General features: G+C 73.0%; 51 protein-coding genes (1 of these 51 running past the window's edge). 24 read left to right on the forward strand and 27 right to left on the reverse strand.

Features of this window, described 5'->3' with window-relative positions; all coding sequences use genetic code 11:
- Positions 1–1,877: 1,877 nt before the first annotated feature.
- From Q5530_RS28455 to Q5530_RS28470, 4 genes are all read right to left on the reverse strand, one after another.
- Positions 1,878–3,029, reverse strand: a complete 1,152-nt coding sequence (locus tag Q5530_RS28455; protein ID WP_415365880.1) for a THUMP-like domain-containing protein — start codon at positions 3,027–3,029, stop codon at positions 1,878–1,880.
- Positions 3,029–4,000, reverse strand: coding sequence for a class I SAM-dependent methyltransferase (locus Q5530_RS28460; RefSeq protein ID WP_415365881.1), 972 nt, complete (start codon positions 3,998–4,000; stop codon positions 3,029–3,031). The genes Q5530_RS28455 and Q5530_RS28460 overlap by 1 nt, the downstream gene beginning before the upstream one ends.
- The gene (locus tag Q5530_RS28465) at positions 3,990–4,769 is read right to left on the reverse strand and encodes an enoyl-CoA hydratase/isomerase family protein (protein WP_380642108.1); all 780 of its coding nucleotides are present in this window, start codon (positions 4,767–4,769) and stop codon (positions 3,990–3,992) included. The genes Q5530_RS28460 and Q5530_RS28465 overlap by 11 nt, the downstream gene beginning before the upstream one ends.
- 72 nt (positions 4,770–4,841) lie before the next feature.
- Positions 4,842–5,612 carry an ABC transporter ATP-binding protein gene (locus Q5530_RS28470; protein WP_415365980.1) on the reverse strand — a complete coding sequence of 257 codons (771 nt, stop codon included), beginning with the start codon at positions 5,610–5,612 and terminating at the stop codon, positions 4,842–4,844.
- Positions 5,613–5,787: 175 nt separating this feature from the next.
- Here Q5530_RS28470 and glgX point away from each other — a divergent pair, with 175 nt between their 5' ends.
- The 4 genes from glgX to Q5530_RS28490 all read left to right on the forward strand — a co-directional run bounded on the left by glgX (position 5,788) and on the right by Q5530_RS28490 (position 10,497).
- On the forward strand, positions 5,788–7,896 hold the full coding sequence (gene glgX / locus Q5530_RS28475) for a glycogen debranching protein GlgX (protein ID WP_415365882.1): 2,109 nt from the start codon (positions 5,788–5,790) through the stop codon (positions 7,894–7,896).
- A gap of 300 nt (positions 7,897–8,196) precedes the next feature.
- A complete protein-coding gene (locus Q5530_RS28480) occupies positions 8,197–8,775 on the forward strand; it encodes a cysteine dioxygenase (protein WP_415365883.1) in 579 nt (192 codons plus the stop codon).
- On the forward strand, positions 8,772–9,158 hold the full coding sequence (locus tag Q5530_RS28485) for a rhodanese-like domain-containing protein (RefSeq protein ID WP_415365884.1): 387 nt from the start codon (positions 8,772–8,774) through the stop codon (positions 9,156–9,158). Before Q5530_RS28480 ends, Q5530_RS28485 begins: the two co-directional genes overlap by 4 nt.
- Positions 9,159–9,375: 217 nt before the next feature.
- The gene (locus Q5530_RS28490) at positions 9,376–10,497 is read left to right on the forward strand and encodes a hypothetical protein (protein WP_380642100.1); all 1,122 of its coding nucleotides are present in this window, start codon (positions 9,376–9,378) and stop codon (positions 10,495–10,497) included.
- 47 nt (positions 10,498–10,544) lie between these two features.
- Here Q5530_RS28490 and glgP read toward each other — a convergent pair whose 3' ends face one another.
- The gene (gene glgP / locus Q5530_RS28495) at positions 10,545–13,115 is read right to left on the reverse strand and encodes an alpha-glucan family phosphorylase (protein ID WP_415365885.1); all 2,571 of its coding nucleotides are present in this window, start codon (positions 13,113–13,115) and stop codon (positions 10,545–10,547) included.
- Between the two features lie 367 nt (positions 13,116–13,482).
- On the opposite strand from glgP, the gene Q5530_RS28500 reads away from it, so the two are divergent.
- The 7 genes from Q5530_RS28500 (at position 13,483) to Q5530_RS28530 (ending at position 24,772) form a co-directional block, all read left to right on the forward strand.
- Positions 13,483–15,465, forward strand: a complete 1,983-nt coding sequence (locus tag Q5530_RS28500; protein ID WP_380642095.1) for an alpha-1,4-glucan--maltose-1-phosphate maltosyltransferase — start codon at positions 13,483–13,485, stop codon at positions 15,463–15,465.
- A 167-nt stretch (positions 15,466–15,632) separates the two neighbouring features.
- A complete protein-coding gene (gene treS, locus Q5530_RS28505; RefSeq protein ID WP_415365886.1) occupies positions 15,633–17,441 on the forward strand; it encodes a maltose alpha-D-glucosyltransferase in 1,809 nt (602 codons plus the stop codon).
- Positions 17,442–17,446: 5 nt separating this feature from the next.
- Positions 17,447–18,790, forward strand: coding sequence for a maltokinase N-terminal cap-like domain-containing protein (locus Q5530_RS28510; protein WP_415365887.1), 1,344 nt, complete (start codon positions 17,447–17,449; stop codon positions 18,788–18,790).
- On the forward strand, positions 18,787–20,976 hold the full coding sequence (gene glgB, locus Q5530_RS28515) for a 1,4-alpha-glucan branching protein GlgB (RefSeq protein ID WP_415365888.1): 2,190 nt from the start codon (positions 18,787–18,789) through the stop codon (positions 20,974–20,976). Before Q5530_RS28510 ends, glgB begins: the two co-directional genes overlap by 4 nt.
- A 294-nt stretch (positions 20,977–21,270) precedes the next feature.
- Positions 21,271–21,837, forward strand: coding sequence for a snapalysin family zinc-dependent metalloprotease (locus Q5530_RS28520; protein WP_415365889.1), 567 nt, complete (start codon positions 21,271–21,273; stop codon positions 21,835–21,837).
- 94 nt (positions 21,838–21,931) lie between these two features.
- Positions 21,932–23,308: a neutral zinc metallopeptidase gene (locus Q5530_RS28525; RefSeq protein ID WP_415365890.1), complete on the forward strand. Its 1,377-nt coding sequence runs from the start codon at positions 21,932–21,934 to the stop codon at positions 23,306–23,308.
- Between the two features lie 30 nt (positions 23,309–23,338).
- Complete coding sequence (locus tag Q5530_RS28530) at positions 23,339–24,772, forward strand: neutral zinc metallopeptidase (RefSeq protein ID WP_415365891.1); 1,434 nt, start codon at positions 23,339–23,341, stop codon at positions 24,770–24,772.
- A gap of 64 nt (positions 24,773–24,836) precedes the next feature.
- On the opposite strand, the gene Q5530_RS28535 is transcribed toward Q5530_RS28530, so the two are convergent.
- The 3 genes from Q5530_RS28535 to Q5530_RS28545 are packed head-to-tail and all read right to left on the reverse strand — an operon-like array spanning position 24,837 to position 27,162.
- Entirely contained in the window at positions 24,837–25,805 is a 969-nt protein-coding gene (locus tag Q5530_RS28535) for a co-chaperone YbbN (protein WP_415365892.1), read from the reverse strand.
- A gap of 41 nt (positions 25,806–25,846) precedes the next feature.
- Positions 25,847–26,833 (reverse strand): SCO6745 family protein, encoded by a 987-nt coding sequence (locus Q5530_RS28540; protein ID WP_415365893.1) that lies wholly within the window; start codon positions 26,831–26,833, stop codon positions 25,847–25,849.
- Between the two features lie 23 nt (positions 26,834–26,856).
- On the reverse strand, positions 26,857–27,162 hold the full coding sequence (locus Q5530_RS28545) for an MTH1187 family thiamine-binding protein (RefSeq protein WP_380643165.1): 306 nt from the start codon (positions 27,160–27,162) through the stop codon (positions 26,857–26,859).
- A gap of 44 nt (positions 27,163–27,206) precedes the next feature.
- Between Q5530_RS28545 and Q5530_RS28550 the strand changes: the two genes are divergently transcribed.
- A complete protein-coding gene (locus Q5530_RS28550; protein ID WP_380643163.1) occupies positions 27,207–27,710 on the forward strand; it encodes a MarR family winged helix-turn-helix transcriptional regulator in 504 nt (167 codons plus the stop codon).
- Positions 27,711–27,937: 227 nt separating this feature from the next.
- Entirely contained in the window at positions 27,938–28,969 is a 1,032-nt protein-coding gene (locus tag Q5530_RS28555; protein ID WP_415365894.1) for a phosphotransferase family protein, read from the forward strand.
- Here Q5530_RS28555 and Q5530_RS28560 read toward each other — a convergent pair.
- From Q5530_RS28560 to Q5530_RS28580, 5 genes are all read right to left on the reverse strand, one after another.
- Entirely contained in the window at positions 28,951–29,265 is a 315-nt protein-coding gene (locus Q5530_RS28560) for a DUF3817 domain-containing protein (protein WP_415365895.1), read from the reverse strand. The two genes, Q5530_RS28555 and Q5530_RS28560, sit on opposite strands and share 19 nt — an antisense overlap.
- A 61-nt stretch (positions 29,266–29,326) precedes the next feature.
- On the reverse strand, positions 29,327–30,370 hold the full coding sequence (locus tag Q5530_RS28565) for an ABC transporter permease (RefSeq protein WP_415365896.1): 1,044 nt from the start codon (positions 30,368–30,370) through the stop codon (positions 29,327–29,329).
- Positions 30,367–31,281, reverse strand: coding sequence for an ATP-binding cassette domain-containing protein (locus tag Q5530_RS28570; RefSeq protein WP_415365897.1), 915 nt, complete (start codon positions 31,279–31,281; stop codon positions 30,367–30,369). Before Q5530_RS28570 ends, Q5530_RS28565 begins: the two co-directional genes overlap by 4 nt.
- 342 nt (positions 31,282–31,623) lie before the next feature.
- Positions 31,624–31,827 carry a DUF397 domain-containing protein gene (locus Q5530_RS28575; protein WP_415365898.1) on the reverse strand — a complete coding sequence of 68 codons (204 nt, stop codon included), beginning with the start codon at positions 31,825–31,827 and terminating at the stop codon, positions 31,624–31,626.
- A gap of 11 nt (positions 31,828–31,838) precedes the next feature.
- Positions 31,839–32,690, reverse strand: coding sequence for a DUF5753 domain-containing protein (locus Q5530_RS28580; RefSeq protein ID WP_415365899.1), 852 nt, complete (start codon positions 32,688–32,690; stop codon positions 31,839–31,841).
- A gap of 288 nt (positions 32,691–32,978) precedes the next feature.
- On the opposite strand from Q5530_RS28580, the gene Q5530_RS28585 reads away from it, so the two are divergent.
- Positions 32,979–33,512, forward strand: coding sequence for a hypothetical protein (locus Q5530_RS28585; RefSeq protein WP_415365901.1), 534 nt, complete (start codon positions 32,979–32,981; stop codon positions 33,510–33,512).
- Between the two features lie 6 nt (positions 33,513–33,518).
- Here Q5530_RS28585 and Q5530_RS28590 read toward each other — a convergent pair whose 3' ends face one another.
- Positions 33,519–35,741 (reverse strand): GH92 family glycosyl hydrolase, encoded by a 2,223-nt coding sequence (locus Q5530_RS28590; protein WP_415365902.1) that lies wholly within the window; start codon positions 35,739–35,741, stop codon positions 33,519–33,521.
- A gap of 1 nt (position 35,742) precedes the next feature.
- Positions 35,743–36,003, reverse strand: coding sequence for a hypothetical protein (locus Q5530_RS28595; protein ID WP_415365903.1), 261 nt, complete (start codon positions 36,001–36,003; stop codon positions 35,743–35,745).
- 186 nt (positions 36,004–36,189) lie between these two features.
- Between Q5530_RS28595 and Q5530_RS28600 the strand changes: the two genes are divergently transcribed.
- Together Q5530_RS28600 and Q5530_RS28605 are read left to right on the forward strand one after the other, a co-directional pair.
- Positions 36,190–37,176 (forward strand): LacI family DNA-binding transcriptional regulator, encoded by a 987-nt coding sequence (locus tag Q5530_RS28600; RefSeq protein WP_380643142.1) that lies wholly within the window; start codon positions 36,190–36,192, stop codon positions 37,174–37,176.
- Positions 37,173–38,183 (forward strand): class I mannose-6-phosphate isomerase, encoded by a 1,011-nt coding sequence (locus Q5530_RS28605; protein WP_415365904.1) that lies wholly within the window; start codon positions 37,173–37,175, stop codon positions 38,181–38,183. Before Q5530_RS28600 ends, Q5530_RS28605 begins: the two co-directional genes overlap by 4 nt.
- Before the next feature lie 126 nt (positions 38,184–38,309).
- On the opposite strand, the gene Q5530_RS28610 is transcribed toward Q5530_RS28605, so the two are convergent.
- Positions 38,310–39,323 (reverse strand): hypothetical protein, encoded by a 1,014-nt coding sequence (locus Q5530_RS28610; RefSeq protein ID WP_415365906.1) that lies wholly within the window; start codon positions 39,321–39,323, stop codon positions 38,310–38,312.
- A 128-nt stretch (positions 39,324–39,451) separates the two neighbouring features.
- Here Q5530_RS28610 and Q5530_RS28615 point away from each other — a divergent pair, with 128 nt between their 5' ends.
- Complete coding sequence (locus Q5530_RS28615) at positions 39,452–40,987, forward strand: alpha/beta hydrolase (protein WP_415365907.1); 1,536 nt, start codon at positions 39,452–39,454, stop codon at positions 40,985–40,987.
- Positions 40,988–41,061: 74 nt separating this feature from the next.
- On the opposite strand, the gene Q5530_RS28620 is transcribed toward Q5530_RS28615, so the two are convergent.
- The 3 genes from Q5530_RS28620 to Q5530_RS28630 are packed head-to-tail and all read right to left on the reverse strand — an operon-like array spanning position 41,062 to position 43,767.
- Positions 41,062–41,715, reverse strand: a complete 654-nt coding sequence (locus tag Q5530_RS28620; RefSeq protein ID WP_380643135.1) for a response regulator — start codon at positions 41,713–41,715, stop codon at positions 41,062–41,064.
- 10 nt (positions 41,716–41,725) lie between these two features.
- Positions 41,726–43,306 (reverse strand): GAF domain-containing sensor histidine kinase, encoded by a 1,581-nt coding sequence (locus Q5530_RS28625; protein ID WP_415365908.1) that lies wholly within the window; start codon positions 43,304–43,306, stop codon positions 41,726–41,728.
- A gap of 44 nt (positions 43,307–43,350) precedes the next feature.
- Positions 43,351–43,767 (reverse strand): pyridoxamine 5'-phosphate oxidase family protein, encoded by a 417-nt coding sequence (locus Q5530_RS28630; RefSeq protein ID WP_380643131.1) that lies wholly within the window; start codon positions 43,765–43,767, stop codon positions 43,351–43,353.
- Between the two features lie 108 nt (positions 43,768–43,875).
- Here Q5530_RS28630 and Q5530_RS28635 point away from each other — a divergent pair, with 108 nt between their 5' ends.
- Positions 43,876–44,736 carry an arylamine N-acetyltransferase family protein gene (locus Q5530_RS28635; protein WP_415365909.1) on the forward strand — a complete coding sequence of 287 codons (861 nt, stop codon included), beginning with the start codon at positions 43,876–43,878 and terminating at the stop codon, positions 44,734–44,736.
- Positions 44,737–44,746: 10 nt separating this feature from the next.
- Here the strand turns inward: Q5530_RS28635 and meaB are convergent, their stop codons facing one another.
- Both meaB and Q5530_RS28645 read right to left on the reverse strand, forming a co-directional pair.
- Positions 44,747–45,712 carry a methylmalonyl Co-A mutase-associated GTPase MeaB gene (gene meaB / locus Q5530_RS28640; RefSeq protein WP_415365910.1) on the reverse strand — a complete coding sequence of 322 codons (966 nt, stop codon included), beginning with the start codon at positions 45,710–45,712 and terminating at the stop codon, positions 44,747–44,749.
- Positions 45,713–45,733: 21 nt separating this feature from the next.
- The gene (locus Q5530_RS28645; RefSeq protein ID WP_415365912.1) at positions 45,734–46,921 is read right to left on the reverse strand and encodes an acetyl-CoA C-acetyltransferase; all 1,188 of its coding nucleotides are present in this window, start codon (positions 46,919–46,921) and stop codon (positions 45,734–45,736) included.
- 124 nt (positions 46,922–47,045) lie between these two features.
- Here Q5530_RS28645 and mce point away from each other — a divergent pair, with 124 nt between their 5' ends.
- The 3 genes from mce (at position 47,046) to Q5530_RS28660 (ending at position 50,350) form a co-directional block, all read left to right on the forward strand.
- Positions 47,046–47,489 carry a methylmalonyl-CoA epimerase gene (mce, locus tag Q5530_RS28650; protein ID WP_415365913.1) on the forward strand — a complete coding sequence of 148 codons (444 nt, stop codon included), beginning with the start codon at positions 47,046–47,048 and terminating at the stop codon, positions 47,487–47,489.
- Between the two features lie 260 nt (positions 47,490–47,749).
- Positions 47,750–49,063, forward strand: a complete 1,314-nt coding sequence (gene ccrA, locus Q5530_RS28655; protein ID WP_415365914.1) for a crotonyl-CoA carboxylase/reductase — start codon at positions 47,750–47,752, stop codon at positions 49,061–49,063.
- 78 nt (positions 49,064–49,141) lie between these two features.
- Positions 49,142–50,350: a chromosome segregation protein gene (locus Q5530_RS28660; protein ID WP_415365915.1), complete on the forward strand. Its 1,209-nt coding sequence runs from the start codon at positions 49,142–49,144 to the stop codon at positions 50,348–50,350.
- A 175-nt stretch (positions 50,351–50,525) separates the two neighbouring features.
- On the opposite strand, the gene Q5530_RS28665 is transcribed toward Q5530_RS28660, so the two are convergent.
- Positions 50,526–51,236: an alpha/beta fold hydrolase gene (locus Q5530_RS28665; RefSeq protein WP_415365916.1), complete on the reverse strand. Its 711-nt coding sequence runs from the start codon at positions 51,234–51,236 to the stop codon at positions 50,526–50,528.
- Positions 51,237–51,273: 37 nt separating this feature from the next.
- On the opposite strand from Q5530_RS28665, the gene Q5530_RS28670 reads away from it, so the two are divergent.
- Positions 51,274–51,804, forward strand: coding sequence for a GNAT family N-acetyltransferase (locus Q5530_RS28670; protein WP_415365917.1), 531 nt, complete (start codon positions 51,274–51,276; stop codon positions 51,802–51,804).
- A gap of 20 nt (positions 51,805–51,824) precedes the next feature.
- Here the strand turns inward: Q5530_RS28670 and Q5530_RS28675 are convergent, their stop codons facing one another.
- The gene (locus Q5530_RS28675; RefSeq protein WP_415365919.1) at positions 51,825–52,538 is read right to left on the reverse strand and encodes an alpha/beta hydrolase; all 714 of its coding nucleotides are present in this window, start codon (positions 52,536–52,538) and stop codon (positions 51,825–51,827) included.
- Positions 52,539–52,851: 313 nt separating this feature from the next.
- On the reverse strand, positions 52,852–53,145 hold the full coding sequence (locus Q5530_RS28680) for a hypothetical protein (RefSeq protein ID WP_415365920.1): 294 nt from the start codon (positions 53,143–53,145) through the stop codon (positions 52,852–52,854).
- A gap of 76 nt (positions 53,146–53,221) precedes the next feature.
- On the opposite strand from Q5530_RS28680, the gene Q5530_RS28685 reads away from it, so the two are divergent.
- Together Q5530_RS28685 and Q5530_RS28690 are read left to right on the forward strand one after the other, a co-directional pair.
- On the forward strand, positions 53,222–53,614 hold the full coding sequence (locus tag Q5530_RS28685; RefSeq protein WP_415365921.1) for a hypothetical protein: 393 nt from the start codon (positions 53,222–53,224) through the stop codon (positions 53,612–53,614).
- 4 nt (positions 53,615–53,618) lie between these two features.
- Entirely contained in the window at positions 53,619–53,834 is a 216-nt protein-coding gene (locus Q5530_RS28690) for an FmdB family zinc ribbon protein (protein ID WP_415365922.1), read from the forward strand.
- A 355-nt stretch (positions 53,835–54,189) separates the two neighbouring features.
- Here the strand turns inward: Q5530_RS28690 and Q5530_RS28695 are convergent, their stop codons facing one another.
- The 3 genes from Q5530_RS28695 to dhaM form a co-directional block, all read right to left on the reverse strand.
- On the reverse strand, positions 54,190–54,777 hold the full coding sequence (locus Q5530_RS28695) for a DUF3558 family protein (protein ID WP_415365923.1): 588 nt from the start codon (positions 54,775–54,777) through the stop codon (positions 54,190–54,192).
- A gap of 38 nt (positions 54,778–54,815) precedes the next feature.
- Positions 54,816–56,594 carry a 3-hydroxyacyl-CoA dehydrogenase family protein gene (locus Q5530_RS28700; protein ID WP_415365924.1) on the reverse strand — a complete coding sequence of 593 codons (1,779 nt, stop codon included), beginning with the start codon at positions 56,592–56,594 and terminating at the stop codon, positions 54,816–54,818.
- A 135-nt stretch (positions 56,595–56,729) separates the two neighbouring features.
- Positions 56,730–57,325, reverse strand: partial view of a dihydroxyacetone kinase phosphoryl donor subunit DhaM gene (gene dhaM, locus Q5530_RS28705; RefSeq protein ID WP_415365926.1) — the 3' portion only. The gene runs 265 nt beyond the window's last position; 596 of the gene's 861 nt are visible here — the last part of the coding sequence; its start codon lies beyond the right edge, outside the window — the gene reads right to left on this strand; it ends in the stop codon at positions 56,730–56,732.

Consider the following 57,325-nt stretch of genomic DNA (forward strand, 5'->3'; position numbering starts at 1 on the left):
GACCTGACCGACCGGGAAGCGGTGGAGCAGCACCTGTTCGACGGGTTCGTGCCGGCCGCCTACCGGCGGCACCCGACCAGGCCCACGCGGTGGCGCGCGGACCAGGCGCGGAAGTGGCTCGGGCACCTCGCGCGGCACCTCGAGAACGACCGCGCGGGCGATCCGGACCTGGCGTGGTGGCGGTTGCGCGCCACGCCCACCTCGTCCCCCCGCGCCGCCGATCTCGTGCTGGGCGCCGCGCTCGGGTCGGCGGCCGCGCTCACGGCGGCGTTCGTGTACCTGGTCACGCACGACTCCTGGTTCGCGGCGCCGTTCGGCGTGATGGTGTGCGTCGAGACGGGCCTGGTCTTCGGCCTGGTGCGGTGGCTGACCGGTCAACCCGGCGCGGCGGCCTGGGCGGGCGCCGCGACCGGGGTCTCCAGCGGGCTGTTCATCGAGTTCTTCGACGACCTCACCGACTTCGGGCAGTCGCCGGGCGCGCTGGCGGTCATCGGCCTGGCGGCCGGGTTCGCCCACCCGCTCCGCGCCGACGGGCCCTCCGCCGCGCGGGCCGGGGTCTGCGCGGGCCTGCTCACCTGGGTCGCCAACACCGGGGTGTACCTGACGGACCTCCGGTTCGCGGAGTCGATGAACCTGGCGAGCCCGGACGCCGTCCTGGTGGGGCTCGTCGTGCTGGTCGCGGTGGTCCTGTCCGCGCCCGGCGCCGGCCGGGCGCCCGGCCGGCGCGCGCTCCTCGGCGCCGCCGCGGCGGCGGGCGCGCTGCGGCTGGCCACCACGTGGGCGGCCGGGGAGGACCTGCGCGCGGAGGCGACGCCGACCGCCGCCGTGCCGATCGTGCTGGTGGAGTGCGCCCTGATCGCCGCGACCGCCCTGGTGGCCGGCCACGTGTCCCGGGGCAGCCGCTCGAAGCTGCTGCCGGCCGGCCTCCTGCTCCTGGTGCCGGTGGGACTGGCCGAGGAGATCAGCGCCGGCGGTCCGGGCCAGGTGCTCGCGGTGGTGTGCACCGCCGTGGCCTGCCTGGTCGTCCGGCGGGCCACCGGGCGCCACCGCAGCGCGCGCCGGGTGTCCCTGGTCGCGGGCACGGCCGTCGTGCTCCTGGTCGCGCTCGACCTTCTGCCCTCCGTCGGGCTGGAGCTGCCGAGGTCGTACGTCCTGCTCGTGGTCCTGGTCATGGCGCTCCTCCTGGCCGGCTCCGCTCCCGGGGTGCGGGACCCGCTGCGCAAGCCCTTGCTCGCGGGGCTCGGCTACGGCGCCCTGTGCACGCTGTACGCCACGCCGCAGCACGGGCTCGTCGTCGGGGTGGCCATCGGGCTGGTGGTCGAGCTGGCCGTCCGCCGGCAGGCCGGCGGGATGCCGGCCAGGGGGCTGCGGCTCTCGCGCCGCGGACTGGCGATCAGCGCTCTCGTCGCGCTGGTGGCGGGCCTGCTCGACCGGGCCGTACGACGTGGCGGTCGCCGGTCTGTTCGGCCTGGTGGTCGGGGTGGTGGTGAGCCTCGTCCACGGCGTCGAGGCGCCCCGCGACCTCACCTCGATCCGCGGCCCCGCCGAGGTGCTGGCGCGCGACCGCGCCGCCTCGCTGGTGAGCGTGCTCGCGGTGGCGCCGGCGGTGGGGATCGCCACCGGCGTCATCTCCGACGACGGCGGCCTCGGGCTCCTCGGCGGCCTGACCTACGGCGTGGCCACCGGGGTCCTGGTGGCCACCGTCCGCACGCGGTGGCCGCACCACCTCGTGACCCGGTGCGCGCTGGCCCTGACCGGACGCGCGCCCTGGCGGCTGATCGCCTTCCTCCGGGACGCCCACACCGTGCACGGCGTCCTGCGCCAGAACGGCGCCACCTACCAGTTCCGGCACCTCGACGTGCAGCGCCGCCTCGCGGCTACGTCCGCTCCGCCCGGCACAGCAGGTGCACCGGCCGCGACCCCACCCGGGTCAGCACGACCGTCGCCTCACCCGACCCGCTGAGCCTCAACCGCCGACGCAGGGTGTTCGGGTCCACGTCCAGGCCCCGCACCAGGATCTCCAGCCGCCCCACGTCGTGCGCGCGCAGCACCGACCGCAGCGCCTTCTCGGTGTGGTGGCCGTGCTCGACGACCCGGAACGCGCGGACGCCCGGCGGCGGCACCGGGCCGGTCAGGTAGGCGATCCGCTCGTCCAGCTGCGCCAACCCGTGCCGGGCCGCGTAGTGCCGGACCAGGCCGGCCCGCACCACCGCGCCGTCCGGGTCCACCAGCCACTCCCCCGGCGGCGTGACCGGGCAGTCGTCCGGCTCGGCGGAGGTGAGGGTCCACGCCGGGGCGCCCGTCCGGAGCACGGTGGCGCGCCGCGCGACGCCCGGCGTGGCCAGGCCCCTCGTCCACAGGCACGCCTCGCGCACCTGGCCGTCCAGGGAGACCAGCTCGACCTCGTCCGCCCACGGCGCCACCGCGAAGTCCACGCCCGGCGCGCACTTCACCGCCAGGTCGCGGGAGGCGTGCGCGGCGGCCAGCTCGTCCAGCGGCGGGGCGAAGTCCGCCGGCCGCCACGTCCGCCGGCCGGCCGAGTCCCGCCGCGCCGGGTCGGCCAGCACCGCCACGCCGCGGGACACCGGCCGCAGCGCGTCGGCGCGCACCAGGGGCACGTCGTCGCCCAGGTTGTGCCGCGCCATGGCCAGCCGCACCGGGTCCAGGTCGGAGCCGAGGGAACCGGGCGGCAGCGCGGCGAGGTCGGCCCCGATCGAGCAGGTCACGTCGTGCACGGGCCCGGTGAACCGGGTCGCCCGGTGCGCCGCCACCGGGTGCGCGGTGGCCTGCTGGAGGGCGTCGGAGGTGAACAGGCCGTCCGCGAACGGCACCTTCCCGGCGGCCCGGCGGCGCAGCAGCAGGGTCTCCAGCACGGCCGCGAAGTGGTCCGGCGAGACCTCCTTGGCCACCGTCACGTCCCGCAGCCGCGAGGCGTCGGTCAGCGGCAGCCCGGCCAACGCCGACAACGCGGCGCGCCCGGCGGCCGACCGCAGGTGCGCCACGTCGTCGAGGCTGAACGCGTACCCCACTAGACCGGCTTGCGCCCCGTCACCGAGACGTTGTAGAAGACCTCTCGCGGCAGGACCCTGGCCAGCACGTTCTGGTCCACCCAGGACAGCCGCTGCCAGGCGCGGTAGGCGAACATCGCCCACCCGAACCCGAGCTTCTCCCGCGGCACGGCCGCCTCGAACGTGCGCACCGGCCAGCCGAACAGGGCCGCCGACAGCTCGTCGGTCACCGCCCGCACGTCCACCGCGCCCGCGCCGCGCGCCACCCGCTCCAGCTCGCCCGGGTCGAAGGTGTGCAGGTCGACCACGGCCTCCAGCGCCGCCGCGCGCGAGGACTCGTCCAGCTCCTCCTGCGGCCGCCGCCAGTCGGTGAGCGGGCCCAGCCTGGTCACGTTCGTGGTCAGCCACCAGGTGAGCTGCCCGAGCTTGCGCGCGTAGGCGTTGCCGATGTTCGTCGGGTCGCCCGCGAAGACGAACTTCCCGCCCGGCTTGAGCACCCGCAGCACCTCGCGCATCGCGGCGGGCACGTCCGGGATGTGGTGCAGCACCGCGTGCCCGACGACCAGGTCGAACGTGTCGTCGTCGTACGGGATGCGCTCGGCGTCGGCGACCCGGCCGTCCACCGGCAGCCCCAGGTGCTCCGCGTTGCGCAGCGCCACCTCGACCATGCCGGGCGACAGGTCGGTCACCGAGCCCTTCTCGACGACGTCGCCCTGCATGAGGTTGAGCAGGAAGAAGCCGGTGCCGCTGCCCAGCTCCAGGGCGTGCCCGTACGGACCGACGTCGCCCGCGGCCGCGCGGAACCGCTCGGTGGCGTAGGTGATGCAGCGGTCGTCGTAGGAGATCGACCACTTCTCGTCGTAGGTGCCCGCCTCCCAGTCGTGGTAGAGCACGTTGGCGAGCTTCGGGTCGCCGTAGGCCGCCTGGACCTCCTCGGCGGTGGCGTGCGGGTGCGGTCGGGGGTCGACCCGGTCGACTGGATCAACGGCCACTGAACTCCGCCTTCCCCGGCCCGTTCTCGATGAACGACGCCATGCCCGTCTTCTGGTCCTCGGTGGCGAACATCGCCGCGAACAGGTGGCTCTCCAGCTTCAGGCCGCTGCCGAGGTCGGTGTCCAGGCCGCCGTCGATCGCGGCTTTGGCGGCGGCGTAGGCCCGCGCCGGGCCGGTGACGAACTGCCCCGCCCACCGCTTGGCCGCCTCGTACACGTCGTCCGGCGCGACGACCTCGTCCACCATGCCGATGCGCAGGGCCTCCTCCGCGCCCACGAACCGGCCGGTGTAGATGAGGTCCTTGGCGCGCGACGGGCCGATCAGGCGGGGCAGGCGCTGCGTGCCGCCCATGCCGGGGATGACGCCGAGCAGGATCTCCGGCTGGCCGACCTTGGCGTTGTCGCCCGCGATGCGCCGGTCCGCGCACAGCGCCAGCTCGAAGCCGCCGCCCAGGGCGTAGCCGGTGACGGCGGCCACGGTCGGCTTGGGGATCTCCTCCACCGCGCGCAGCGCCGAGCTCAGCGCGCCCGCGCGCACCGCCATCTCGGCGTAGGTCAGCTCGGCCATCTCCTTGATGTCCGCGCCCGCGGCGAACACCTTCGGACCGCCGTAGACGATCACCGAGCGCACGTCGGCGCGCTCGCCGGCCTCCAGCGCGGCGGCCCGGATCTCCTCCTGGACCTGCCTGTTGAGCGCGTTCATCGGCGGGCGGTCCAGCCGGATGGTGCCGATCCCGCCCTCGACTTCGAGCCCCACGAACTCAGCCACGCAGTCCTCCTCGACCCGTGTCGGTAGGCCCCGCAGGTTACTCCTGGGTAGCCAGAGCGCCCGTCGAACCCGCTACGCCTGCTTGCGGCGGGCGAAGTACCGGTCGCCCGCCCGCTGGAGCTCCAGCGGCTGGTCGAACGTCTTCGACAGGTTCTCCTCGGTCAGCACGTCGTCCAGCAGGCCCTGCGCCACGACACCGCCCCCACGCAGCAGCAGCGCGTGCGTGAACCCCGGCGGGATCTCCTCGACGTGGTGCGTGACCAGCACCATCGCCGGCGCGTCCGGGTCCAGGGCCAGCTCCGACAACCGGGCCACCAGGTCCTCCCGGCCGCCCAGGTCCAGACCCGCGGCCGGCTCGTCGAGCAGCAGCAGCTCCGGGTCGGTCATCAGCGCCCTGGCGATGAGCGTGCGCTTGCGCTCGCCCTCGGACAGCGTGCCGAACGTGCGCTCGGCCAGGTGCTCGATGCCCAGCGCGCCCAGCAGCTCCTCGGCGCGACCGGTGTCGAGCTTGTCGTAGTCCTCGCGCCACCGGCCCAGCACCGCGTACCCGGCGCTGACCACCAGGTCGACGACCTTCTCCTCGTTCGGCACGCGGTTGGCCAGCGCCGCCGAGCACAGGCCGATGCGCGGCCGCAGCTCGAAGACGTCCGTGCGCCCGATGCGCTCGCCGAGCAGGCTCAGCCGACCCTTGGTCGGGTGCAGCTCGGCGCCCGCCAGGCGCAGCAGCGTGGTCTTGCCCGCGCCGTTGGGCCCGAGCACCACCCACCGCTCGTCCAGCTCCACGCCCCAGTCGACGTCCCCGACCAGCGTGGTCCTGCCCCGTCGAACCGAAACACCCTGCATGTGGATGACCAGATCTTCGTTTTCCACGCTCGTCCTCGCCCCGGTCGACACCTTCCCCGGGCCATTGTTCTGCAAGCCCCGTGACGGCGGGTGCGGCGGGGGCGGTTGGTGTGACGTTGTCGTGGCGCGGCGTGCTCGTTCCCGAACCGTCGGTGCGTACTGGGAGGATCAGGACATGCCCGCCGACTCCATCCTGCTCGCCGGCCGTCCGTTCCCCCTCGGGGCGCACCCCGAGGCCGGAGGCGTGCGCTTCGCCGTCTCCGCACCGCCCGCCGACGCGGTCGAGGTGTGTTTGATCAGCGAAGACGGTACCGAGGAGAGGGTGGAGCTGACCGAGCGGACCTTCGGCGTGTGGCACGGGCTCATCTCCGGCGTGACCCCCGGTCAGCGCTACGGCTACCGGGTGCACGGCCCGTACGACCCGTCGCGGGGGCTGCGCGCCAACCCGGCGAAGATCCTCGTGGACCCGTATGCGACGAGGATCACGGGCGGGTTGACCGACCTGGAGGCCGCCCTGGGCTACGTGGGCGACCCGATGCACGGCGGCCCGTCGCCGGTCGACTCGCTGGGCAGCGTGCCGCTGTCGGTGGTGACCTCGCCGGGCGGGCCGGACACCGGCGTGAAGCCGCAGGTGCCGTTCGAGGAGGCGGTGGTCTACGAGCTGCACGTGCGGGGGTTCACCCGGCGGCACCCCGGCGTGCCCGAGCACCTGCGCGGCACCTACCTGGGGCTGGCGCACCCGACCGTGGTGGAGCACCTGGTGCGGCTGGGCGTGACCACGGTCGAACTGTTGCCCGTGCAGGCGTTCGTGGACGAGCCGTCGCTGGTCAAGGCCGGTAGGCGCAACTACTGGGGCTACTCGCCGCTGAGCTGGTTCGCGCCGCACCCCGGGTACGCCAGCGAGCCGGGGCGCGAGGTCGAGGAGTTCCGCACCATGGTGTCCGCGCTGCACGCGGTGGGCATCGAGGTGCTGATCGACGTGGTCTACAACCACACCTGCGAGGGCGGGCCGGACGGGCCGACGCTGTGCTACCGGGGGTTCGACGCGCCCGGCTACTACCTGCACATCGAGGGCGGCGGCACGCTGGACATCACCGGGTGCGGCAACACCACCGAGGCCGGGTCGCCGCAGTTCGTGCGGCTGGTGACGGACTCGCTGCGGTACTGGGCGACCGAGATGGGCGTGGACGGGTTCCGGTTCGACCTGGCGTCCACGCTGGGGCGGCCGGGCGGCCGGGGGTTCGACCGGGCGTCGGCGATGCTCACCGCGATCACCTCGGACCCGGTGCTGTCGCGGTGCAAGCTGATCGCGGAGCCGTGGGACGCGACCGGCGACGGGTACCGGGTGGGCGACTTCGGCGTGCAGTGGGCCGAGTGGAACGGCCGGTACCGCGACACCCTGCGCGACTTCTGGCGGGGCATGACGAACGTGCGCGACCTGGCCTACCGGCTGTCCGGGTCGTCCGACCTGTACGCCGACGACCTGCGCCGGCCGTGGCAGTCGATCAACTTCATCACCGCGCACGACGGGTTCACGCTGCGCGACCTGGTGTCGTACAACGAGAAGCACAACCTGGCCAACGGCGAGGACAACCGCGACGGCACCAACGACAACCGGTCGTGGAACTGCGGGGTCGAGGGCGACACGGACGACGCCGCGGTGGTGGCGCTGCGGGCGCGGCAGGCGCGGAACCTGTTCGCCACCCTGATGCTGTCCACGGGCACCCCGATGATCACCGCCGGCGACGAGCAGTGGCGCACGCAGGGCGGCAACAACAACGCGTACTGCCTGGACGACGAGACCTCGTGGGTGGACTGGGAGCCGTCGCCGGAGGGCGAGTCGATGCTGGCCTTCGCCCGGCGGGTGATCAACCTGCGGGCGGACAGCCCGGCGCTGCGGCAGCCGCAGTTCTTCGACGGCCGCACCACGCCGTCGGGCGCGCCGGACCTGGTGTGGTTCCGGCCGGACGGCGAGGAGATGGCCGAGACGGACTGGTTCGACGACGGCCGGCGGTTCCTGGGGATGTGGATCGACGGCTCCACGTCGCTGTCCCGCTCCCGCGACGGCGAACTGGTGTCGGACCACTCGTGGCTGCTGCTCGTGCAGGCCGGGGCGGACGCGGTCGAGGTCACCCTGCCGGGCCCGGAGTACGGGGGGCGCTACGAACCGGTGCTGGACACCACGACCGCGGACGGCTCCCCCGCCACGCCGGGGTCGTTGGCGGCCGGCACGAAGGTCACGCTGGGTGGCCGTTCCCTGCTCCTGTTCCGCGTCCCGGAGTAAATCGCCGGCGCATTCCCCCTTACCCGCCCCGTTACCTTTCCGGCGCAATCCCGTCGGTTCCCGAGGTGTTCCCGAGCCCTGGGACGCGCTGCGTCGCGGCGCGTTCCGTGGCACCATTCCAGGATGGCCCGACAGCTGCTGACCTGGTGCGACCGCCCGATCGACCTCCTCCTGGTGGCGTCGTGCGGCTGTAGCGGGACGCGGCGCGGCCGGTGAAGCACCGTTCTTCCGCAGGGAATACGCCGCGTCGCGTCCTGATAGCTACTCGCCCTTTCCGTAGCCATCGAGGAGCGACTCCCCGTGACCACCACGATCCCGGGCGCCTACCTGCACCCGAAGCTGGACGTGCGGCTGCTGCACGACCTGATCCACCCGACCCGCGAGCTGTGGACGCCGCGCGAGCTGCGCGACCTGACCTCCACCGTCGCCGCCGAGCTGACCACCCCGCTGCTGGACGTGCTGGCGTACGACCCGGGGCGCCGCTGGTGGGCCCGGCTGGGGCTGACGGAGGGGGTGGAGCTGTGGCTGCTGAGCTGGCTGCCCGGTCAGGGCACGGAGGCGCACGACCACGGCGGGGCGTCCGGGTCGTTCACCGTGCTGACCGGTGAGCTGCACGAGGACTACCGCTACCCCGGCGGGCCGATCCGCAGCGCGGCGCGGCCGGTGGGCAGCGCGCTCGGGTTCGGGGCCGGGCGGGCGCACCGGGTGGTGAACCGGGGAGAGGTGGGTGCCGCGAGCGTGCACGCGTACTCGCCGCCGCTGGTGCCGACCCGCGAGTACGCGAGCCTGGCGGACATCCCCGACCTGATCCCGCCGCTGCCGGCGCGGCGGCTGTCGTTGGAGCGGTTGAGCGTGCTGACCGAGCAGGAGGGCCCGTGAGCGCGGAGCAGTTGCTGGAGGAAGCCCGGGGCGCACTGGACCGCGTGGAGCCGCACGAGCTGGCCGACCTGCCGAACTCCCTGGTCGTCGACATCCGGCCGCACCACAACCGGGCCGCCGAGGGCGAGATCCCCGGCGCGCTGCCGGTCGAGCGGATCGTGCTGGAGTGGCGGCTCGACCCGGCGGGCGAGCACCGCATCCCCGGCTTCACCGCCGACACGACCGTCGTCGTGGTGTGCAACGAGGGCTACGCCTCCAGCCTCGCCGCCCGCGACCTCCAGCGCGTGGGCCTGCCCAACGCCACCGACCTGGTCGGCGGCTTCCGCGCCTACGCCGCCGCCGGCCTCCCCGTCCACCCCACCCCAACCCCACCCATAACCTGACCGCGAGTCGTACGTCCAGACCCGTCGTGTCGTACGTCCAGGCCCCCCCGAGTTACATGTTCAGGACCCCCTGAACGGGTAACCGGGCGGGCCCGAGCGCAGGGCACGCGGGTCCCGAACGCTCAACTCGGGGGTCCTGGACGTACGACTCGCGGGGTCCTGGACGTACGACTCGCGGGGTCTGGACGTACGACTCGCGGAACTTCGGGGTGGGTGGGTGCGTCTGGGTGGCGTGTGGAAGGTGCTGACCGGGGTTGTCCTGGTGGTGGTGGCGGTCTGGCGGCCCGGGGTGGCCTCGGTGGGTGGGGCGGTGGTCGGGGGCTGGGCGGTGTTGGCCGCGGTGCAGGTCGGGCTGCTGGTCGGGGCGCTGGTGGCCGGGGTGCGGGTGTCGCTGGTGGTGATCGGCGTCGGGGGTGAGGTGCGCACCTGGACGCGGCCGGGGCGGCGGGTGGTGTGGCGGAACGTGCCGCTGCTGATGTCGGTCGGGTTGACGTCCGTGCGGGAGTCGGTCCGGGTGCGGTTGTGGTCTGCCGCGTTCGTGGCCGCGGTGGTCGTGGCGGGGGTCGTCGGGGCGGCGTGGGCGGCGGCCGGGCACGACTTCTGGCGCGGGTTCGCGGTGGCGGGCACGGCGGTGGCGGTCAACGCGCTGTGGCCGAGGCGCAAGCCGGGGACGACGTCGGTCGGCTGGTTCCTGTTCGCGCTGCCGCGGCTGACGGGTCGACCCCTGGAGGAGTACGAGGCGACCCCGCTGCTGAACCGGGTGACCGACGCGATCGCGGTCGGCGACCTGGACCGGGCCGAGGCGCTGTCCGACGAGCTGGTGGCGCGCCACCCGGAGCTGCTGGTGGCCTCCGGCGCGCGGGTCGCGGTGCTGGGGCTGCGCGCCCGGTACCTGGAGGCGTTGCAGGTGATGGGCGCCGTGGCCCGGCGCGAGGACCTCGGGCCGAGGGACATGGCGTTCGTGATGGCGCAGATGGCCGGTTCCACGGTCAACGCCGTGGAGGGCGGGATGCTGCCCGCGGAGTTCGGCGTACCGGCGGCGCGGAGCGCGCTGGACGGTGCGGTGCGGCTGGGCTACCCGCGTTACCGCTGCGCCGGGGCGCTGGCCCGGCTGGCGCTGCTGGAGGACGACCACGCCACCGCGCTCACCCTCGCGAACCAGGCCAGGCAGACCAGCGAGGACGGTCTGGACCGGGCCGACGCGCTGGCCACGATGGCCCGCGCCCAGATGGCCGCCGGCGACAACGCGGCGGCCCGCGCCACGCTGGTCGAGGCCGAGCAGCTGGCCGGGTGGATGCCGCGCGTGGCCGAGACCAGTGCCCGTCTCAACATCAGGTAGGGGGAGGGTGCCCGGCCGGCGGGAGGCCGGCCGGGCACCCGGTGGGCTCAGCCCGCCAGGACCACCCGGCCCAGTTCGGCGGGTGAGGCCAGGAGGTCGTGGCGGGGCAGGACGCGGACCGTGTAGCCGACGGCGCCCGCGTGCGGCAGCGGCACCTCCGCCTCGTAGTTGCCGTTGCCCGTGTAGGCCATGGGGTGCGTGACCACGTCGTACAGCTCGTCGGAGTCGGCCACGCGGCCCAGCGCCACCTGCACGTCCACCTCGGACGGCTCCAGGCCGGCCAGCTCCACCCGCGCCCGCACGCCCACCGGCGAGCCCAGCAGCGGCGCGGCTGAGCCGTTCGGCGACATCTCCGAGTCGAGCACCCGCACGCGCGTCCACGACGCCCGCAGCCGCTGCCGGTACGCCGCCAGCTCCTTGGCGCCCCGGTAGCCCTCGCCGACCACGGAGGCGGCCGACGACGCGGCGGGCGCGTACAGCTCCTCCACGTACTCGCGCACCATCCGCGACGCCTGCACGGCCGGGCCGAGCGAGGCCAGGGTGTGCCGGACCATCGCGAGCCAGCGCGTGGGCACGCCGTCCTCGCCGCGGTCGTAGAACAGCGGCGCGACCTGGTTGCCCAGCAGGTCGTAGAGCGCGGCGGCCTCCAGGTCGTCGCGCCGGTTCGGGTCGGCGACGCCGTCGGCGGTGGGGATGGCCCAGCCGTTGCTGCCGTCGTAGAGCTCGTCCCACCAGCCGTCGCGGATGGAGAGGTTGAGGCCGCCGTTGAGCGCCGACTTCATGCCGGACGTGCCGCACGCCTCCAGCGGGCGCATCGGGTTGTTCAGCCACACGTCGCAGCCCCAGTACAGGTACCGGGCCATGGACATGTCGTAGTCGGGCAGGAACACGATGCGGTGGCGCACGCCCGCCTCGTCGGCGAACCGCACGATCTGCTGGATCAGCGCCTTGCCGCCGTCGTCGGCCGGGTGCGACTTGCCCGCCACGACCAGCTGCACGGGCCGCTCGGGGTGCAGCAGCAGGTGGCGCAGCCGCTCGGCGTCGCGCAGCATCAGGGTGAGCCGCTTGTAGGTCGGCACGCGGCGGGCGAAGCCGACGGTCAGCACGTCCGGGTCGAACACCGAGTCGGTCCAGCCCAGCTCCAGCGCGCTGGCGCCGCGCTGCAACCACGAGGCGCGGGTGCGGCGGCGGACCTCGCCGACCAGCTCGGCGCGCAGGTCGTTGCGCAGCTCCCACAGCCGCTGGTCGGTGACCGGCTCGGCATCGGGTCGGTCCGCGCCCGGGTCGTCGGTCTCGCCGAGGAGCTCGCGCATCGCGGTGGCCGTCCAGGTGGGACCGTGCACGCCGTTGGTGATGGACCCGATCGGCACCTCGGTGGCGTCGAAGCCCGGCCACAGGCCCCGGAACATGTCGCGGCTGACCGAACCGTGCAGCCTGGACACGCCGTTGGCGCGCTGCGCCAGCCGCAGGCCCATGTGGGCCATGTTGAACAGGCCGGGGTTGTCCTCCGCGCCCAGGGCGAGCACCCGCTGGGTGTTCACGCCGGGCAGCAGCTGCTCGGAGCCGAAGTAGTGCTGGACCAGGTCGACCGGGAAGCGGTCGATGCCGGCGGGCACGGGGGTGTGCGTGGTGAACACGGTGCCCGCGCGCACGGCGGCCAGCGCCTGGTCGAAGTCCAGGCCCTCGACGGTGGTCAGCTCGCGGATGCGCTCCAGGCCGAGGAAGCCCGCGTGCCCCTCGTTGGTGTGGAACACCTCGGGCGCGGGGTGCCCGGTCAGCTCGCAGTACGTGCGCACGGCCCGCACGCCGCCGACGCCCGCCAGGATCTCCTGCTTGATGCGGTGGTCCTGGTCGCCGCCGTAGAGGCGGTCGGTGACGCCGCGCAGATCCTCGTCGTTCTCCTCGACGTCGGAGTCCAGCAGCAGCAGCGGCACGCGGCCGACCCGCGCCTTCCAGATCTTGGCCCGCAGCACGCGGTCGCCGGGCATGGCGACGTGCACCAGGACCGGCGCGCCGGACGGCTCGGTGAGCAGCTCCAGCGGCAGGCCGCGCGGGTCGAGGACGGGGTAGTGCTCGATCTGCCAGCCGTCCAGCGACAGGGCCTGGCGGAAGTAGCCGGACCGGTAGAGCAGGCCGACCGCGATCAGCGGGACGCCCAGGTCGGAGGCCGCCTTGAGGTGGTCGCCCGCCAGCACGCCGAGGCCGCCGGAGTAGTTGGGCAGGGCCTCGGTGACGCCGAACTCCATGGAGAAGTAGGCGATGGCCTCCGGCAGCGGCGACGCGTGGTGGTCGCCGTGCTCGCGGTCCCGGCGCAGCTCGTCCTGGCGGCGCTGGAACCAGCGCGCGCCCGTGGTGTAGTGGTGCAGGTCGTCGGCCAGCGCGTGGAGGTGGGTGAGGAACCGCTCGTCGCGGGACAGCTCCTCCAGCCGTTCCGGCGCCACCTCGGACAGCAGGCGGAGGGGGTCCTCACCGGCCTCCCACAACCCGGGGTCCACGGAGGCGAACAGGTCCTGGGTGGGCTGGTGCCACGTCCAGCGCAGGTTCGTGGCGAGGGTGCCCAGGGCCGCCAGCGGCTCGGGCAGGCTGGCTCGGACGGTGAACCGGCGAAGTGCTCGCATGGCGTCGGACCTTATCCCCCATCCAGCGGTGCGGGGCAACGGTCACCCGAACCGATGCAGGGATCGATGCAGCCCGACCTGGGCGAACGTTCTTCCTGCAAGTTATTTCGCGCGGGGGTCGAGACCGTTAACGCGAGGGGGCGACCGGGTGACACCTTCGCCCGAACGGTACCGGCGCGGCACCACGACAACGGCCCGGAACCTGAGAACTTGACTCAGCCATGTCGAGATGGACGGCGGCGCCAAGTGTGCGATCCAATCAGACGGGGTAGGAAGACCAAGTAGGACTCCCCGGTGACGGCACATCCGATCGCTGCGGGCAGACTTGACCGTGCAAGCGTCGCACCAGGGAGAGGGGCGCTGCCGAATGAGCGGCCGACTCGGAATCGACGACGTCTCCCCGACCGTGAGCTGTGGCCGCTACCCGGCTAAGGCCGTGGTGGGGGAGCACATCCCGGTGGAGGCGACGGTGTGGCGCGAGGGCCACGACGCCGTCGCCGCCACCGTCGTCTGGCGCGGGCCGAACGACCGGGTGGCCCGGCAGACCCGCATGGGCGCGCGGGGCGCGGGCCTGGACCGCTGGGCCGCCACGATCGCCCCCGACGCCGAGGGCTCGTGGACGTTCCGGGTGGACGCCTGGAGCGACCCGTGGGCGACCTGGGTGCACGCGGTGGAGGCGAAGGTCGCCGCCGGGCAGGGCCCGGAGGAACTGGCCAACGACCTGGAGACCGGCGCGCGGCTCCTCGACCGGGTGAGCCGCCGACCCGACCGGCGGCGCGAGAAGCCCCTGCTGGCCAACGCGGCCGCGGCGCTGCGCGACGAGCACCGCCCGCTCGCGGAGCGCATCGCCCCCGCACTGGCGGGTGACGTCCGCCGGGTGATGCACGACCACCCGGTGCGCGAGATGATCACCAAGGGCAAGCCCCAGAAGGTCTGGGTGGACCGCAAGCGGGCGGCGTACGGCTCCTGGTACGAGTTCTTCCCGCGCAGCACGGGCGGGGTGGACGAGTCCGGCGTGCCGGTGCACGGCACGTTCGTCACCGCCGCCAAGGAGCTGGACCGGGTCGCCGCGATGGGCTTCGACGTGGTGTACCTGCCGCCGATCCACCCCATCGGCAGGGTGAACCGCAAGGGTCCGAACAACACCCTCACCGCCACCGAGGACGACCCGGGCTCGCCGTGGGCGATCGGCGCGGACGAGGGCGGGCACGACGCGGTCCACCCCGAGCTGGGCACCGTCGAGGACTTCGACGCCTTCGTGTCCCGCGCGCACGAGCTGGAGCTGGAGGTCGCGATCGACCTGGCCATCCAGTGCGCGCCGGACCACCCGTGGGTGCTGAAGAACCCCGAGTGGTTCACCACGCGCCCGGACGGCACGATCGCCTACGCGGAGAACCCGCCGAAGAAGTACCAGGACATCTACCCGGTCAACTTCGACAACGACCCGCAGGGCGTCTACAACGAGATCCTGCGCGTGGTGCTGCACTGGGTGGACCACGGGGTGCGGATCTTCCGGGTCGACAACCCGCACACCAAGCCGCCGGACTTCTGGGCGTGGCTGATCTGGGCGGTCAAGGACCGTCACCCGGACGTGCTGTTCCTGTCCGAGGCGTTCACCCGACCGGCGCGGCTGTACGGGCTGGCCAAGCTCGGCTTCACGCAGAGCTACACCTACTTCACCTGGCGCACGTCCAAGGAGGAGCTGACCGAGTTCGGCACCGAACTCGTCGCCCACTGGGACGAGGCCAGGCCCAACCTGTTCGTGAACACCCCGGACATCCTGCCCGAGTCCCTTCAGGTGGGTGGTCCGGGCATGTTCGCGCTGCGCGCGGCCCTGGCGGCGACGATGGCGCCGACCTGGGGCGTCTACTCGGGCTACGAGCTGTTCGAGCACCAGGCCGTCAAGCCCGGCGGCGAGGAGTACCTCAACTCGGAGAAGTACCAGCTCCGCCCCCGCGACTACGCGGCGGCGGTGGCCGAGGGCCGGTCGTTGGAACCGTGGTTGCGCAAGCTGAACGCGATCCGCCGGGCCCACCCGGCGCTCCAGCAGATGCGAACACTCCGGTTCCACCACGTGGAGAACCCGGCCCTGATCGCCTACTCGAAGCAGGATCCCGGCACCGGCGACACGGTGGTCGTGGTGGTCAACCTGGATCCGCACAACACGCAGGACGGCACGCTCTGGCTGGACCTGCCCGAGCTCGGCTTCGACTGGCACGAGCGGCTGATCGCGCACGACGAGGTGTCCGGGGAGACCTGGGACTGGGGACAGGCCAACTACGTGCGGCTTGAACCCCGGCGCGCCCCGGCGCACGTCGTCGGCGTGCTGCGCCGCTCCGGTCAGGGCTAACCCCGGTCAGGGCCGGCCCTGGTCAAGGCCGGCCCCGGTCAGCAGGCTCCCCGGAGCCGGCAGCACCAACCCGGTCCCCTTTTTTCACCCACGGTCCCCGCGCCCGCCGAAGGGCGCGCGGGGCTGTCGAACGTACCCCCGACGAGGTGGGGCGAGGTGGAGCACAGATGCAGCAAGAGGCCCGACCCGACGCCGCGCTGGTAGGTCTTGAGGACGTGCCGCACACCGGTGAGGCCGTCCGCGCGGACGGCCTGCTGGTGGAGCCGCAGGCCGAGGAGTTCCGGTCGGCCCGGCTCGTGCCGCGCGAGACCGACTGGTTCAAGGGCGCGGTGTTCTACGAGGTGCTGGTCCGCGCCTTCAGCGACTCGAACGGCGACGGCACGGGCGACCTGCGCGGCCTGGCGTCCAGGTTGGACTACCTGGAGTGGCTCGGCGTGGACTGCCTGTGGTTGCCGCCGTTCTACGCATCGCCGCTGCGCGACGGCGGCTACGACATCTCCGACTTCCGGTCCGTGCTGCCGGAGTTCGGCACCGTCGAGGACTTCGTCTACCTGCTGGACGAGGCGCACAGCCGGGGCATCCGGGTGATCACGGACCTGGTGCTCAACCACACCAGCGACGCGCACCCGTGGTTCCAGCAGTCCCGGACCGACCCGGACGGCCCCTACGGCGACTACTACGTCTGGAACGACGACGACCAGAAGTACGCCGAGGCCCGCATCATCTTCGTCGACACCGAGACCTCCAACTGGACCTACGACCCGGTGCGCGGCCAGTTCTACTGGCACCGGTTCTTCAGCCACCAGCCGGACCTCAACTACGAGAACCCGGCCGTCCAGGAGGCCATGCTCGACGTCCTGCGGTTCTGGCTGGACCTGGGCATCGACGGCTTCCGGCTCGACGCCGTGCCCTACCTGTTCGAGCAGGAGGGCACCAACTGCGAGAACCTCCCGCGCACGCACGACTTCCTCAAGCGCTGCCGCAAGGTCGTCGACGACGAGTACCCCGGTCGGGTGCTGCTGGCCGAGGCCAACCAGTGGCCGTCGGACGTGGTCGAGTACTTCGGCAACCCCGAGGTGGGCGGCGACGAGTGCCACATGGCGTTCCACTTCCCGCTGATGCCGCGCATCTTCATGGCCGTGCGGCGCGAGTCGCGGTTCCCGATCTCGGAGATCCTGGCGCAGACGCCGCAGATCCCGTCGAACGCGCAGTGGGGCATCTTCCTGCGCAACCACGACGAGCTCACCCTCGAGATGGTCACCGACGAGGAACGCGACTACATGTACGCGGAGTACGCCAAGGACCCGCGCATGAAGGCCAACATCGGCATCCGCCGGCGCCTGGCCCCCCTGCTGGAGAACGACCGCAACCAGCAGGAGCTGTTCACCGCCATGCTCCTGTCCCTGCCCGGCTCGCCCGTCCTCTACTACGGCGACGAGATCGGCATGGGCGACAACATCTGGCTCGGCGACCGCGACGCGGTGCGCACGCCGATGCAGTGGACCCCCGACCGCAACGCGGGCTTCTCCAGCTGCGACCCCGGCCGGATCTACCTGCCCGTGATCATGGACCCGGTGTACGGCTACCAGGGGCTCAACGTCGAGGCGCACCTGAACAACCAGTCCTCGCTGCTCAACTGGACCCGGCGGATGATCGAGGTGCGCAAGCAGCACCGCGCGTTCGCCGACGGTGACTTCACCGACCTGGGTGGCTCCAACCCCAGCGTGCTGGCCTACCGGCGGCGGTACTGCCGCCCGGACGGGCGCGAGGACGTGGTGGTGTGCGTGAACAACCTGTCGAGGTTCCCCCAGCCGGTGGAGCTGGACCTGTCGGAGCACCGCGGCGCGCGGCCCGTCGAGCTGACCGGCGGTGTCCGCTTCCCGCGGATCGGCGACCTGTCGTACCTGCTCACGCTGCCCGGCCACGGCTTCTACTGGTTCCAGCTCGTGGACGACGAAGACAGCGAGACGAGGTGAGGGACGTGACCGATCCGCACGGCCTGGTCGACAAGGTGGTCGCCGAGCTGCCGGGGTGGTTGCCCGCGCAGCGGTGGTTCGGCGGCAAGGACCGCCCGGTCACCTCGGTGCGCCCCCTGCGGACCACGGTGCTGCGGGGCGGGGAACCGCTGCTGGTGCACCTGGTGGTGGAGGTGGAGCAACCGGGGCGCAGCGAGCCGTACCAGCTGCTGATCACCGAGCAGGTGGAGAACTACGACGCGACGCTCGACCACGAGCTGACCGGCGTGCTGCTCGACCTCATCGCCGAGAACCGCGAGGTCGACGGGCTGAGGTTCGCGCACGAGCCGGGCGTGGAGCTCCAGACCGGGCTGCGCGGCCGCCCGATCACCTCGGAGCAGTCCAACACCTCGCTGGTGTTCGGCAGCCAGTACATCCTCAAGCTGTTCCGCAAGCTGACCGTGGGCGAGAACCCGGACCTGGTGCTCCAGCGCGCGCTGCACGAGGTCGGGTGCGAGCACATCGCCCGGCCGCTCGGGTCGATCACCGGCGAGCTGGACGGCCGGCCCACCACGGTCGGGATGCTCCAGCAGTTCCTGCCCGACGCGGTGGACGGCTGGGCGATGGCCACCACGAGCGTGCGGGACCTGATGACCGAGCGGGACCTGCACGCCAACGAGGTGGGCGGCGACTTCGCCGGCGAGGCCCGGCGGCTCGGGCAGGCGGTGGCCACCGTGCACGCGGACCTGGAGCGGGCCCTGGGCACCCAGCACGCGGACGGCGACGACATCGAGCGCAGCGTCCAGGCCATGGTCACCCGGTTGGACGAGGTGGTGTCGCGGGTACCCGAGCTGGAGCCGTTCGTGCCCGCGCTGCGCGAGGCGTTCGAGCAGGCCCGGGACACCACGCCGGGGGCGATCGCCATCCAGCACATCCACGGCGACCTGCACCTGGGCCAGGTGCTGCGCACCGTGCACGGGTGGCTGCTGATCGACTTCGAGGGCGAGCCGGGCGCGCCGATCGCGGAGCGGACCGCGCTGCGCTCGCCGCTGCGCGACGTGGCCGGGATGCTGCGCTCGTTCGACTACGCGGCGCACCAGCTGCTCGTCGGCCGGCCGGAGGACCACCAGCTCGCGGTGCGGGCGCTGGAGTGGGCGCGGCGCAACCGGGCCGCCTTCACCCAGGGCTACGCCGAGGCGGTCTCGTCCTCCGTGGGTGATCCGCGCGGGCGCGGGTACCTGTTGAGGGCGTTCGAACTCGACAAGGCCGTGTACGAGGTGGCCTACGAGCACGCGAACCGACCGGAGTGGCTGACGGTGCCGCTCTCGTCGATCGCCCGGATCACCGGAGAGGGAGCTGCCCAGTCATGATCTCGCCCCAGGACGTCGACCGGCTGCTGGCCGGGTCGCACCACGACCCGCACTCCGTGCTCGGCGTGCACCACACCCCGGAGGGGGTGGTGGCGCGGGCGTTGCGGCCGGGTGCGTCCGCGGTGTCGGTGATGGCCGGGGACAAGCGCTTCGAGCTGGACCGCGTGGTCGACGGGCTGTTCGCGGGTGAACTGCCCGAGCACCCCGGCGACTACCGGCTGGAGGTCGACTACTCCGGGCACGTGGTCGAGGTCGACGACCCGTACCGGTGGCTGCCGACCGTCGGCGAGCTGGACCTGCACCTGATCGGCGAGGGCCGCCACGAACGGCTGTGGGACGCGCTGGGCGCGCACGCGCGCTCCTACGACACGGCCGACGGCACGGTCACCGGCGTCTCGTTCGCGGTGTGGGCGCCCACCGCGCGGGGCGTGCGGGTGTGCGGCGACTTCGACGGCTGGGACGGCCGGGCCAACCCGATGCGGTCGCTCGGCTCGTCGGGGGTGTGGGAGGTCTTCATCCCCGGCATCCGGGCGGGCACCCGGTACAAGTTCCGCATCCTCGGCCAGGACGGCGGGTGGCACGAGAAGGCCGACCCGATGGCGTTCGCCACCGAGCTGCCGCCCGCCACCGCGTCGGTCGTCGCCGAGTCGCAGTACCGGTGGGGCGACGCGGAGTGGGAGGCGCGGCGGGACGCCACCCGGTGGGTGAAGGCGCCGATGTCGGTCTACGAGGTGCACCTCGGGTCGTGGATGACCGGGAAGGACGGGCAGCGCCTGGGCTACCGGGAGCTGGCCGTCGAGCTGGCCGACTACGTCGTCGAGCAGGGCTTCACGCACGTGGAGCTGCTGCCGGTCGCCGAACACCCCTTCGGCGGGTCCTGGGGCTACCAGGTCACGTCCTACTACGCCCCCACCTCGCGCTTCGGCTCCCCCGACGACTTCCGGCACTTCGTCGACACCCTCCACCAACGCGGCATCGGCGTCATCGTGGACTGGGTCCCCGCCCACTTCCCGAAGGACTCCTGGGCCCTGGCCCGCTTCGACGGCACCCCGCTCTACGAGCACGCCGACCCCCGCCGGGGCGAGCAGCCCGACTGGGGCACCTACGTGTTCGACTTCGGGCGCAACGAGGTGCGCAACTTCCTCGTCGCCAACGCCCTGTACTGGATCGAGGAGTTCCACATCGACGGCCTGCGGGTCGACGCGGTGGCGTCCATGCTCTACCTGGACTACTCCCGGCCGGACGGGGAGTGGCTGCCCAACCAGTACGGCGGCCGGGAGAACCTGGACGCGGTCCGGTTCCTCCAGGAGCTCAACGCCACGGTGTACAAGCGGCACCCGGGCGTGGTGATGGTGGCGGAGGAGTCCACGGCGTGGCCGGGCGTCACGCGGCCCACCCACCTGGGCGGCCTGGGGTTCGGGTTCAAGTGGAACATGGGTTGGATGCACGACACGCTGCACTACCTGTCGCGCGAGTCGGTGCACCGGTCGTTCCACCACAACGAGATCACCTTCTCGCTGGTGTACGCGTGGAGCGAGAACTTCGTGCTGCCGCTGTCGCACGACGAGGTGGTGCACGGCAAGGGCTCGCTGTGGGAGCGGATGCCCGGCGACGACTGGAACAAGGCGGCGTCGCTGCGCTCGCTGCTGGCCTACATGTGGGCGCACCCCGGCAAGCAGCTGCTGTTCATGGGCGGCGAGTTCGGGCAGCGGGGCGAGTGGTCGGAGTCGCGGTCGCTGGACTGGCACCTGCTGGACGACCCGCTGCACCGGGGCGTCAAGTCGCTGGTCGCGGACCTCAACGGGGTGTACCGGAACTCCCCCGCGCTGTACTCGGCCGACGACCGGCCGGAGGGGTTCTCCTGGATCGACGCCAACGACTCGGGCGGCAACGTGCTGAGCTTCCTGCGGATCGGTGAGGACGGGTCGCTGCTGGCCTGCGTCGCCAACTTCGCCGGGATGCCGCACCACGACTACCGGGTCGGGCTGCCGTTGCCGGGGCGGTGGCGCGAGGTGCTGAACACCGACTCGGAGGGCTACGGCGGGTCCGGGGTCGGGAACATGGGCCTGGTGGAGGCGGCGGAGGAGCCCTGGCACGGCCGGCCGGCCTCGGCGGTGCTCCAGTTGCCGCCCTCGGCGGTGCTGTGGTTGGTGCCGGAGGAGCAGCCGGGCCTCGGCCTGGACTGAGGCGGGACGACGAGGGGGCGCTCCACGACGGGTGGGGCGCCCCTTGTCGTGCGCGCTCCTCGCCGTGCGCCCGCGCTGCACGGCCCGCCGCGCGCCCCTCGCCGCGCGCCCCCGCTCCGCTCCGCGCACGCCGCCCGGCGCGAGTGATTTGCACGAATTGGCGCACTTCACGGGCGGGGCGCCCGAGCGACCCTACTTCCGGGGCTGGTGGGCACGTCCCGTCGCTGGTTGTTTGGGTGCGGGAGCCACCCCTGTCACCGGCTCCCGGCTCTTCCCTGCCAGAAGGAGACCACCATGTTCGTGCGCAAGGTCGCGCGCACCGCACTGCTCGTGCTGGGTCTGGTGCTGCCGCTGGTCGCGGTCGCCGCACCGGCCTCGGCCGCACCCGCGGCGGCGGACCCCGGTGTGCTGGTCCGCACCCTGTACTACGACACCAGCCAGGCCCAGGAGTTCGCCGCCGACTGGGACAAGGCGGCCGCCAACTGGAACGCCTCGGTCGCCAACGTCCGGCTGGCCAAGCGCGCCTCCGGCACGCCGACCAACATCCGGATCTACGCCGACAACGGCTGGCCCCGGGCCTACGTGACGTCGCTCGGCAACGGGACCGTCTACATGGGACGCCAGGCCGTGCAGCAGGGCCACTACCGGCCCCGCATCACCACCCACGAGATCGGGCACATCCTCGGTCTGCCCGACCGGCGCACCGGGCTGTGCACGGACCTGATGTCCGGCTCCAGCGCGCCGGCCACGTGCCGGAACGACCTGCCCAACGCCGCGGAGCGCGCCGAGGTCGAGCGCCGCTTCGCGGGTCAGTTGGCGGCGGCCGACCTGCGGCCCGCCGTGTACCTCGGCGTCTACTGAGCGTGACCGGGACCGCGGCCACCCCCGCCCGGGGGTGGTCGCGGTCCCACCCGAAGCTCACCCCGCGGGGGTGCGGGCGGGCACAATGGGCCCCATGCGGCGTGCATCGGCTCGGCTGGTCCTGCTGACCACGGTCCTGGTTGCGACGACCTCCTGCGCCCAGGTGGTGCCGGGCAAACCCGTGGCGGGCGAGACCGTCACCAGGGGAACCGTGGACCCCGGCTTCATCCGGGGCACCGACGGCGGCCCGATCGACCAGCTGGCGGCCACCGCCATCACCGACATCAACACCTACTGGGAGGACGCCTTCCCGGACACCTTCGACGAGCCGTGGCAGGAGCTGGAGGGCGGGATCTACTCGGTGGACACCACCGACCCGTCGGCCAAGCCGCCGCCGTGCACGGAGAAGGCGTCCGACGTGGAGGGCAACGCGTTCTACTGCCCCAGCGCCGACGCCATCGCCTGGGACCGGGCGGCGCTGCTGCCGGTGCTCCAGGACCGGTTCGGCGACGCCGCCGTGGTGATCGTGCTGGCCCACGAGTGGGGCCACGCCGTGCAGAACCGGATGGGCATCACGCCCGAGGCCGAGCGCCGCGAGCCGCGCCGGTTCCCGACGATCCTCACCGAGGCGATGGCCGACTGCTTCGCGGGCGCGTTCATCAAGTGGGTGAACGACGGCAGGTCGGAGCACCTGGGCATCGGCTCCGAGGTGCTCGACTCGGCGCTGGGCGCGCTGGTCACCTTCCGCGACCCCGTCGGCACCTCGCAGACCGACCGGTCCGCGCACGGCAACGCGTTCGACCGGGTGTCCGCCTTCCAGGACGGCTACCAGCAGGGCGCGAAGTTCTGCGCGGCCATGACGGTCGACAACCGGGTGTTCACCCAGCAGGCGTTCACCAACGCCGACGACCGCGACCGGGGCGGCAACCTGCCGTTCGACGAGATCCTGACCGCCGTCACCGAGGACCTGGACCGGTACTACAAGGGCCTGGTGGAGGGCGCGGGCAAGCAGTGGACCGCCCCGAAGACCACGCCCACCGAGCAGGAGCCGGACTGCTCCGGCGACCAGGGGCCGGTGGCGTTCTGCCCGGCGGAGGACACGCTCGAGGTCGAGGTCGAGGAGGACCTGCCCGAGCTGCACGCGCGGATCGGCGACTACGCCACGGGCGTCCTGGTGGCCAGCCGGTACGGGCTGGCGGCGATGGACGCGGTCGGTGCCGAGGTCGCGGGCGCGAGCGCGGCGACCAGCGCGTTGTGCCTGGCCGGCGCGTACACGCGGGAGGTCTTCACCCGGCAGGACGGCTTCGGCCTGTCCCCCGGCGACCTGGACGAGGCCGTGCAGGTGCTGCTGGCCTACGACTACGCGGCGCGGGACGCGGCGGGCGGGTCGGCGCTGGAGCCCGGGTTCAAGCGGGTCGAGGTCTTCCGCGGCGGCGTGCTGGAGGGCGCGCCGGCCTGCGGTTTGTCCTGATCCGCCCGATCGGCCAAGTAGGGTTCAGGCATGGTTCGACGGGCATTCCACGTCACGGCGCTGGTCGCCGTGCTCGCGTTGACCGGGTGCACCCAGCTGGTGGGCGGCGTGGCACGCCCCGAGCGGCCGGACGTCACCAAGGTGTCCGGGCTCGACATCACCACCGGGGAGAGCGGCGCCAAGCCGGGCGTGCCGGACGCCGACCTCCGGGTGGAGAACGGCGACGGCGGCGAGATGGACCGGCTGGCCATCAACGCGCTGGCCGACGTGGCGGAGTACTGGTCCGAGCAGCTGCCCGCCCGGTTCGACGTGCCGTTCCAGCCGGTCGAGCGACTGGTGTCGTACGACTCCAACGGCACGGGCGTGGAGGTCTGCCGCACGAACACGGCGGGCGTGGCCAACGCGTTCTACTGCTCGCTGGACGACTCGATCGCCTGGGACCGGGGCGAGCTGCTGCCGATGCTCGACGACGCGTTCGGGCCGATGTCGGTGGTGACCGTGCTGGCCCACGAGATGGGGCACGCGATCCAGTACAAGCTGGGCGACCGGGGCGGCGTCGACCAGGCCACCCCGACGATCATCAAGGAGCAGCAGGCCGACTGCTACGCGGGCAACTTCTTCCGGTGGGTGGCGGAGGGGAAGTCCAAGCACTTCCGGATCTCCACCGGGCCCGGGTTGAACCAGGTCCTGGCGACGATGTTCTTCATCCGGGACGCGGCGGGCACGTCGGCGGAGAAGCAGGGCGCGCACGGCAGCGCGTTCGACCGGGTGGCGGCGTTCCAGTTCGGGTTCGCGGGCGACCCGAGGCGGTGCGCGGCCATCGACGAGGCGGAGATCGACGCGCGGATCACCCAGCGGGTGTTCGCCGACGAGGACCGCGACACCGGGCAGGGCAAGGGCAACCTGAAGGTGGACGACCCCGACTCGCTGGAGGCGCTGGAGGAGTCGCTGCGCGAGGCGTACAAGCAGACCGGCGCCGCGCCGCCCGCGTTCTCCACGTCCGGGGCGGACTGCCGGGACGCGGAGGAGACCTCGCCCGCGGCCTACTGCCCGTCGACCAACTCGATCTCGATCGACCTGCCCGACCTGGCCCGGATCGGCACCCCGCCCAAGCGGGGGCAGAAGGGCGGGATCGGCGACTTCGCGGCGTTCGCGGAGATCGCCTCGCGGTTCGCGCTGTCGATCCAGCAGGCGACCGGCTACCCGCTGGAGGGCCCGGCGGCCGGGCTGCGCACCGCCTGCCTGACCGGGGCGTGGGCGGGCACCACGACGCAGGGGGCGGCCCGGCTGAAGCTGTCCTCGGGCGACCTGGACGAGGCGGTGGCGGAGCTGCTGGCGGACCGGAGCCTGATCGCGGCGGACGTGAACGGGACCGTGGTGCCGTCCGGGTTCGCCCGGGTGGAGGCGTTCCGGGACGGCTTCTTCGACGGGTCGGGGCTGTGCACGCGGAAGTACTCGGGCTGACCGGGTCCCCACGACGCGGAACAGGGGGCCACCTCGCGGTGGCCCCCTGTCGCGTTCCCGGGGCTCAGTACAGGGCGCCGGCCAGGTTCCGGCGGGCCTTGGTCACCCGCTCGTCGTCGGTCGGGAACAGCTCGAACAGCCCCACCAGGTGCTCGCGCACCCGGTCGCGGTCCTCGCCGAACACCCGACGCACCGTCTCGACCAGGCGCCGGAACGCCTGCTCGACCTCGTTGGAGGCCACCTCCAGGTCGGCGGCGGCCAGCTGCGCGTCCAGGTCGTCGGGGTTCGCGTCGGCCCGCGCCACGGCGTCCTCGTCCAGCGCCTCGGCCCGCGCGGTGAACCGGACCTGCGCCAGGGCCGCCTTGGCCTCGGCGTTGCCGGGTTCGGCCGCCAGGATGGCCTGGTAGGCGGCCTCGGCGGCGGCGAAGTCGCCCTGTTCGAAGGCGTCCTCGGCGGCGGTGAAGCGCGGGTCCTCGGGCTCCGGGGCGGGCTCCTCGCCGGTCCGGCCGGCCTCCGCCGCCCGGATGCCCGGCAGCCGGTCGCGCAGGGCGTCGAGCAGGCGGTTGATCCACTCGGCGAACTCGGCGTCCGGGATCGGCCCGGCGAACGCGTCGAGGGGCTGGCCCCCGGCGACCGCGACGACCGTGGGCACGGACTGGACGCCGAACAGCTGCCCGATGCGCGGGCTGGCGTCGAGGTCGACGCGGGCCAGCAGCCACGTGCCGCCGCCCGCGCGGGCCGCGCGCTCCAGGACCGGCGACAGCTGGGCGCCCTCCTGGCTCCACGAGGCGGTCAGCTCGACCACCACGGGGACTTCCAGGGAACGCTCGACCGTTGACTGGAACGTCGCCTCGGTGACGTCGAGGACCCACGGACTGGGGCCCTGGTCGTGGCCCCCGGCCGCGCTGGGCGGGGGCGGTGCGGTGGTTCGCTGCCTCTGGGCGTCGGCCCGGGCCTTCAGCGCGCCCAGGTCGACCGCCCCGGACAACGCGGCGGACAGTGCGGCGGTCTTGCGGGGGTCTGGCCTCGTCACGCTTCCATCCTGGCACGAGGCGCCCGGTGCTCCGCGCGGGGTCAGCCGGCGAGTTGCCGGACCGGGTCGATCGCCATCGGGTTGGTCCGCATGGCGTCGTTGAGCCGGCCCAGGCGGAGGGCGATCGGGGTCATCAGCTCGGCGAAGCGCGCGGTGCGGTCCTCGCCCAGCGCCCGCCACGGGGAGGCGGCCGCCTCGTCGGTGCGGCGTTCGACCTCCTCGCGCAGCGCCCGGCCCGCCGGGGTGAGGTTCGTCGCGGGCGAACCCTGCGGTAGCCGTCCCTCCGGTGCCTGCCCTTCCGGTGCCTGCCCTTCCGGCGCCCGCCCTTCCGGCGCCCGCCCGGCGGGTGTCGAACTCCCCGGGGTCTGTCCCGCCGGCGCCGAACCCCCGGTGAGCAGGCCGCGCGAGCGCAGCGAGTCCACCGCGGCCTCCCACTCCTCCTCCAGCCACCCCCGGGCCTCGCGCAGGTAGGCCGGCGCGAGGTCGTGGTCCGCGCCGAACAGCGCCAGCGCCTCGCACGCGGTCAGGTCGGCGGCCACCAGCGCCGCCACGTGCCCGTCACCCCGCGACTCGCGCAGCGTCGTGCACGCCTGCCACAGCGCCAGGTGCGGTTCGCCGGGCACCGGCAGCGCCCGGTTCGCCGCGCCCAGCACCCGGCCCTCGACGGGCGTGGCGGCGGCCGCCTCCACCGCCAGCGCGGCGGCCTCGGTCAGGTCGACGTCCCCCAGCATCCGCCGCAGCGCCCCGTCCACGCCCTCCAGCCGCGCGGCCAGGAAGCGCTCCGGCGGGGCCACCTCCCAGGCGTCGGGCAGCGCGCGGGCCACCCGGCGCGGGGCGAAGCCGAAGAACGCGGCGGTCACCACCTCGGGCGACACCGCGCCCAGCGGGGCCGCGCGCAGGCCGAAGTAACCCATCCACCCGCCCTTGCACCCGAGCGCGTCGGTGGTCGCGCGCGACTCCGGGGTGAAGTAGATGACGTCGTGGTAGGTCTCGAAGCGCAGCCAGAGGTTCCGGGGCGTCGTCCGCATGGTCGTCAACTTAGTAGGAAGTCCTACTTCTCGCCGGCGGCCAGGTGCTGTTCGACCCGCTCCACCTTGGCCCGCAGCTGACCCGTGTGACCGGGGCGGATGTCGGCCTTGAGCACCAGGCTGACCCGGGGCGCGACGGCCTGCACGGCCTCGGTGGCCCGCTTCACCACCGCCATCACCTCGTCCCACTCCCCCTCGACCAGGGTGAACATGGCGTTGGTCTCGTTGGGCAGCCCCGACGCGCGGACCACGCGCACCGCCTCGGCTACCGCCGCCGCCACGCCGTCGGACTCCCCGCCGAGCGGGCTGACACTGAACGCGACGAGCACTGGTTGCCTCCTGCGGATCGGGTACCCACTGGTAGCTTCGGCCCATGACGTCCCAGCCGTTGCCGTTCGACCCCATCGCGCGAGCCGCTGAGCTGTGGGAGAAGCGGATCGGACCGTCGACGGCGATGGCTGCGGTCACGAGCGTCATGCGAGTACAGCAGATCATCCAGTCCGCCGTGGACACCGCCCTCAAACCGCACGGCCTGACCTTCGCCCGGTTCGAGGCGCTGGTGCTGCTGACCTTCTCCCGGGCGGGCAGCCTGCCCATGCGCGTCATGGGCGAACGCCTCCAACTGCACCCGACGAGCGTCACCAACATCGTGGACCGGCTGGAGGCCGACGGCCTGGTGCGCCGCACGCCGCACCCGACCGACCGCCGCACCACGCTGGTCGAGATCACCGAGGCCGGGCACGCCCGGCGCGAGGCCGCGACCGAGGCCGTGACGTCGGCGGAGTTCGGGCTGCGCGGGCTGACCGACCGGCAGACCGAGCAGCTCACCGAGCTGCTGGCGCGGGTCCGCCGCGCGGTCGGCGATTTCGAGGACTGAGATTCCGCGGGGCGTGGACTTCGGCGAACCGAGGGTTCCTCACCCGGCACTTCGGGGTTGCGGGACCCCGCGAACCCGGGCTTCGGCGAACCGAAAGCTCCCCGGGCCCTGAAATCCCCCGGCTGGGACTCCCCGGCCGGGACTCCCCGGCTGGAATTCCCCTGGCCGCGATCCCCTCGCCCGAAATCCCCTCGACGGCTCCCGCGTCGACCGGCCACCCTGCCGGGGTGCGCGAGATCAGGGCCTTGATCACGGTCGGCGGGCGGTACGTGGGCGCGGCGGAGCCGTTCACCGTGGCCGGCCCGTGGTGGAACGACGTGGCGCCGGTGACCGCCCACCTGGATCGCGTGCTCGGCGTGACCACCGCCGTGCTGCGCCTGGTCGCCACGACCACGCCCGCCATGCGCGACGGCGTGGTGACCTACCAGGTGGAGGCCGACCGGGAGCCCGCCGGGCTGGACCGGGGCGCGGAGCACGAGTTCCCGGACCACCCGCTGCGGCTGCCGTGGGCGCGACCGGGCGGACCGGCGGAGCTGGTCGCCTGGGCCTCCCGGCACGTGCGGCCGACCGGGCGGCCGGTGCAGGTCAAGACGTGGAACCTGTCGTGCCTGTACCGGCTGCCGACGGACCGGGGCCCGGTCTGGGCGAAGGCCACCCCGCCGTTCATGGCCGACGAGGCGGAGGTGATCCGGCTGGTGGCGTCGGTGGACCCGGCGCTCGCGCCGGTGCTGCTCGCCGCCGAGCCGGGCCGGGTCCTGCTGGCCGAGGCCCCCGGCCACGACTGCCGGCACCCCACCGACGAGGTGGTCGATCGGGTCGTGCCCCGCTGGGTGGCCGCGCAGGCGGCCCTGGCCGGGGCACCGAGGCTGCGGGTGCGCGGGGTGGAGGTGCCCGGTTTCGGCCTGCCCCGCACCCTGCTGCACGGCGACTTCCACCCCGGCAACTGGCGCTCCGGCGGCGTGGTGCTCGACTGGGGCGACGCGCACTGGGGCCACCCGGCGCTGGACGCGGCCCGGCTGGTCGGGTTCGTGGCACCGGAACTCCGGGCCGGGATCGAGCGCGCCTGGGTCGGGGCGTGGCTGGAGCACCGCCCCGACAGCGACCCGGCCGAGGCCCTGCGGCACGCCCGCCCGGCCTCGCACCTCGTGGGCGCGCTGGTCTACCAGGAGTTCCTGGACCACGTCGAGCCGAGCGAGCGCGTCTACCACGAGGGCGACCCCGAGGCCGAGCGGGAACGCGCTCAGTCCCTGGCGGTCTGAGCCCCGTCGAGCCGCCCGGTGCGCGCGGCCCACCGCTCGAACACGATCGTGCCGAACGGCGGCACCGCCGCGACCAGGCCCCAGAACAGCGTCTTGCGGTCCCACTGCTGCGCCATCATCAGCGTCACCAGGACGTAGCCGACGAAGACCGCGCCGTGGACGGGCCCGAAGACCTTCACGCCGATCTCGTTCTCGACCACCACGTACTTGAAGAACATGCCGAGCAACAGGCCGGCCCAGGACACGGCCTCGGCCAGGGCCAGGAGGCGGAACCGGCCAACGGGACTGGAGAGCATGTCCGCCATTGTGGCCGGTGACGGCGCTCACCGAACCGCCGGGGTGTCCGGTTCGCCGGGTTCAGTCCTCCCAGCGGAACACCTTGGCCGCGATGAACCCGACCACCAGCGTGAAGGCGATCAGCACCGCGGACGGCACCAGCAGCGCCTCCACGCCCTTGCCGCGCACCAGGACGTCGAGCATCCCGTCGTTCATGTGCCGCAGCGGGAACGTCTTCGACACGGCCTGGAGCCAGCCCGGCGCGTTCTCCACCGGGAAGAACGTGCCGGACAGGAACGCCATCGGCATGATGATCAGGTTCGCCGCGCCGGACGCGGACTCCTCGGTCTTGCAGAACGCGCCGACCAGCATCCCGATCGCGAAGAACGCCGTGGTGCCGAGCACCAGCAGCGGCAGCGCGAGGTACCACTGGCCGGTGAGCCGCAGGCCGAACAGGGGCAGCATCGCGACCGCCACGAACACCACGCCCTGGGCGAGCGCCGTGCCGATGGAGACGAGGATGCGGGAGGTGAGCACGGTGGTCGTGCCGACCGGGGCGAGCCGGATGCGGCGCAGCACCTGCTTCTTGCGCCACGACACCAGGGTCAGCGCCGCGCCGAACACGCCGGAGAACGACACCGCCCACGACAGGATGCCGGGCGTCAGGTACTGGATGGGCTTGAGCGAGGCGTCCTCGACCGGCTCGGCCTCCAGGGTGAACGTCGGCGTCACGTTCGCCGCGCCGAGGTTGAGCTTGTCCACCGCGCCGGACACGATGCCGACGACGGTGCCCGCGGCGACCTGGTCGGTGGCCGCGAAGACCAGGTCCACCCGGTTGCCGTCCACGACGACCGCGGCGGGCAGGTCCCCGTCGTCGACCTGCCGCCGGGCGGCGTCGGCGCTGTCGTAGCGCTCCAGCTCCAGCGCACCGGTCTGCTCCAGGGCGGTGAGCACCGGGCCGTCACCGACCGCGCCGATCCTGGTCCGGTCGTCGCCGGAGTCGCCCAGCAGCAGGCCGAACACGACCAGGAACAGCAGCGGGAACAGGAACACGAAGAACAGGGACATCCGGTCCCGCAGGAAGCCCTTGGCCATGGCCGCCGCGAGGCTCTTGAACGCGGTCACGCGCGGTACTCCCGCCCGGTCAGGTCGAGGAACACGTCCTCCAGCGTCGCGGTCCGCACCTGGAGCCCGTCCAGCGTGCCGCGCTCGGCCAGCGCCGAGAGCACCGGCGCCGGTCTGCGGGTGGAGATGGTCAGCGAGACCTCGTCCTCGTGGGCCTCCTCGACGCCGGAGATGGCGCGGGCGGCCTCGGTGGTCAGGGCGCCCTTCTGGAGCACGACGTGGGTGGGCGCGTCGAGGCCGCGCACCAGGGTGGCGGGCGCGTCCATGGCGAGGACGCGACCGCGGTCCATGATCGCCACGCGGTCGCACAGGATCTCGGCCTCGTCGAGGTAGTGCGTCGTGTAGACGATCGTCTTGCCCCGCCCCTGGATCGCGCGCAGGACGTCCCACAGGTTGCGGCGGGCCTGCGGGTCCAGGGCGGCGGTCGGTTCGTCGAGGAACACCACGTCCGGGTCGTGCACGAGGGCGCAGGCGATCGACAGGCGCTGGCGCTGGCCGCCGGAGAGGTTGTTCTCCCGCACGTCGGCCTTGTCGGTGAGGCCGACCAGCTCCAGCATCTCGTCGGCCCGGCGCGAGGTCACGCCGTACAGCGAGCCGAAGGTCTGGAGCTGCTCGCGGGCGGTCAGCTTCTCGAAGAAGCTGGACGCCTGGAGCTGCACGCCGATGCGGGGCAGCAGCTTCGGGTTGCGCGGCCACGGGTCCTCGCCGAGCAGCGTCACGCGCCCCGCGTCGGCGCGGCGCAGTCCCTCGACGATCTCCAGCGTGGTGGTCTTGCCCGCGCCGTTCGGCCCGAGGATGCCGAAGAACTCCCCCTCCGCGACGGTGAACGAGACGCCGTCCACCGCTCTCAGGTCGCCGTAGCTCTTGCGGATGTCCGACACCACGACTGCCGGGATGCGTGCCCCTGTCATGGCTGGACCGTATTGCTTGGGGAGGGGCGCACGCGCGCGGATCGACCTAAGTGGCGGGGGATCGCGACCTTCGTCGACCTCGGTCGTCGCTCTGCGCGCCACCCTGGTCACGAGGGGTTCTCACCTTGGTCCGGGTGGAGCAGCGGGTGCCGGGACGCCGCTGCCGTGGTCCTCCGCCGACCACGCCGACGCGACCGGCTCGTTCATCACCGCCGGCAGCGACAACCCCGACGGCGACCGGTCGACGGCGGTCACCTGGCGGCCTTGGGAAGGCTGATCCCCAAGGGGTTTCCGCGAGTCGGGGCACCCCGAGCTGATCGAGGCGCCCCGCCCACATGATCGTCAGACGCGCTTCAACCCGGTGAGGAACGACCCGAACGCACTCGGCGGGAAGACCAGCGCCGGCCCGTCCGCGTTCTTGCTGTCCCGCACGGCGGCACCGATCCCGACCGACGCGAGTTCGACGCACTGCGCGTCGTTGCCCGTGTTGGACCGGCTGCTCTTGCGCCACCGTGCGCCCGGAAGGGCAGTGGCCGAGATCCACATGCTTCGCACTCCTAGCTGTCGTGGTGGTCAGAGATCCGACCGTTGAGTATCGCCGCCGAAGCCGCTTCCGAGGCCGCGTGCTCCCAAGCATTTTCGAAGATCGCGGTGAAGGTCTCCTCAGCTTTGACGTAATCGCCCTTCAGGGGCGTGGTGACGTACGCGAACGACAGCCCCTCAGCCGTGTGCAACAGCGTGAACCCGGCGCTCAGCGCTGCCACGTTCCCGGCATCCCTGGTCACGATGCGAAGCGCGATGTTCGGCAGCCTCGTGAGTGATCGAAGGTGTTCAAGCTGCCGTACGAGCACATCCGGTCCACCGCTCGACCGGTAGAGCGAGTCTTCGCCGAGCACCATCCACACCCGTGGACCACCGGGACGGATGATGCTCCGACCGCGAGCGGCTCGTTCGGCAGCGAGCGCGGGCACGGTGGACGACGCGACAGTGGGCGACGCGGACAACGCCGCGTAGGCGTATTCCTGAGTCTGAGCGAGACCCGGTATCTCGTTGTAGGCCATGCGGATCTCGCTGGCGTGGCGCTCCAACGAGAGGTACAGGTGATCGCGGGCACCGGCGGCCTTCCCCGGCTTGGCGCGTCGTCGGGCATCGCGCGCGAGCGCCTTGAGCTGCTCCGCCCGCTCCACGGTGACGTCGTAGAGCGAGATCATCGCCCGGACATCGGTCTCGGACGGCCCGATCACACCGCTCTCGATCTTCGGCAGCTTCGTCGCGTAGAAATTCGACGACAGCTCTCGGAGCCGCCGCTCGGCCGTACCCGGGTCGATCTGGGCGACCTCCCGGAGCTGACGCGTCAACTCGCCGCACAGCAGGCGAGCGATCACCGGATCGAACTCGGGCTCGGTCATGGGCGCAGTGTGCCCCAGGCAGCACGACCCACTTTCGGACACCGTGCGTAACGATCTTTCAATGAAAAATTCCACCCGTTCGAGCCTGCGAAGTTTTCATTGAAAAGTCTAGGCTCATCGTGCAAACGGGTCAGTCCCGGAGCCAGAGCACCGGTCGAGCGAAGGCGGCAGCACCGATGTCACCCACACGAACGCCACACACGCGAGAACGCCCTAACCGTGCGGGGACCCTCGTCGTCCCCTACATCGCCATGTGGAGCGAGGAGACGACAGAGGAACCACCCACTGGTGGTGCTCCCCAACGGCGCCGGCATCGCCTACCAGGACGAGATCCTCGGTGACCGCGACAGCCGGGGCGTCCTCTGGGACCGCGCCACCACCAACCCCGGCCGAGGCACACCCCGGTTCGCCCGGATCCACGTCCACCGCCAACGCCGCGCCATGCGCAAACTCCTGTGCCAGGTCTGCGCCGGACCAGCCGACCACAACCACGACGGCACCCTCTGGCTCATCCCCAACCGCACCCGGCACTGGCCCCACTGGCCCGAGGGAATGTTCGTCGCCGAACCACCGATCTGCATCCCCTGCGCACACACGGCAACCCGCACCTGCCCCGCCCTGCGCGCAGAAGGCCACCTGATCATCCGCGCCCGCGAACACCCGATCCACGGGGTCGACGGGACCCACTACCGCGAGGGACCGCGCTCCCCCGTCCCCGTCACGAGCGAACCGGTCGCCTTCGACAATCCCGCCATCCGCTGGACCCTGGCCTCGAAACTCGTGCGCACACTCCACCACTGCACGGTCGTAGCGGACTGCTGACCAGCCTCACCCCACCGGCGAAGGCGGCACGGCCCCCGGCCCGGTCCCCCAGGTCGCCTCACCCGCGTCACCGGTCAGCTCGTGCTCCACCACGACCCCACCGCGCAACTCCTCCAGCTCCACCCACACCCGCTCGCGCGCCACCCCGTCCACCCTCAACGACCGCGTGTACTGCAACCGCGACGGATCCGCCCCCTCCGCCGTCACGACGAAGTCCCGCCCGTCCTCCAAGTGCACCACCGCCCGCCCGAACCGAGGCGCGTTGAGCACGAACTGCCCCGTGCCAGGCACCACCGGGTAGAGCCCCAACGCGCTGAACACGTACCACGCCGACATCGTGCCCAGGTCGTCGTTCCCGGTCACCCCGTTGGGCGCGTCGACGAACAGCGTCTGCGCCGCCCGCACCACCGCCGAGGTCCGCCACGGCGCGCCCACGAGCGCGTACATCCACGGCGCGTGCAGGTCGGGCTCGTTGTTCGGGTTGTAGCGGAACTCGTCGTAGTAGTCGTACGGACCGACGACCCACTTGCCGCGCGCGGTCCCCTCCGGGTCCGCGACCAGGTCCGCGTAGGCGAAGAAGTCGTCCAGCCGGGCCAGCGCCGCCTCCCGCCCGCCCAGCCGCTCGACCAGCCACGCCACGTCCTGCTGCGCCAACCACTGGTACTGCCAGGCGGTGCCCTCGTGGAAGCCGTCCGGGCCGCGCGCGCTGAACGGCGCCAGCCACGAGCCGTCGCGCAGGCGGGGGCGCGGGAACCCGGTGAAGCCGCGGTCGGCGATGAGGGGGTCCCACAGCGAGCGGTGGCTCAGGCCCCGCCGCCGCAGCGCCGCGGCGTCCTCCTCGTGCCCCAGCGCCGCCGCCATGATCGACAGCGAGGCGTCCGCCAGCGCGTACTCCAGGGTGGCCGACGCGCCGTGGTGCGGGTCGGCGTCCTGGCCCTTCTTCGGGAAGTCCCGGTCGTACGCCACGAAACCCGAGGTCAGGTAGCCCGGGTTGCCGGCGCGGCCCGCGAACGGCGACGAGGCGGGCGGCACCTCCGTGGCGTTGCGCCACAGCGCCCGGTACGCCCGCTCCTCCAGGCCCTCCAGCGCGCCGAACCGCCACAGGTCCACCAGGAACGGGGTGACCGGGTCACCCGTCATGGTGTTGGTCTCCTGGTTGGCGTAGGCCCAGCGGGGCAGCCAGCCGCCCTGCTCCTCGATCGCCAGCACGGACCGCGCCACGTCCCGCGCCCGCTCCGGCCGCAGCAGGGCCAGCAGCTGGTTGTGGGAGCGGTAGGTGTCCCAGAGCGAGTAGAACTCGTGGTAGGTCCAGCCGTCGGCGTGGTGCACCCGGTCGTCGAAGCCCCGGTACCGGCCGTCGAGGTCGTTGCCGGTCAGCGGTTGCAGCAGCACGTGGTACAGCGCGGTGTAGAAGACGGTCAGGTCCTCGGCGGTGAGCGCGTCGACCTCGACGCAGCCCAGCTCGCGCCGCCAGGCGTCCTGGGCGGCGGCGCGCAGCTCGTCGAACGACCGGCCGCGCGCCTCGGCCAGGTTCCCGGTCGCGCCCTCGGCGTCCACGTGCGACAGGGCCGTCACGGCGGTCACCGGGCCGTCGCCGTCGAACCGCACCCACTGCCCGCGCAGGCCCTCGCCGCCCTCGGCGCCGCCCCAGTTCCCGGTCCGGGCGAACGGGCGGTCGAACGTCGTGGTGAACCAGGTCGTGTAGGGCCCGCCGCCGCAGAACGCCTGCGCAACGACGGTGCCCGCCAGCGTGCGGTCGTCCACCACCCGGACGCTGCTGGCGAACACCGGCTCCCGGTCGTTGGCCTGGCCCACGTTCACCAGCACGTGCGGCGTGGTGCCCGCGGGGAACGTGAAGCGCTCCACGCCGGTGCGCGTGGTCGCGGTGGTGTCGACGGTGATGCCGGACCGCAGCACCACCCGGTAGTGGCCGGGTTTGCCGATCTCGCCCTCGTGCGCGTAGGCCGCGCCGTAGCGGCGGTGGTCGTAGGAGCCGGGCAGGCCGGTGGCGGGCAGGACCGACACCAGGCCGCCCTGCTCGCCGCAGCCCGCGCCGGACAGGAAGAAGTGCCCGAAACCGCGGATCACCGGGTCGTCGTACTGGTAGCCCGAGTAGTGCGAGCCGATCGGGCTGGAGTGCGCCAGGCCGAACGGCATCGACGCGCCGGGGAACGTGTTCCCGTCGTCCTTGGTGCCGATGAACGTGTTGACGTGCTCGACGGGGTCCACGTCAGGCCACCGCCACGGCGAACGCGGAGGAGGTGGCGGCGGGCAGCTTCACCGACCGCACCCGCCTGCCCGGTGCCGGCGCTGCGGGCACGGTCGCGAACACGTGGACCTCCATCTGCTCGGACTCGCCGCGGGTGCTGTCGCGGTACGGGGTCGTGGCCACCACCCGATTGTCGAACGACGGCGGCAGGTCCGCAGCCCCGCCGGGAGGTCGACCGGGGCTGTCCGCACGAGCCGCCTCCTCGTTGACAACGCTGTCCACGAACCACGCGTAATCGCATGATGGCGGAGCGTGCCGGGGCGGCGTCAACCCCGGGGCCTGACTGTTGTCCGTTTCGGGACAAGGCCGGCCGTTGACATCCGTGAACACGGGGTGTGGAATTCGCGCACTATGACAACGTTGTCCCCGACCGGTGCGGCAGGCGCGCGCAAGGTCAGGCGCGCCACGATGAACGACGTGGCACGCCTGGCGGGCGTGAGCATCAAGACCGTCTCCCGCGTGGTGAACGACGAGGCGGGCGTGCACCCGGCGACGGCCGAGCGGGTGCTGGCGGCGATCGACCAGCTGGGTTTCCGGCGCAACCTCAGCGCGCGCAACCTGCGGCGCGGTTCGTCCACCGGCACCATCGGGCTGGTGCTGGAGGACGTCGCCAACCCCTTCTACTCCGGCGTCACGCGCGCGGTCGAGGAGATCGCCCGGCTGCGCGGCCGGCAGGTGATCACCGGGTCGTCGGACGAGGACCCGGCGCGCGAGCGCGAGCTGGCGCTGGAGTTCTGCTCGCGCCGGGTCGACGGGCTGCTGGTCGTGCCCGCCGGGTTGCAGCACGGGTACCTGGTGCCGGAGATGCGCGCCGGGACGCCGGTGGTGTTCCTGGACCGGCCGGCGGGCGACGTGGTGGTGGACACCGTGCTGGTGGACAACGTCGGCGGCACGGTCGAGGCGGTGGCGCACCTGGCCTCCTCCGGGCACCGCCGGATCGCGTTCCTCGGGGACTCGCCGGACATCTTCACCGCCAACGAGCGCCTGCGCGGCTACCGCGAGGGCTGCGCGCGGGCGGGCATCGGCTACCACGAGTCGCTGGTGGTCATGGGTCCGCACGACGAGGACTCGGTGCGCCGGGCCCTGGCCGGCCTGCGGGACCTGGCCGACCCGGCGACCGCGGTGGTGACCGGCAACAACCGGATCACCGTGCACGCCCTGCGCGCGCTGGCCGGCTCGTCGGCGCGGCCGGCCCTGGTGGGCTTCGACGACTTCGAGCTGGCCGACCTGCTGTCACCGCCGGTGACCGTGATCGCGCACGACGCGAGCGCGCTCGGCAAGGCGGCGGCGGACCTGCTCTTCGCCCGGCTGGACGGCGACGGCTCACCGCCGCGCCGCGTCGTGCTGCCGGTGCGCTTGGTGGCCCGTGGATCAGGAGAGGTGCCCGCATCATGAGTTCCGACAACGAGCCCGTCGCGCTGCCCGCCAACCAGCCGCGCCAGTTCTACCGCGGCGGGCCGGCGATCGCGGCGCTGCGGGACGCGGACGTCGCGGAGAACGGGCCCGAGGACTGGGTCGCGTCGATCACCACGCAGTTCGGCGCGGAGGAGGCCGGGCTGTCCCGGCTGCCCGACGGGCGCCTGCTGCGCGACGCGGTGACCGCCGACCCCGTGGCGTGGCTCGGGCCGGAGCACGTGGCCGAGTTCGGCGCGGACACCGCGCTGCTGGTGAAGCTGCTCGACGCCGGCCAGCGGCTGCCCGTGCACTGCCACCCGTCCAACGACTTCGCCGCCCGGCACTTCGGCTGCCGGCACGGCAAGACCGAGGCGTGGGTGGTCATCGGCACGTCCGGCCCGGACCCCACGGTGTACCTGGGTTTCCGCGAGGACGTGTCCCCGGAGGTGGTCGCGGGGTGGGTGTCGGGCCAGGACTCGGCCGCGATGCTGGCGGCGCTCAACCCGGTGCGGGTCTCCCCCGGCGACGCGGTGTTCGTGCCCGCGGGCGTGCCGCACGCGATCGGCGAGGGCGTGTTCATCGTGGAGCTCCAGCAGCCCACGGACTTCTCCATCACGCTGGAGTGGCAGGGGTTCCTGGCCGGCCCCGAGGCCGGGCACCTGGGCCTGGGCTACGACAGGGCGCTGGCCTGCGTGGAGCGCCGCGCCCAGGCCGTGGACGACCTGGTGCGGCGCACCAGGGCCCTCACCGGCGAGTCCGTGGACCTGCTGGTGCCCGGTGCCGCCCCGTTCTTCCGCGCCGACCGGCTGCACGTGTCGGGCACGGCGGCGCTGGAGCCCTCGTTCGCGGTGCTCGTGGTGCTGGAGGGGGCGGGCACGATCGGGCCCGTCGCGCTGCGCCGGGGCAGCACGGTCGTCGTGCCGCACGCGGCCGGCGAGGTCGTGGTGACCGGCGACGTGGTCGCCGTCCGGTGCAGGCCGCCGAGGGTGTCGAGCCTCGGGAGCTGACGTGGACTTACCCCTGTTACAAGCGCGGGAGTTGGTGAAGCGGTACGGGGTGTCGTGGTGGCGCGCGGTGCGTCGTTCGCCGCGCACCACCGGTGAGGTCGTCGCGCTCGACTCGCCACCGGCGCGTCACAGGTACTTGTTCGCCAGCTCGGAGTACTCCTTCTCCAGGTCGTCGGCCAGGTAGGCGACGTACGCCCACGGCACCTCGTGCACGTGGTCGCGCATCCCCAGCAGGTGCCGCTTGGCCCGCGGCGCGTCGTCGGCCAGCGCGAACGCCGCCGCGAACAGGTTGTGCGCCTGGAGGGCCCGCGGGTGGGGCTTCCGGGGCCCCGCGCCCCGCCGGTCGGACTCCCACTTGTCCGCCGCGGTGGCGATCTCGTCCCGGTGCCGGCTGAAGTAGCGCATCTTCAGGCCCGCGATCTTGAGCGCGCTGCGCGACTGCACGGCGTCCTCGAACTGCTCCAGGAAGATCTCGAAGTGGGCCAGCGGCAGCATCGCCACCACCGGGTCGCCCGGGGACGCGGCGTCCACGCTGCCGTGCGCGAACGCCATCATCTCCTCCGCCGACCCGCCCCACTTCGCGGCCAGGATCTGCAACCGCGTCCAGTGCGCCGGGTACAGCGTCGAGCAGCGGGCCACGACCTCGCGCCACACCTCGTCCTTCTGCTCCCGGTCCACCTGGAGCCCCAGGCCGGCGGTCTGGAGCTGCGCCCACGGCACGGCGTCGCGCGGCAGGAGCTTGGCGGCCTCGTGCAGCGGGCCGACGGCCTTGCGCAGGGTCCCGAAGAAGACCTTGAAGCGGTCCTTGCCGACGGTCTCCGCCCGCCCGGAACCGCGGATGGCCCACGCCTCCCGGACGAACGCGGTGCCGGCCAGCAGCCACAGGTCGGGATCGGTGTTGCCCTTGGCCAGCTCCAGCAGCTCGTCCGCGTGACCGATGGCGTGCTCGCCCAGCACCTCGGCGCGCAGCGCGCGGATCTCGGGCTCCTCGCGGCACTCCGCCAGCACGGTCGTGGCGGCCCTCAGGTGGCCCGCGTCCATCTCCTCCGCGGCGATGTCCAGGATCGCGTCGTCGTAGGTGTGGTCGCGCACCACCTCGCGGGCGACCGCGGCAGGTCGCTTCCTCCGGAAAATCCCCACTCCAGCGACCTTACTTCCCTCCGCGCCCGACCAAACCAAGACTTTCGTAGTGCCGAACACCACCGTTCCGCCCTTGTCCACAACAGTACGCAAGCGGTGGGGTGGAGCCCTCGATCGGAGGGGGATAGATGCGAGGAAAACTGGCCGTGGCCGTGTCCGCGCTCCTGCTCACCGCGGGTGCGCCGGGGATCGCGCGGGCCGCCGAACCCAACCCGCACCTGGACCAGGCCATCGCGTGGGCGCCGTGCGCCGAGCCCGAGCTACAGGGCCTGGAGTGCGGCACGTTCACCACGCCGATGGACTGGCGCACGCCGGCCGACGGGCGGGCCGTCACCATCGCGGTGAGCCGGCTCAAGCCCGAGGGCGGACCGGCCCGGGGCAGCGTGCTGACCAACCCGGGCGGTCCGGGCGGGGCCGGGCGGAGCCTGCCCGGGTTGTTCGCGGGCCGGGCGAAGCTCGTCGGCAGCATGGAGGTCATCGGCATCGACGTGCGCGGCACGGGCGCGAGCAGCAACACCACCTGCGGCGGGTTCGACTTCCTGACCATCACCGACGTGCGCGACCGCCGCCGGGCCAACACGCGGCTGATCTACGACGCCGCCGAGCTCCAGGCCACCGCGTGCCAGGTCCGCTCGGGCGAGTTCGGGAAGCTCGTCAACACCGAGCAGACCGTCCGCGACCTGGACCTGCTGCGGCACCTGCTGGGCCGGGAGAAGATCAACTGGATCGGGTACTCCGGCGGCAGCTGGATGGGCGCCTACTACGCCACCTACTTCCCGGAGCGGGTGGACAGGTTCGTGCTCGACTCGAACGTCGACTTCACCAGCACCTGGCAGGACATCTTCGACAACTTCGGCTTCGGCTTCGAGCGCCGCTTCCGCACCGACTTCCTGCCGTGGGTCGCGCGCTACGACGGCCTCTACCACCTGGGCACCACCGCGGAGCAGGTGCGGCAGGCGTACGAGACGACCCGGGCAAAGCTGTCCGCCGCGCCGCTGCCGGTGCCGGGGGGCGGCGGCGTGGTCGACGGCACGCTGCTGGACCTGGTCCTGATCCAGTCCCAGTACAGCAAGCAGATGTTCCCGCAGGCCGCGGACTTCCTCGCCGCCCTGGCCCAGGCCACCGCCGCGGACGCGCGCACGGCACCGGCCGCCGCGGCGACCGCCGTCGCCCAGTACCCGGACGCCGCGAACGGGACGCTCTACGCCGTCCTGTGCAACGACACGCGGTTCCGGCACAACCGGACCACGCTGGCGCTGGAGGCCGAGCGCCTGGGCCGGCAGTACCCGCTGTTCGGCTACTACCAGGTCGCCGCGCCGTGCGCGTTCTGGGACCGGCCGGCGCTGAACCTGAGGAAGCCGACCGGCCGGGGCGTGCCGCCGGTGCTGATGGTGCAGTCGGTGCGCGACCCGGCCACGCCGCTGGAGGGCGCGCAGCGGGCGCACCGGAACTTCGCCGGCTCGCGGCTGCTGACCGTGACCGACGAGGGCGACCACGGCGTCTACGCCTTCGGCAACGCGTGCGTGGACGACGTGGTCGAGGCGTTCATCGTCGACGGGGTGGTGCCGCCGACCGAGTCGACGTGCCCGGGCGTCCCGCTGCCCGACCCGACGGCGCCCACCACCGCGCAGGTGGCGCCGACCCCGCTGGGCTGGCCGTTGTGACCCGCCGGTGAACCACGGGGCCCGGTCGCCCCACGCGACCGGGCCCCCGGCACACCCGGCTCACACCCACCCGCTCAGTAAGCCGACCCGCCGCCTTGCCGCCGCCGAGCCGCGTACACCCCGGCCTCGGTCCGCCGGTCGAAGCCGAGCTTGTGCAGCAGCGAGGACACGTAGTTCTTGACCGTCTTCTCCGCCAGGTACAGCCGGTTGGCGATCTGCCGGTTGGTCAGGCCCTCGGCGATCAGGTCGAGGATCCGCCGCTCCTGCGGGCTCAGCGCCGCGTAGCGCGGGTCCTCCACCGCCCCGCCCCGCAGCCGCTGGAGCACCGTCGCGGTCACGCCCGAGTGCAGCAGCGACCCGCCCGCCGCGAGCGTGCGGATGGCCGAGACCAGGTCGTTGCCCGAGACCTGCTTGAGCATGTACCCGGCCGCGCCCGCCATGATCGCGCCGAACAGCGCCTCGTCGTCGGAGTACGAGGTCAGCATCAGGCACGCGGGCGGCGGCTGGACCGTCGACCGGATCTCGCGGCACACCGTGACCCCGTCGCCGTCGGGCAGCCGCACGTCGATCACCGCCACGTCCGGCCGGTGGGTCGCCGCGGCGGTCACGGCCGCGGCCGCGTTCTCCGCCTCGCCGACGACCTCGATGTCGGACTCGACGGCGAGCAGTTGCTGGAGCCCGCGCCGGACGATCTCGTGGTCGTCGACGAGCAGCACCGAAATGGTCATCGCGCCTCCCCTACCCCGACATCAACGGCACGGACCACGTCACTGTTACACCACGCCCCTCTTCCGAGTGAACTTCGCAGCCGCCGTTCCACCGCTCGGCCCGCGCCACCATGTTGGCCATCCCGCCGGGGTGCCGGGCGCGGCCGACCGGCAGGCCCGTCCCGTCGTCCCGCACGACCAGCCGCAACGACGTCGCCGCGCGGTCCACCGCGACCTCCACCTCGACCCGGCTCGCCCCCGCGTGCCGGGCCGCGTTGGCCAGCGCCTCGCGCAGCGTGGCCAGCAGGTCCGGGCGCAGGTGGTCGGGCACCACGGAGTCGACCGGCCCGTCCAGGACCAGCGCGGGCTCGAACCCGAGCAGCCGGGCCGAGTCCTGCACGACCTTGAGCAGCCGGGCCCGCAGGTCGGCCGCGCCCGCGGGCGGTTCCTGCAACGAGAAGATGGTCCGCCGGATCTCCCGGATGGTCTGGTCGACCTCGGTGACGAAGTCCGCCAGCCGCTGCGCCACCAGCGGCTGCTCGACCAGCCCGTTGAGCCCCTGGAGCCCCAGGCCCAGGCCGAACAGCCGCTGCACGACCAGGTCGTGCAGGTCGCGGGCGATGCGGTCGCGGTCCTCCAGCACGGCCAGCCGCCGCCCCGCACCGGTGGCCCGGGTGAACTCCAGGATCAGCGCGGCCTGGCGCGCGAACGACTCGACCAGCGCCACGTCCGGGTCGTCGAACCCGACCCGGTCGGGCGCCCGCGCCACCAGCAGCACGCCCAGCACCCGCTCGCCCGCGGCCAGCGGCACGGCCAGCGCGGGCCCGATGCGGTCGCCGTGGTCGGGCAGGCCGGCGAACACCCTGGCCCGGCCGGTGTCGAACACCTCGCCGACCTCGCGCGACGGGTCGAACCCGCGCAGCTCGCCGTCCATCACCCGCACGGCCAGCTCGCCCTGGAGGTCCGGCAGCGCCAGCAGCGCGGCCACACCGTCGGCGGCCAGCCGCGCCCGCACCGCGACCAGGCGCAGCGCGTCCCGGTCGGGGGTGCCGGTGAGCAGCGCGTTCGTCACCTCGTTGGACGCCCGCAGCCACACCTCCCGCTGCCGCGACTGCTCGTAGAGGCGGGCGTTCTCGATCGCGATGCCCGCCGCGGCGGCCACCGCCAGCACGGCCTCCTGGTCGGCGCGGGTGAAGTCGCTGCCGTCCTCCTTGTCGGTGAGGTAGAGGTTGCCGAACACCTCGCCGCGCACGTGCACCGGGACGCCGAGGAAGTGGGGCGAGGACGGGTCGAACGCGGTCTCGTCGCCGGACCCGACGGGGTCGGGCACGTCGAACGCGCTGTGGTGGCCCCCGCCGTGGGTGAACTCCAGCAGCTGCCGGTTCGGGCCGACCACGGCCAGCGCGCCGTAGCGCGCGCCGATCAGCTCGCACGACGACTCGACGATGCGGCGCAGCACGTCCGGCAGCGACAGGTCGCTGGCCAGGGACACGACCGCGGCGAGCAGCCGGTGCAGGCGCTCCTGCGAGAAGACCACCTCGGCGGTGCGGTCGGTCAGCTCGCGCAGCAGGCCGTCCAGCCGCACCGCGTTGTCGTCCGGGGATCCGGGCACGCGAAACCACCTAGGGCTGGGGGTCAAGAGAGTAACGCCTCCCGCTACGGGATGCGACGACCCGAGATCACCTCGAGTTCCACCACCAAGTAGTGGTCGTGGTTGCCCCAGCCCCGGGAGGGCAGCGGCAGCCGGCGCAGGTGGACGAGCCGGCACTCGTCCTCGACCTCCACGACGTGCCCGACGCCCATCACCGACCACCCCTTGGACAGGTCGGGGACCACCTCGTCGATCTGGAACGCCACGATCGTGTTCCGGGCGACGAGCATCGCGCTGCCCTCGGGCACGCGCAGCACCACCGACTCCCCGTCCAGCACGTACACGACCGGGTGAACGACCGGGAGTGCCCGATCGGTGTAGACGAGGCGGCCGACGGCGGTCGAACCGAGCAGGCGCAGGCACTCGTCGCGGGACAGGACCTGAAAGCCGGCGGCGTCGTACATGGCACCTCTCTGTTCCACCGGTAGCCGGGGTAAAACGGTCTGCCGCGTGATCGTCCTTGCCTAGAGTCGGAAGTCCCGGCTTCCACGACCTACCCGAACGAGGGATTGCACATGGGGGATGTCCCGATGGTCCGAAGGGTGCTGCCGGACGTGCCGGCGTTCCTGCGCAGGCTCGGCCTGACCGGCGCGGAGCCACCGGGCGCCGAGGCGCTGACCAGGCTGCACCGGGCCTTCGCGGAGCGCGTGCCGTACGAGGCGGTGGAGATCCAGCTGGGCCGGGTCGCCCCGATCGACCCGACGAGCTCGGTGGCGCGGGTGCTGGCCGGGCGCGGCGGGTACTGCTTCCAGCTCAACGGGGCCTTCGCCGAGCTGCTGGACGCGCTGGGCTACACCGTGACCAGGCACCCGGGCGGGGTGCAGATGACGCTCGACCAGCCCGTGGGCATCAACCGCAACCACCTGGCGCTGACCGTGCGCGACCTGCCCGACTCGCCGCACGCGTGGCTGGTGGACGTGGGTCTGGGCGACGGCCTGCACTCGCCGTTGCCGCTGGTGGAGGGCCTGCACCGGCAGGGCCCGTTCACCTTCGGGCTCGCGCCGTCGCCGGTGGCGCCGGGCGGGTGGCGGCTGACCCACGACCGGCGCGGCAGCTTCGCGTGCATGGACTTCGCGCCGGACGTGGTCGACCTGGACCACTTCACCGACCGGCACGAGCACCTGTCCACGTCGCCGGAGTCGGGGTTCGTGCGCACGTTCGGCGTGCTGCGGGCGGACGGCCGCGGGTGGGACGTGCTGCGGGCGCTGACCCTGTCGCGGGTGGCGGGGACCACGACCAGGACCCTGCTGGACTCGCCCGCCGACTGGTCCGCCGCGCTGGCCGACGTCTACGGGCTGGTGCTCACCCGGGACGAGCTGGAGGTGCTGTGGCCGAAGGCGGTGGCCCAGCACGAGGCCCACGAGGCCCACGCGGGCTCGACCGCGCCCTGAGCGCCGGCGTTCACCCGCCCACCCCCTCGACCAGCCGGTCGGCCGCGGCGTAGGGGTCCAGCTCCCCCGCCACGACCCGCCCGGCCAGGGCCTCCAGCGCGGTGCCGCCGCGCAGCCCTCCGATCCGGGACCGCACCCGCTCCAGCGCGATGGCCTCGACCTCGCGGGCGGCGCGGGCGGTGCGGCGGCGCCCCAGCTCACCGCGCTCGACCAGCCACGCGTGGTGGTTCTCGATCTCGTCCACCACCTCGGCCACGCCCTCGCCGCGCGAGGCCACCGCCTTCACCACGGGGGGCCGCCACAGACCGCCCTCGCGGTCCCGGCGGCCCAGGGAGATCATGTGCTTGAGGTCGCGCGCGGTCTGGTCGGCGCCGTCGCGGTCGGCCTTGTTCACCACGAACACGTCGGCGATCTCCAGCACGCCCGCCTTGGCGGCCTGCACGCCGTCGCCCATGCCGGGCGCGAGCAGCACCACCGTGGTGTCGGCCAGCGACACCACCTCGACCTCGGACTGGCCCACGCCGACCGTCTCGACCAGCACCACGTCGCAGCCCGCCGCGTCGAGCACGCGCAGCGCCTGCGGGGTGGCCCAGGACAGGCCGCCCAGGTGGCCGCGGGTGGCCATGGAGCGGATGAACACGCCCGGGTCGGTGGCGTGCTCGCCCATCCGCACCCGGTCGCCGAGCAGCGCGCCGCCGGAGAACGGCGAGGACGGGTCGACCGCCAGCACGCCGACCCTCGCCCCCCGCTCCCGGTAGGCGCGCACCAGGGCCGAGGTCGAGGTGGACTTGCCCACGCCGGGCGACCCGGTCAGGCCGACGACCCTGGCGTTGCCGCAGTACGGGGTGAGCGCCGCGGCCACCTCCCGCAGCCGCGGGCTCGCGTCCTCGACCAGGGAGATCAGCCTGGCGACCGCGCGCGGTTGTCCGGCGCGCGCGCGGTCGACCAGCTCGGCTACGTCAACGGTCCGTTCCACATCCCCAGACCTTAGGCATTCCTAGGCGCGGGGCACACGGATGATCAGGGCGTCGCCCTGGCCGCCGCCGCCGCACAGGGCCGCCGCGCCCACGCCGCCGCCGCGGCGCTTGAGCTCCAGGGCGAGGTGCAGCGCGATCCGGGCGCCCGACATGCCGATCGGGTGACCCAGGGCGATCGCGCCGCCGTTGACGTTGACCCGGTCCTCGGCGAGGCCGAGCTGCCGGGTGGAGACGACGCCGACCGCGGCGAACGCCTCGTTGATCTCGACCAGGTCCAGGTCGGCCGGGTCGAGGCCCTCCTTGGCGCAGGCGGCCTTGATCGCGTTCGCGGGCTGCTCGTGCAGGCTCGCGTCCGGGCCGGCGACCACGCCGTGCGCGCCGATCTCGGCCAGCCAGGTCAGGCCCAGCTCCTCGGCCTTGGCCTTGCTCATCACGACCACGGCCGCCGCGCCGTCGGAGATCTGCGAGGCCGAGCCCGCGGTGATGGTGCCGTCGGCGGCGAACGCCGGGCGCAGCCGGGCCAGCGCCTCGACCGTGGTGTCCGCGCGCACGCCCTCGTCGGTGCGGAACAGCACCGGGTCGCCCTTGCGCTGGGGGACGGCCACGGGCGCGATCTCCTCGTCGAACACGCCGTTCTCCGCCGCCGCGGCGGCCAGCCGGTGGGAGCGGGCGGCGAACGCGTCCTGCTCCTCGCGGGTCAGGCCGTACCGGGCGTTGTGCTTCTCGGTGGAGGTGCCCATCGCGACCTGGTCGAAGGCGCAGAACAGGCCGTCGTTGGCCATGTGGTCGAGCATGGTGACGTCGCCGTACTTGAACCCGCCGCGCGACTTGGGCAGCAGGTGCGGCGCCTGGGTCATCGACTCCTGGCCGCCCGCGACCACCACGTCGAACTCGCCCGCCCGGATGAGCTGGTCGGCCAGCGCGATGGCGTCGATGCCGGACAGGCAGACCTTGTTGATGGTCAACGCGGGCACCGTCATCGGGATGCCGGCGTGCACCGCGGCCTGGCGGGCAGGGATCTGGCCCGCGCCCGCCGTCAGCACCTGGCCCATGATCACGTACTGGACCTGCTCGGGCGCCACCCCGGCCCGCTCCAGCGCCGCCCTGATGGCGACGCCGCCGAGCTGGGCGCCGGAGAAGTCCTTCAGCGATCCGAGCAGTCGCCCCATCGGGGTACGGGCCCCGGCGACGATGACGGAACCGGACACAGCGGCCTCCACAGCGGGTGTAAGCGGTTGTTAACACGCCACGATACCCAGGGTTACCCGACGGTAGCCTTGTGAGACGTCGCACAGCGGCACCTGCACCGATTCGGCGGTTACCGTCCCGGACATGGAAGAACTCCGGGATTTCGTCACCGCCATCGACCACGTGGGCATCGCCGTGCCCGACCTCGACGCCGCGGTGGCGTTCCACCGCGAGCACTTCGGGCTGGTGCTGGCGCACGAGGAGGTCAACGAGGAGCAGGGCGTGCGGGAGGCGATGCTGCGCGCCCCCGGCGACGACGGCGCGGGCGCCGCGGTCCAGCTGCTGGCGCCGCTGACCCCGGAGTCGACCATCGCGAAGTTCCTCGGCCGGTTCGGCCCCGGTCTCCAGCAGCTGGCCTACCGGGTGTCCGATGTGGACGCGGCGACCGTCGCCCTGCGGGCCCGGGGCCTCCGGCTGCTGTACGACGCGCCCATGCGGGGCACGGCGGGCAGCCGGGTGAACTTCGTGCACCCCAAGGACGCGGGCGGCGTGCTGGTCGAACTGGTGGAACCGCCCACCGGCCACTGACGCCCGGCGGAGTCACCGGCGTGCCACCACCGGCGTGCCACCCCTCCGGCGCCCCCGGCGCCCCCGCCAAGCGTCCCCGGCGCCCCTGCCCAGCGTTCCCGGCACCCCTCTCCTGCCTGCCACCCATCGGGGGAAAGTCGCGTGCGGTGGCTCACAGCTCCGGCATCTGAATCGGTTACCCGTGGGTAACCTCCGGCAACCCGCGTGGACAGGTGCTCCAGCGCCACATCCCCCTTGCCCCCGAATAGGGAGGGAACGCCGTGCAGAAGATCCTCGATGCCATCCTCGCCGACGAACTGGAGGCCATCGGATCGCTCCCGGTGCCGGAGAGCTACCGGGGCGTGACGGTGCACGCCGACGAGGTCGGCATGTTCGAGGGTCTCGCGACCAAGGACAAGGACCCGCGCAAGTCCCTGCACGTCGACGAGGTCCCCACGCCCGAGCTCGGGCCGGGCGAGGCGCTGGTGGCCGTGATGGCCAGCGCGATCAACTACAACACCGTGTGGACCTCGATCTTCGAGCCGCTGCCGACGTTCGCGTTCCTCAAGAAGTACGGCGGTCGGCACGACCGGCCCTACCACGTGGTCGGCTCCGACCTGGCGGGCGTCGTGCTGCGCACCGGGGCCGGCGTGAACGCCTGGAAGCCGGGTGACCGGGTCGTCGCGCACTGCCTGGACGTGCAGCTGGAGCACCCCGACGGGCACGCGGACACCATGCTCGACCCGCAGCAGCGCATCTGGGGCTTCGAGACCAACTACGGCGGCCTGGCCGAGGTCGCGCTGGTCAAGTCCAACCAGCTGATGCCCATGCCCGACCACCTCACGTGGGAGGAGGCGGCGTCCCCCGGTCTGGTGAACTCCACCGCCTACCGGCAGCTGGTGTCGCCCAACGGGGCGAACATGAAGCAGGGCGACACCGTCCTGGTCTGGGGCGCCTCCGGCGGCCTCGGCTCCTACGCCACGCAGTTCGCTCTCAACGGCGGGGCCACCCCGGTGTGCGTCGTGTCGTCCCCGGAGAAGGCCGAGATCTGCCGCCGGATGGGCGCGGAGCTGATCATCGACCGCAGCGCCGAGGGCTACCGGTTCTGGAAGGACGAGCACGAGCAGGACGTCTCGGAGTGGAAGCGGCTCGGCGCGAAGATCCGCGAGCTGACCGGCGGCGAGGACCCCGACATCGTGTTCGAGCACCCGGGCCGGGAGACCTTCGGCGCGTCGGTCTACGTGGCGCGCAAGGGCGGCACCATCGTGACCTGCGCTTCCACCAGCGGTTACCTGCACCAGTACGACAACCGGTACCTGTGGATGCACCTCAAGCGGATCGTCGGCTCGCACTTCGCCAACTACCGCGAGGCGTGGGAGGCCAACCGGTTGGTCGCGAAGGGGAAGATCCACCCCACACTGTCCAAGGTGTACTCGTTGGAGGACACCGGCCAGGCCGCGCACGACGTGCACCGCAACGCGCACCAGGGCAAGGTCGGCGTGCTGGCGCTCGCCCCGACCGAGGGGCTGGGCGTCCGGGACCGGGCCACGAGGGAGCGTCACCTGTCCGGGATCAACCGGTTCCGGGGCGTCTGAGGCGTTCCGGGTGACGAGCTCCCCGGTGCGCGGCCGGCAGGTGCCCGCCGCGCACCGGGAGCGGGTAGCGTGCACGCCATGGGCCTCGCCGACGACCGTGACCTCGTCCCCCTGGGATCCGGCTTCGACATCGTCAAGCGCGGGTACGACCGCGCCCAGGTCGAGGACCACCTGGAGCGCCTGGAGTCGGACCTGCGCCTGCTCGCCGCCGACCGCGACGCGGCGGTGTCGCAGACCAACGACCTCGCCCGCCAGCTGGAGGCCGCCCGCTCCGAGATCGCCGAGCTGCGCGGCCAGGTGGAGCGGCTGTCGCTGCCGCCGACCACGCTGGAGGGCCTGAGCGAGCGCCTCCAGCGCATGTTGCGGCTCGCCCAGGACGAGGCGAACGAGATCAAGGCGCGGGCCGAGGCCGAGGGCGGGCACATCCGCGCCAAGGCCGAGTCCGACGCGGCGGCCCTGCGCAACCGCTACGAGAAGCTGCTCGCCGAGCTGGACCAGCGCCGCACCGAGATGGAGGCCGAGCACCGGGGCGTGCTGGAGAGGGCCCGGGGCGAGGCCGAGCGGATCGTGGGCGAGGCGCGCGAGGCGGCGGCCCGGCTGGACGAGGAGTCGCTCCAGCGCCGCACCACGATCGAGGAGGACTTCGAGATCGCGATGGCGGCCCGCCGGGTCGAGTCGATGAAGACCCTCGCCGAGCAGGAGGCGGCGTCCAAGGCCGAGGCCGAGCGGCGCGTGCGGGAGGCGGCCGAGGAAGCCTCGCGCGTGCGGGCGCAGGTCAACCAGGAGGCGGCGGCGTCGAGCGCCGAGGCGCAGCGGCTGGTCCGCGAGGCCACCGAGGAGGCCAACCGCCGGCGGCACGACTCGATCAGCGAGGCCACCGCGCGCGTCCAGGAGGCGACCGACGAGGCGAACCGCCGCGTGCGCGAGGCCACCGAGGAGTCCAACCGCCGCGTCAGCCAGGCGACCACCCAGGTGGATGCCCTCAAGCAACTGCGCAACCGCCTCTCCCAGCAACTCCACGCGGTCCGCACCGCCCTGCACGAAGTAACCCCCCTCCTGGACCCCCTGGACGAAGAACGCCCCACCCACCCCACCCCCGCTCCCGCCCCTGTCCCCACTCCCACTCCCGCCCTCACCTCAGCCGCCCCCCAGCCCCCCACCGCAGAAACCCCCCCGTCCCCTCTTCCCCAGCCCACCCAACCCCCCGCAGCCACCACCCCACCCCCCGACGCCCCCACCCAGAAGATCGCCCGCCCCACCCCCAAACCCCGAGCAGCCAAGCGCTGACCCCGCGCGAGTCGTACCTCCAGACCTCGCGAGTCGTACGCCCAGACCCCCCGAACTACACGTTCAGACCGCGCGAGTCGAACACCCAGACCGACCGTGTCGAACGTTCAGGACCCCCGAGTTCTACGTTCAGGACGCGGCCCCGTTCCCCACTCGGGTGTCATGAGCCGCGCGGTCACACCCCGGCCCGGCGCCGCCACTCCAGCACGGCCGAGGCGAACGCGTCCGGCGCCTCCAGCGGCGTGAGGTGCCCGACCCCGGCCAACTCGACGTACTCGCCCCGCCGCAGCACCCCGGCCAGCTCCCGCGCCAACGCCGGCGGTGTCAGGGCGTCGTGCTCGCCCACCAGCACCAGCGCCGGGACGTCGGCCGCCGCGAGCACGTCCGTCGAATCCGACCGGGCCGCCATCGCCCGCTGCGCCCACGCCACCTCCGCCGGGTCCTGCGCCAGGACCAGCTCCCGCGCCCGCTCGACGACCGCCGCGTCCGGCGAGGGCCCGAGCAACCCGGCCAGCACGGCGTCCGGCACCCACCCGACCCCCTCCGCCTCGACCCGCGCGGCCATCGCCAGGCGGTTCGCACGTGCCTCCTCGGTGTCGGCCCCGGCGCGCGTGTCGGCCAGCACCAGGCCCGCCACCCGGTCCGGGTGGCGGCGCAGCACGGCCATCGCCACGTAGCCGCCCATCGAGCAGCCGCCGAGCACCGCCCGCTCGATCCCGCGCTCGTCCAGCAGCGCGACCACGTCGTCCGCGATTACCACCAGATCGGGTGAACGATCACCGCCGCGCTGGTCGAACGTGATCGGTTTCAGCAGGTCACGGGCGTCATCCCACATCCGCGCGTCGAACGGAAAAGCGTGCAGCAGCACCAAAGGCGAGGAATTCACCCCTGGATTGTCGGCCCCCGTCGCTACCGTCGCGACCATGACCTCCAACCCGGACCAGATCCACACCGACCGCCTCCTGCTGAGGCGCGTCGGCCCGGGTGACGTGCGCTCCGCGATCGCCGTGCTGTCCGATCCGGGGACGAACCGCTTCAACCCGGCCGGTCCGCCGTCTGCGGAGCAAGCGGCCGAGATGCTGGTGGAGTGGCAGGCCCACTGGGCACGGGACGGCATCGGGTACTGGGCGGTGGAGCTGCCGGAGACCGGGGAGGTCATCGGCTTCGGCGGCCTGCGCCACCACGACCTGGACGGGGAACCGACGTTCAACCTGTTCTACCGGTTCCGCCCCCGGCACTGGGGTCGCGGCTACGCACCGGAGATGGCACGCGCGGCCGTCGACTGGGCGAGCCGCTCCCGGCCGGGCCGTCCAGTGGTGATCATCACCGACCTCGACAACAAGCCCTCCCAGCGCGTCGCGGAGAAGCTGGGCTTCGCGCACGCGGGCGAAAGCACGACGGCTGAGGGTCCGGTGCTGGTCTGGCGACGTCAGGAGGCCCCGATGCTCACCTGACGCTGCTCGTGCGGGCCGGACTAGGTGCGCGGCAACGGCGTGGGCACCTCGGGCACGACCGCGGACACGATCGCATCGAGCACCCCTTCGGACTGTCCGACCATGAGGTGCTTGGCCCCGGGGAAGTCGATCACGTCCGCGGTCGGGATGTCCGCGCCGAACCGCCGCCTGGCCTCGGTCGGTGGCAGGTAGGTGTCGAACTCCGGCACCAGGCACACCACCGGCCGGCCCGAACGCGCCCACGCACGCAGGTGGTCACCCGTGCTCCAACGCAACGGAGGTGAGATCAGGACGGCACCGCGGACACGCGGGTCGCACCCGTGCATCAGCGCGAGGTCGGTGCCGAACGACCAGCCGACGAGCCACACCGAGGGCAACCCGCGCTCGACCGCGAACGCCAGGGCGGCGGCCACGTCGAACCGCTCCCCGACCGCGTGGTCGAACGCACCCTCGCTCCGCCCGGCCTCACTGGCGGTCCCGCGGGTGTTGAACCGCAGCACCGCGAGGTCGGCCAGCGCGGGCAACCGCCACGCCGCCTTGCGGTAGAGGTGGGAGTCCATCATGCCGCCGTGGGTGGGGAGCGGGTGCAGGAGCACCACGGTGGCGCGCGGCTCACGGTCCGGCGGCAACGACAGCTCGCCGACCAACGCGAGGCCGTCGTCGGTCCGCAGGGTCACCGCCTCCCGGCGCGCCGGGAGCACGGTGTTGGCCTTGATCGGAACCGCTTCGCCCACGCCACCGATCCTGCCACCCGGTCGGGGTCGGGCACGCGGACAGCGAGTCAGGTCACGGCACGCGCCCGATGGCCTCAGGGTCCGGTCACCCGGGCCTGGCCACCGGTCGCAAGGCTGGGGAACAAGGCGCGCCGGTTGCTCGGAGCTGAGGGCTCGGGGTGCGGGGCCCGGGGTGCGGGGCCCGGGGCTCAGGGCTCAGGGCTCAGGGCTCAGGGCTCAGGGCTCAGGGCTCAGGGCTCAGGGCATGACGCTCGGGGTGCGGGTGCGGGGTGCCGGGTGCCGGGTGTGGGATGCCGGGTGCGCCGAGCGCTGCTCACCAGCGGCGGGAGGTGGGGCCTCTGCGGCCTCGTGAGGCCCAGCAGTGCCGGTGCCAGTGGCGGCGGTCCTCCACCGAGCCGTAGTCGGCGGCCGGCCAGGCGACGACGTGCGGTGTGCCGGGGCGGATCTCGTGGTCGCAACCGGGGCAGCGGTAGGTCTTGGTGGTGGCGGCGCCGGAGACCGAACGGACCAGCCAGTTGCCGTCCGGGGCGTTCTCGGCGTGGGCCCAGCCGTGGCCGCCGACGGGTCGCGGTTCGTCGCGGCGGTCCGGGCGGTTGCGGCGGGGCATGAGGGACCACGGTATCCGGCTGTCCGTTCGGGAATCCCCTACGGTCCACTGGATGAGCAGGTGGCAACGGAGCATATTGACCGTATTGCTGGTGGTGGAGGCGCTGATCACTCTGCTGCCCGTGGTGCGCGGGTTGCTGTTCGAAGGGCCCTCGGGGGACGTCTTAGCCGCTCAGCGGGCCGAGGTCGTGCTTCGGGAACCCGATGTGCCGATCGGCCAGCCGCCGGGGCTCCGGCAGGGCGTGTTGCTGGCCACCACGGCGTTGATGCTGGTCATGGCCATGTCGGCGCTGGCTTCGGTGTGGTCGCGGCCTCGGTCCCGGACGTGGTTGGTGATGTTCGCGGGCACGCACGCCGCCGCCGCGGGGTTGGGCTGGGTGCACAGCCTGCCGCTGCTGACGCTGCTCGCCACCGTGTCAGCCGTGGCGGTGCCCTTGGTGGCGCTGGCGCCCTGGCGGCAGCAACAATGAGTCCGTGCCTACCTACGAGTTCCGTTGCAAGGCGTGCGGGTCGACCTTCGACGTCAAGCGGTCGATGGACGAGGCTTCCGCGCCCGCACCGTGCCCGAACGGCCACGAGGACACCGTGAAGCTGCTGACCATGGCGGGTCTCGGCGGCAAGGCCGACACGCCCGCCGGTGGTGGCGGTGGCGGCGGCGGTGGTTGTTGCGGCGGGGGCTGCTGCGGCTGAGCGGGGACCGGGCGGGCGGACTGGGTGAGGCCGGCTGAAGCAGGTCTCGCTCAGTCCGGCAGGCTTGGTCGGCCGGTCAGCCTGGCGGGCGACCAAACCTGCCGGACTGGCGACCCGGTCAGAAGCCGGCCCAGCCTGCAACCGGCGGCCGGCAGGCCGACCGGGCAGCAGGCCGACCGGGCAGCAGGCCGACCGGGCAGCAGGCCGATCAGGCAGCAACCAGCGGCCGGCAGGTCGCTCAGGCAGGCCAGCAGGCAGCCGGGCCAGCGCGTCGAGCTTGTGCCGACAGCGCCCCAGCAGGCAGCAGGCAGGCCAGCGGGCAGCTGGCCGGCCAATTGGCCGGCCGGCCAATCGGTCAGCCGGTCGGCTCGTTGGCCAGCAGCACCTCGGCCACCTTCTTTCCCTGGTCGCAGATGGCGCCGAACCGCGCCGACCCGTCGATCACGATGATCCCGATACCGCCCCCGGCGTAGTCCATCACCAGCACGCACGAGGGCTGCACCGACGTGTCCGTGGTCCGGTCGAAGTAGGTCACCGTGCGACCCTCGACCTCGAACTCCCCGTTGCTCTGCTCCAGGGTGATCGCCCGCCCCTCGCGGAAGCGCAGCGTCACGCCCACGTCCAGGTCACCGACCGAGGTCTGCCACTTGCAGGACTGGTCGAACGTGGTGTCGTAGCCGGTCTCGGTCGGCTCCGCCTTCTTGTCCGGCACCTCATAGGGCAGGTCCCCCCACCCGACCAGCGCGCAGATGTCACCGACCGTCCCCGTCCCGGGGTCGCCCTCCGGCTCGGACGGCTCGGTGGACGGCACCTGCTGTTCCGAGGTGAACGGCGGATCGATGTCGAGCACCTGCTCCGACACCGCGGTGCCGTTCACCGTGTACGCACAGGCGCTCGTCACACCGAGCGCCGCCACCAGGAGCGAGATCACCACACGCCGCATGGTGCCCACGATGCCAAACGCCGGACGGGGCCAGCCACTCAGGCTGCGTAATCGCGAAAACCCTTGCCCGTCTTCCGCCCCAACCTGCCCGCTTTCACCAGGTGCTCCAGCAGCGGCGCGGGGGAGAAGCCGGCCTCGCGGAACTCCAGGTACAGCGTCCGCTCGATGGCCAGCGACACGTCCAGCCCCACCACGTCCAGCAGCTCGAACGGCCCCATCGGCAGCGAGCAGCCGACCTTCATGGCCTCGTCGATGTCGTCCGCCGCGGCGTAGTGCGCCTCCAGCATCTTCACCGCGTCGTTGAGGTACGGGAACAGCAGCGCGTTGACGATGAACCCGGCCCGGTCGCCGCAGTGCACCGGCACCTTGCCCAGGTCCAGGCACACCCGCCGGGCGGTGGCGACGACGTCCGCGGCGGTCGAGATGGTCTCCACGACCTCCACCAGCTTCATCACCTGCGCCGGGTTGAAGAAGTGCAGGCCGACGACGTCGCCGGGGCGCCCGGTGGCCGCCGCGCACTCGATCACCGGCAGCGAGGACGTGGTGGTCGCGAGCACCGCGCCCGGCTTGCAGACCTCGTCCAGCTCGCGGAACACGTCCTTCTTGACCGACAGCTCCTCGGCGACGGCCTCGACCACCAGGTCGCAGTCGGCCAGGTCCGAGAACTCCACCACGGGCGTGACGCGGGCCAGCGCCGCGTCGCGGTCGGCCTCCGCCAGCCTGCCGCGCGACACCGCCTTCTCCAGCGACCGGCGCACCTTCTCCACCGCCGCCGACGCCTTGTCCGCCGACCGCGCCCGCAGCACCACGTCGTACCCGCGCTTGGCGAACACCTCGACGATGCCGGTGGCCATGGTGCCGGTGCCGATGACGCCGACCCGCCGCACCTCCCGCGCGGCGGCGGTGTCGGACGTCGCCGCGGGGGTGAGCGCGTCCGGCACCACGACCGGGGAGTCCGCGCCGTCGTAGGTGTAGAAGCCGCGCCCGCTCTTGCGGCCCAGCAACCCCGCCGTGATCATCTGCTTGAGCAGCGGCGCCGGGGCGTGCAGCCGGTTGCGCGACTGGTGGTACATCGTGTCGAGGATCTCGTAGGCGGTGTCGAGCCCGATCAGGTCCAGCAGCGCGAGCGGGCCCATCGGGTAGCCGCAGCCGTGGCGCATGGCCGCGTCGAGGTCCTCCCGTGTGGCGTAGCGCGACTCGTACATGCGCACGGCGTGGTTGAGGTAGCCGAACAGCAGCGCGTTGGCGATGAACCCGGCCCGGTCCCCGATCACGACCGGCGCCTTGCCCAGCCCCTCGACGAACGCGACGACGTCGGCCACCACGTCCGGCTCGGTGACGACCGTGCGCACCACCTCGACCAGCCTCAGCACCGGCGCGGGGTTGAAGAAGTGCAGGCCGACGACCTTGCCGGGACGTCCGGTGTGGACACCGATCTCGGTGATCGACAGCGAGGAGGTGTTGGACGCGAACACCGCGTCGGGGCGGCAGATCCGGTCCAGCTCGGTGAACACCGCCGCCTTCAGCCCCATCCGCTCCGGCACGGCCTCGACGACGAGGTCGGCGCCCGCGAGGGCGGTCAGCGAGGTGTCGTAGGAGATGCGGGACAGCAGGTCGTCGCGCTCGGCGGCGGTGAGCTTGCCGCGGGCGACCGCGCGATCGGTCGAGTGCTCCAGGTGGTCCCGTCCGCGGGCGAGGCCGGCGTCGTCCACGTCGACCGCCACGACAGTGACACCGGTCCGGGCGAGCACCTCGGCGATACCGGCGCCCATCGTGCCGAGGCCGACGACTCCCACCGTGCTGAACTGCCGCGTCACTGTTTACCTCCCACTCACCGGAGTGGCTACCAGACGGTAACTTGTCGCGACTATCCCACGGTGCTCACGCGTCGTCCGCGTGAGCTTCACCATCGGTATCGAGCAAGTGACCGGTCCAGCGGAGGCGGGGGAAACTCACTCGTCGAACCGCCGTTCGGCCAGCTCCAGCACCCGTCGCACGGCTTCCGCCGCGTCCGCGCCGCGGGCGACGACCTCGACCGCCGCACCGCCGGGCGCACCCAGTCCCATCAGGGCCAGCACGCTCTTGGCGTCCGCTTCAGCCGAGCCGAACCGCACCACGACGGAGGCGTCCAGCGGGTCCAGGGCGCGCACCACCAGGGCAGCGGGCCGCGCGTGCAGGCCGACCTCGTTGAGGAGGCGGACCTCGGCCCGGACGGTGTCCTCGGGCGAGGCGCCACGGGGTACGACCGCCGCCACCGCCGCGACCCCCGGGGCCGCGGCGGGTGAGGCAGGTGAGGCGGGTGAGGCGCCACCGGGCACGACCGGCGCGCCCTCCGGGGCCGCGGAAGCCGCGGCGGGTGAGGCGGGAAGGTCCCCGGGCGAAGCCGGGACCGAGCCGGCCCCGGGTCCGAAAGCCGCCTCGGCCGCCTTCGCCACCTCCGCCAACGGAGCACCACCCTGCGCGCGCACCGCCGCCGCCACCGCCCCCTCCACCAGCGGCGCGTCCACCACCAGCACCACCCCGGCCGACTCCGAAGCCGCCACCCCCG

This window comes from Saccharothrix sp. BKS2 (assembly GCF_047689505.1).
Classification (GTDB): domain Bacteria; phylum Actinomycetota; class Actinomycetes; order Mycobacteriales; family Pseudonocardiaceae; genus Actinosynnema; species Actinosynnema lopnurensis.

What these genes read in the sequence shown, in the direction of transcription:
- Q5530_RS28560 (WP_415365895.1), bottom strand. Translation starts at nt 29,265, where the DNA reads ATGCTCTCCAGTCCCGTTGGCCGGTTCCGCCTCCTGGCCCTGGCCGAG.
- Q5530_RS28695 (WP_415365923.1), bottom strand. Translation starts at nt 54,777, where the DNA reads ATGCGGCGTGTGGTGATCTCGCTCCTGGTGGCGGCGCTCGGTGTGACG.
- glgX (WP_415365882.1), top strand. Translation starts at nt 5,788, where the DNA reads ATGCCCGCCGACTCCATCCTGCTCGCCGGCCGTCCGTTCCCCCTCGGG.
- treS (WP_415365886.1), top strand. Translation starts at nt 15,633, where the DNA reads ATGCAGCAAGAGGCCCGACCCGACGCCGCGCTGGTAGGTCTTGAGGAC.
- glgP (WP_415365885.1), bottom strand. Translation starts at nt 13,115, where the DNA reads ATGCGAGCACTTCGCCGGTTCACCGTCCGAGCCAGCCTGCCCGAGCCG.
- Q5530_RS28530 (WP_415365891.1), top strand. Translation starts at nt 23,339, where the DNA reads ATGGTTCGACGGGCATTCCACGTCACGGCGCTGGTCGCCGTGCTCGCG.
- Q5530_RS28540 (WP_415365893.1), bottom strand. Translation starts at nt 26,833, where the DNA reads ATGCGGACGACGCCCCGGAACCTCTGGCTGCGCTTCGAGACCTACCAC.
- Q5530_RS28470 (WP_415365980.1), bottom strand. Translation starts at nt 5,612, where the DNA reads ATGCAGGGTGTTTCGGTTCGACGGGGCAGGACCACGCTGGTCGGGGAC.
- Q5530_RS28600 (WP_380643142.1), top strand. Translation starts at nt 36,190, where the DNA reads ATGAACGACGTGGCACGCCTGGCGGGCGTGAGCATCAAGACCGTCTCC.
- Q5530_RS28635 (WP_415365909.1), top strand. Translation starts at nt 43,876, where the DNA reads ATGGTCCGAAGGGTGCTGCCGGACGTGCCGGCGTTCCTGCGCAGGCTC.
- Q5530_RS28660 (WP_415365915.1), top strand. Translation starts at nt 49,142, where the DNA reads ATGGGCCTCGCCGACGACCGTGACCTCGTCCCCCTGGGATCCGGCTTC.
- Q5530_RS28525 (WP_415365890.1), top strand. Translation starts at nt 21,932, where the DNA reads ATGCGGCGTGCATCGGCTCGGCTGGTCCTGCTGACCACGGTCCTGGTT.
- Q5530_RS28520 (WP_415365889.1), top strand. Translation starts at nt 21,271, where the DNA reads ATGTTCGTGCGCAAGGTCGCGCGCACCGCACTGCTCGTGCTGGGTCTG.
- Q5530_RS28550 (WP_380643163.1), top strand. Translation starts at nt 27,207, where the DNA reads ATGACGTCCCAGCCGTTGCCGTTCGACCCCATCGCGCGAGCCGCTGAG.
- Q5530_RS28670 (WP_415365917.1), top strand. Translation starts at nt 51,274, where the DNA reads ATGACCTCCAACCCGGACCAGATCCACACCGACCGCCTCCTGCTGAGG.
- Q5530_RS28575 (WP_415365898.1), bottom strand. Translation starts at nt 31,827, where the DNA reads ATGTGGATCTCGGCCACTGCCCTTCCGGGCGCACGGTGGCGCAAGAGC.
- Q5530_RS28615 (WP_415365907.1), top strand. Translation starts at nt 39,452, where the DNA reads ATGCGAGGAAAACTGGCCGTGGCCGTGTCCGCGCTCCTGCTCACCGCG.
- Q5530_RS28580 (WP_415365899.1), bottom strand. Translation starts at nt 32,690, where the DNA reads ATGACCGAGCCCGAGTTCGATCCGGTGATCGCTCGCCTGCTGTGCGGC.
- Q5530_RS28570 (WP_415365897.1), bottom strand. Translation starts at nt 31,281, where the DNA reads ATGACAGGGGCACGCATCCCGGCAGTCGTGGTGTCGGACATCCGCAAG.
- mce (WP_415365913.1), top strand. Translation starts at nt 47,046, where the DNA reads ATGGAAGAACTCCGGGATTTCGTCACCGCCATCGACCACGTGGGCATC.
- Q5530_RS28605 (WP_415365904.1), top strand. Translation starts at nt 37,173, where the DNA reads ATGAGTTCCGACAACGAGCCCGTCGCGCTGCCCGCCAACCAGCCGCGC.
- Q5530_RS28620 (WP_380643135.1), bottom strand. Translation starts at nt 41,715, where the DNA reads ATGACCATTTCGGTGCTGCTCGTCGACGACCACGAGATCGTCCGGCGC.
- Q5530_RS28680 (WP_415365920.1), bottom strand. Translation starts at nt 53,145, where the DNA reads ATGCCCCGCCGCAACCGCCCGGACCGCCGCGACGAACCGCGACCCGTC.
- Q5530_RS28500 (WP_380642095.1), top strand. Translation starts at nt 13,483, where the DNA reads ATGAGCGGCCGACTCGGAATCGACGACGTCTCCCCGACCGTGAGCTGT.
- glgB (WP_415365888.1), top strand. Translation starts at nt 18,787, where the DNA reads ATGATCTCGCCCCAGGACGTCGACCGGCTGCTGGCCGGGTCGCACCAC.